This window comes from Baia soyae, assembly GCF_004341445.1.
Lineage (GTDB): Bacteria > Bacillota > Bacilli > Thermoactinomycetales > Thermoactinomycetaceae > Baia > Baia soyae.
In genome coordinates this window covers 1-57,671 of the sequence record NZ_SLXV01000014.1, presented here as the reverse complement: position 1 = coordinate 57,671, position 57,671 = coordinate 1, and the positions used below count along the sequence as shown (strand labels likewise).

The following is a 57,671-nucleotide window of genomic DNA, read 5'->3' as shown; positions in this document are numbered from 1 at the left end:
CCTCCGATCGAATTGAGAAAGCGATGACACGTAGTCCCGTATATGTCCATCCGCATACCTCTCTCGCAGCGGCGGCTCATGAGATGGTCTGGGAAGGGATTGAACTATTGCCTGTGGTCGATGAACAGAAACGGCTACTCGGAATTGTCAGCAGACAAGACGTGATCGAATCCCTGCAAACGATGCAGAAACAGCCCCAAGTAGGTGAAACGGTCCATGAGTTATCGACACGGGGTTTTCAAGAGGCCATGCGAGAAGGGACTCCCGTCTTACGCGGCAAGATTAGTCCGCAGATGACAGACTCGCTTGGCATCTTGAGCACAGGCGTCTTAACGACCCTGATGACTGAAACATGCCTACGTCTTCTTCGAAAATATCACCGCGAAGACTTAGTGATCCAGAACTTGACCCTATATACGCTCAAGCCTGTTCAATTAGAAACGATGATTGAGATTGTGCCTAAGATTTTAGAGCTAGGCCGGAATCAGGCGAAGTTAGATGTAGAGGTATTGACGGATCAGCAGGTGGTAGGAAAGGCGCTGATTACGGCGCAGATGATTGAGAAGTAGTAGGAGCATGCATATGTTTTCCAATGAAAGAAGGATAATCAGAGACTCATATTGGTCTGATTATCCTTCTTTTGAAATCACGCCTATTTTTCTTTCACTGGCATCCAAATTTCACTGTATACATTTTCCGAAGTACCGTTGTACTTTGTAAATGAAATACCAGGTGCATCCGCTACTTCATACCCGGAAGAAGGCAACCATTCAGAATAGATTTTAGCAGTTGTTTCTTGAAGCGTAGCAGGAAAGGGTCCTTGATTAGGGAAAATGGCCCATAACCCTTCTTCAATCGAAAGTTGTTCTAAATCATCGAATGTATTTTCCTTTGTAGTGGCAAAACCAATCATATGAGTTAAGTATCCTTTTTCTTCTAAATAACCATCATCAAAATCATACGATACATTTAAGACTTGATGAGGATGTAAATCAGCTAATTGATGCATTTCCTCTCTTTGTTGTTCGGTAATGGACTGGGCTAGTTCGAAGATAGCCTTATTTTCCCCTTCGAATTGAATCGGCACTCTTTTCGATACACCGACTACATGAAACTTCTCTTTCTTTTCGATTTTGAATTCCATGGATACGCCTCCTCTTATATCGATAAAAAATGAAAACTTGGGAAATGATTTTTGAATTTTGTTTTTCGCTACTTCTGAAGGTAAGAAGCCGCTCCATTCACGAAAGGCTCTTGAAAATCCTTCTATCGATTGATAGCCGTATTGATAGGCGAGATCTGTCACCTTTGCTCCGTTGATTAATTCAACATTTGCAACGGATAATCTCCTGTTTTTGATGTACTCATTTAATGACATGCCAGCCATATACGAAAACATTCTTTTAAAATGATAATCAGATAGCCCCACCATTTTTGATATCTCTTTTCCAGAGATTTCTTCTGTTAAGTGGGTTTCAATGTAGTTCATGACATCATTGAATTCTTGTACCATTCATTTCCCTCCTTTGCAAATACATCGTATCCTGTAAGTTTGTTTTTCACTCGATATTTTCTATACGGAGTATATCGGAATTGGGTGGATGATATAAATATCCCTTTTTTGCAAATAAACTCTTTATATCCATTGATGTAAGGAGTTTTATTTATTTTCTAAAGTAGAAGGGTCGCGAGAAAATTGATTACTATGAGTTTACTGTATTATTTTCATTATAGAAATAAGGGAATTCATTTTATCAAGAGTACTACATAGCTTCAAGTTGCCTAATCCACCTAGGCAATCTACATATATAAATAGAAATTGAGGAATATGAACGTGAAAAAAATATCTTTACTTGGTATCATCACGAATCCGAAAGAACAATTTGAGGCAATGAAGAGCAACCCGACTATTTCTTGGGCTCCACTGTTGTTACTATTTCTTCTGGCTGTATTTATATATGCTTATACGGACGATCCTTCGTTCTTCACTTTTGCCGGTAATTCTGGAGTACATATTGGACTTAGTGTGATATTTGCAATCGTTGTTCTCACGATTGTGTTTTTGTTCCTCTCCTTGTTAACCATGTTTACGTCTTGGATTATGCAAGGATTGGTTAAGCTGTTCGGCGGACGCATTGCATTCAAACAGTCTTTCTCCTTGAACATGAATCTCTGGGTCATTACCCTGTTGGGCTTAGTATTCCATTTGATACTCGCCATGTTATTCCATGATAATCCAGAGATACAATACACAAGTTTGGCAAGTATACTTCCAGTAAAGGGCTTCTGGGAAGGAGTTCTAAGCTGTGTAGAACTATTCGAGATCTGGTTTACGGTTCTACTTGCAATGGGGTTAACCACCTTAGCGAATCTTACAGCTAAGAAAGCATGGATCATTGCCATTCTGTTCTGGATGTTATTAGCTGTTATGGTTGGATTAGCAAGTACGTTGTAGTACGTGTCTATAAATATAAAGGAGCAACAGGTATGCGATAATTAATCAAGGTTTTCATTGCTCTGTAGATAAATGAATGTATTCTTCAATATCACGTGCAATCTGCTGGGTGGGTTGATCCCAGAAGTCTGGATGGGAAAGGTCAATATGAAAGTGTTGAAGCGCTAGCTCTTCCACTGATTTTTTTCCTGTTTCGCTTAGAAATTGATTAAATTTCTGAGAAAATTGCTTTCCATCTTTCTTTGCTATTTCGAATAGACCTAAGCTAAAAAGATAGCCAAAGGTGTATGAATAGTTATAGAAGGGGACAGAGGATCGATAAAATTGGATCGCTTTTATCCACTCGAAAGGTTGATATTGACTAAGCTGGTCTCCATAAGCTTCTTTTTGAGCTTCTTGGAATAAATCTTCTAACTGACTAGCACTCAAAGGACCTGATCTCCGTTTTTCATAGAGGCGAGTTTCGAATAGATAGGCTGCTCGAATTCCCATCAAATAGGTAAGGCTATCTTGTATTTTCCAATTAAGTAGTGATTTTTTCTCTTCCCGATCCTTTGAATGTTGGATCATATCATCGATAAATGCCAACTGAAAGAAGATAGAGGATGTTTCAGCAATGGTCATGCTAAATCGATCTTCCAACAGAACGAGAGAAGAGTGATCTTCCAATTGTCGAAAATGCCATGCATGTCCTAGTTCGTGAGCCAGAATTCTACCACTCTCTACTCCTCCATCATAGTTTAAGGAGATACGAGATTCTCCGTTATGAATAAAGGGAGCGCAAAAGCCGCCTAGTGGTTTGTTTTTACGTGGCATTGCATCGATCCATCCATTTATAACAGCTTGCTGCATGAAGTCCCCTATGGCTGGATCTAATTGGTTAGAAGTTTCAATAATCCGTTCTATGGCTTCAGAGAAAGGAACTTGAGTATGAATGTGGGATTCCGTTTTTAGTTGATGCCAAGAGATTTTTTCTTCTCCATATTCTTTCGCTTTTAGCTTTAGGAAATGAGTTAGTTTTGGGAGAAGACTGTCAATCGTCTCCCACATGGTGTCCAGAGTAACACGAGAAAGACCACTTAATGTTAATGAATCGTCTAATACATCTCTTCGTTGTTGAGCTTGGCAAAGAGCTAGACGAAAATGGGTAATTTGATTCAAAACGGATGCAAAGAGGTCTGATTCCTGTTCTAAGGTATGGGTGAGAGATTGAAATGCTTGCCTTCGCCGATTTGGATCTGGGTCACTAAAGGCTATTCTATTTGCTTCCCCAAAAGATAGTTTTGTTCTATTACTTTCATCCTCTATATCAACTTTTAACTTGTCCCGAAGTTGGATATACATATGTTCCAACGATTTAAGCCCATCTCCAGCGAGGCTTGTTGCAAAGTCTTCTAGATTAGTAGGAAGGGTTTGGCTCTTTAGACGAAGAGTGGATAAATCAGAGATAAATGGATGAATAGAAGGAAGACTAGACCATGCAGTGAATTGTTCATCTGTCATCAGAGCGAGTTGATGTCCCAAATCAGACCAGAGAGAACGGATTCCCGCTTTCAGTGTAGAAACACGGCTACGTAGTAAGGGGATGATGGAATGTCTAGGTGTCTCAGCAAAAAGACAATAATAATAGGAGTCGGCTTTCTCGACTCTCCTAATTAATTGGGAGAAAAGAGAGAGTTCTTCCGGTTTAATCGGATTTAAACTCGGAGAAAGCTTCTTTATACTATGTAGAAGTTTATTTAGAGTAGCCTCTAATTCATCTAACTCCGTAGATAGGGTAGATTCCATCTGCTCGGGATATAACGTGTGTAAATTCCAACGAGTAGGTTCATTCATCATATTCGTCGTAATCCTCCTCCATTGGTGTTTTGTTTACATAAGTTCTATGTCATCAGTAATTCTTATTTAGTTCAATGATAATAGAACAATTAATATATGTAAATATATATTGAAATCATTTATTGTTCTTTTTAATTATTCATTTATGCTATTCTAGAGTTACTAGTGGAGATCGGGAGGCAAATATGTCGTATCAAGTAGAGGCAGGAAATTCCATTGCATATGAACTTCTTTTAAGTTTTCTTTTATATAAACGGAGAGCAAATCTAAAGTATTTATACAAAGGGATAGGGTGGATTTCGGACGTACAGAAGAGATTAACTGCTGAATTTGAAACCGAATTGGCGGAGTTTGAGGATTTGGCGTTTAGTAATGTTGCCTGCTTATTAATTGAAAACTGCCCACAAAACCAACAAGTAGGGTCCTTTTTAAGCTGGTTGGAAGGGCTAACTGCGGCTGAGATGTATGAATTACTAGCTCCGCATCTAAGAGAAGTAGATTCACAGATATTATTGGATTTAGAAAAACAACGAAATCAGTTTGTTTATTTTCTCTCTCAATGGAACGAGCAGTACTTTCAATATGAGAAGGTTGAAAATACGTTGAAAAAGGCAATCCATCTTTTCAATAAACAAAAGGGACAAATGCCTTCCACCCAGGTAGTGGAACATTTTGCTAGGGGGCTTCAGATTGAGATAGAAGATATGAAGCATGTCATCATGATCCCGTCTATTCACTTTAGTCCGCTACATACCTTTAGTATTTTTAGAGAGAAAATATTTGTGTGGTTCCCTCTTAAAACGGAACCATCCAGCATAGATGAGTTGATGAGCATTGGAAAATGCTTATCTGATCGAAAGCGCTTAGAAATATTGCAGTTTCTTTCTATACAGAAACGTACATTCACAGAGGTTTTAAAGCAGATAGGAGGAGCAAAAGGGAATATTCATCATCATCTTATGACACTACGAGCAGCGGGTCTTGTTCGCGTACATTTAACAGGAGATAGTCAATTTTGCCTTAGTACGCGAAAAGAGTTTGCGCTTGAATTACAAGAAAAGCTACATTCCGTTATCTACCCAACCTGAGATTTGTGTGGCGAGAGAATAACAACAGAGCAATGCCGAATTCGTTGTTCGGTATTGCTCTGTTTATGTTTGTTCATACCCTACCTAGGTCATACCCTTACGAAATCTTCTATCGATTTGATTGCTACCATTGGTTCTAGAAAATGTGGTGTAGTCTCATACAGACTTATTTGATATGCCTGTATTCTAGAATGATTTTTTCTCACGATCTGTCGTAATCTCCTTTTTTGCAACACAACTGCATACGTATAAGTAGGAGTTATATATGGGAGGAAAAGTAGTATGTCTCAATCGAATATACCGAATATTACCCCGAATATTACACTTACTCGAGAAGACGCAGTAAACCTATTACTTTCGTCCATTGCTTTAGAAGAGCTAGGTCTTAGCCATATTATTAATGCGGAAGGAGAAAAGCTTCAGTACGTTTTAGGGACTCTCCCTGGAGTATCCACAAGCTTTCAACCTTCGATTAGCGACTTACTTACGATTAATGAAAGCGTTCGCGACACCATCAATGTAATTGGGAAGAAAGAATGGATTTTAAACGAGAAGTTAGAAAACGTGTTAGGAACAGATGTTACGAGGGGACCGACGGGACCTCAAGGACCACCGGGAGTCACAGGGTCATCGGGAGGACCTCCTGGGCCTCAGGGATCCACAGGACCTCAGGGGCCAGCAGGACCACCGGGAGCGGTTGGACCCACGGGACCCCAAGGGCCAACAGGACCTCAAGGACCGACGGGATCTTTTGCTACAGGTGATTTCTTATTTGTGGTTCAAGGAAATTCAGGAGCAAACGGAAGTGCCCAAATGGGTTTCGCAGATACACTAAATTTTATATCCAATGCGTTAGACATTACGGTAACACCTGGTTCAGCAAATGTGAGATTAGATTTGCCTGCTGGAGCTTCTGGAGCGATTGCAAAAATCATTATAGCAATCATTGAAGAGATTGGTCTTACTGGGACAACCGGTCCAACTGGAGCCGATGGAGTAACCGGCCCAACTGGAGCCGACGGAACAACTGGCCCAACCGGAGCTGACGGAACAACCGGCCCAACTGGAACCGACGGAACAACCGGTCCAACCGGAGCCGACGGAACAACCGGTCCAACTGGAGCCGACGGAACAACCGGTCCAACCGGAGCCGACGGAACAACTGGCCCAACTGGAGCCGACGGAACAACTGGCCCAACTGGAACCGACGGAACAACCGGCCCAACTGGAGCCAACGGAACAACCGGTCCAACCGGAGCCGACGGAACAACTGGCCCAACTGGAGCCGACGGAACAACTGGCCCAACTGGAACCGACGGAACAACCGGCCCAACTGGAGCCAATGGAACAACTGGCCCAACTGGAGCCGACGGAACAACTGGCCCAACTGGAGCCGACGGAACAACTGGTCCAACTGGAGCCGACGGAACAACCGGCCCAACTGGAGCCGACGGAACAACTGGCCCAACTGGAGCCGACGGAACAACTGGCCCAACTGGAACCGACGGAACAACCGGCCCAACTGGAGCCAACGGAACAACCGGTCCAACCGGAGCCGACGGAACAACTGGCCCAACTGGAGCCGACGGAACAACTGGCCCAACTGGAACCGACGGAACAACCGGCCCAACTGGAGCCAATGGAACAACCGGCCCAACTGGAACCGATGGAGTAACCGGCCCAACTGGAGCCGACGGAACAACCGGTCCAACTGGAGCCGACGGAACAACCGGCCCAACTGGAGCCGACGGAACAACCGGTCCAACTGGAGCCGACGGAACAACTGGCCCAACTGGAGCCGACGGAACAACTGGCCCAACTGGAGCCGACGGAACAACTGGCCCAACTGGAGCCGACGGAACAATCGGCCCAACTGGAGCCGACGGAACAACCGGTCCAACTGGAGCCGACGGAACAACTGGCCCAACTGGAGCCGACGGAACAACTGGCCCAACTGGAAGCGATGGAGTAACTGGCCCAACTGGAACCGATGGCCCAACCGGCTCAACTGGCCCAACCGGCTCAACTGGCCCAACCGGCCCAACCGGAGCCACGGGCCCAACTGGAGCAATCGGGGTTGGAGTTACTAATATTTCTGGAGGTGGAGTAAAAGATGCTAATGCTGCAACAGTTCCTCTTAATCAATTCATTCCATTTACCGTAGCCTCTACTTCATTTCCAACCGGACAATTTACGCTAAATTCACCAACAAATAATCAAGTTGTTGTGCAGCAAAGTGGTGTATATGCAATTGACTATACGATTGTGACTGGAGGGATGACTGGAGATGCTTTAGTCCAGTTACAAATTAATGGTGCAGCATCACCAAACCCTTTAGGTAGGAATATAAATGTTAGAGCGAATCTTACGATCTCAGCTAATAGTATTCAGCGTGTAACTGCTGGGCAACTTATTGGAGTAAGAGTTATATCTGGAGCTCCCGTTATTTTATATACAACTGGGGTGGGTGCTCCTGCTTATGATACCTATACTCTAAGGGCTATTAAGCTTACCGATTAATAGTTCGATTGATGAAAAGAAAATGTGTAACAGCAGAGGTTTTTAGGGTAAATGAAATAAAAATACCTAGATTCCCTAATGATGAAGGCACAAAATTATGCAAATGAGGATATTATCCGCATAAACAGGAGTAGACTAGACTGGTTGTCTGGCCTACTCCTGTTTAGATTCTATGTTAAAAACATTAACCTATAAACTCCTCTAATTTCCCGCCGATCGATTCGATTGCTACCATTGGGTTCCAGAAATCACGATACACTTGGATGAAGCCATCCTTCGTTTGAACGACACTGATATACGTTTGTTCATATGGATTCCCAGTTTCGAGATGTTTCCCTGTAGATTTGAATTCTGCGATTACAAGTTCTGGATCTTCAGTAGGATAAAATTTCAGATCATAAAATCTAACACTGAAGTGTTTTGGAAAGTTGATCATGTAATCATAAAGAGCTTTCTTACCTTCTACTTTTTTAGGGAAGTTTCCGATAGCATAAGGGAAGTCTAACACTCCATCTTGATGGAAAAGATCGGTCCATGTGGCAATCTCACCAGCGGATAGATATTTGAGATGGTTTTTAAATACGCCTTCTGCTCTTTCACGAATTTGTTCTCTTGTCATTTGGGTAGTCATAATAGAGTCCTCCTAAGGGATGTTTTTTTGTTTATGTGATTGCTTTATCACTTTTCAAGACCAAATGGTCTGGAATGATTAAAAAATAAGCAACGAACCTTTATAGAACAATCAGTCCAAAATAATTACTGATTTGGGTTCCAACACCTCCTTAACTTGTTAGATAAGCATTTGGTTCAAATTCTTACATCGAATATCTCCTACAACATCATCATACTCTTTATAGATCGTTTGGTCAAGAAAAAAGTTGAAAATATTTTTCTGGTCAGCCATATTTTTTTAGATGTAAGGAAACGTGCAATGCGGTTCAACGAAAGGTAGATGACCGTGAAGCAGGAGAAGCACTCCATGATTAGTCTAAAGTGGATAGGATAACGGCTACGACGTTATCTAATACTTTCGGGTCTGAAGTGATTTTTACCACCTGAGTAAGGGAATAGCGTGCATGGTATAAATATCTGGAAAGGGCTAACAAGTCTCCATGCCGATCACTTAGTTCCCCCTGTTGTTTAGCACGTACCAATGCATCATAAAAGGCTTGTTCTAACAGAGATTTATCTTTCGCGAAATAAGCAGCGATTTCCGGATCATGGGGGATTTGATCAATGGCACTACATATAATAAAGCATTCATTACGGCGCATTTCATCTTTTAAAACGGCCGCAATTGCGTAAAAGATCTGGGCAATCGCTTCTTTCTTGGAACCAGGTCGTTCGAGGTATTCAACCACAGCTAATGATTTCTCATTCAAATAATGTTTAATCGCTAAAATGAATAGCTCTCTTTTGGTACCATATGTGTCGTAAAGACTTTGGCGGGCTATGCCTAATCCTTCAAGTAAATTTTGTAGTGACGTACCTTCATATCCGTAATGACCGAATATCTCGGTAGCTTTACGCAACACAAGAGTGGTATCGAATTCCTTGTTTCGGGCCATTAGGTTCACCTCCTTTCAAGATACCTTATCATTTGCGGACCGTTCAGTCAATAAAGGTTGTGAGGGAGCTTTCTTAATATAGAAAAGACGACCCTTCCAAAAATGTTTTTGGAGAGCCGTTCTATGGTGTTTCATCATCCACGATGTACATTCTTTTATCTATGATTTCTGCCGGCTTAGCTGAACCCGCTTGTATCCATAATAGAAACAAACAAGACCAATAAGAGCGATTAAAGCTAGCAGGATATATCCTAATGGAGATTTAAAGGTAAGGGTAGCGTATTCTAAGCCAGCTAGGCTGAGGAATAAAGTACCCATGGAGATATTCATAAATCCTTGATTCTTCATACGCGTGTTTCCTTGACTACGCCTATAGGCGAAAGAAAAGACGACGACCGCGCAAAAAGAGATCATACCTAGCGTAAAAATCAGTACATTCAAGAGAAAAGCCTCCTACAAAAAAGTACGAAAAACACCCTTGATCTCCAAGGATCAGGTGTGTTTTTCCCTTGTATTATTCAACCTTATGATTTGAAGTATCGGTATCGGGGATAAACCAACATCCAAGGTCTGTGCGATCAATGTGGACTGGAAAATCGATGGTATCTAACTTTTTTTCAATAGATTGTGCAATCTCTTCGATTTCAGTGTATACGGAGAAACCTTGTCTTAACTTTTCCAGCTTAGCCCTAGCTAGTGCCCTGCGACTAATAATCATGGATGCTCCCCCTTTTCTCATTATACTTATAATCATACCTTATTTTTGCTTACATTTCGACTATGGAAGGAGAATTGACACAACTAATGGGTAGAAGGGAAGATTTGTTCCCCCGTTTCGATAGAATGGTATAATAAATCACAAAAGGAGACGAACGGAGGGGTGAATGATGAAGGATGAATTTGTGCATCTGCATGTACATAGTGAGTATAGTTTGTTAGACGGAGCAGGCAGGATCGAACAGCTCGTACAGACAGCCAAAGCAAATGGGATGAAGGCGCTAGCGATAACGGATCACGGATCAATGTATGGAGTCATCCCTTTTTACCGGGCCTGTCTGGAAGCGGGGATTAAGCCGATTATTGGTTGCGAGATGTATATAAGTGAGAACTATCTAGAAAGATCGATGTTAAAAGAGCAGAAAATCTGCCATCAACTCCTATTGGCAGAGTCAACGGAAGGCTATCATAATCTTATTCGGCTGACGACGGAAGCGCATCTTCGCGGATTTCATTATAAGCCCCGAATTGACCGATCGTTACTTCGTAAGTATCGGAACGGATTAATCGCGACTAGTTCCTGTTTAGGCGGGGAGATTCCACAAGCTATTTTGCAAGATGATGATGAGAAGGCGAAGCGCTTGTTAGAAGAATATGTGGATATCTTTGGACGGGAGCATTTTTTCTTAGAATTACAGGATCATCAAATCTGGGAGCAACAAAAGGTAAATCAGAGACTCATTTCATGGGCGAAGGAATATGATTTAGGGCTGATTGCGACTAATGATATTCACTATGTCCATCAAGATGATTATCAAGTTCATGACTGCTTGCTTTGTATTGGTACTGGTAAAAAGGTAGAAGATGAGAAGCGATTACGATTTGCAAACGATCAGTTTTATTTTAAGAGTGCGGAAGAGATGGCGAGGCAATTTAGCCATGTACCGGAAGCGATCGCGAATACGGTGAAGATCGCCAAGCGATGTAATGTTGAGATTTCCTTTGGGGAGCGGTTACTTCCTGAGTTTCCAGTTCCACAAGGGGTGAGTAGTAGTGAATATCTACGGGCGATTTGTGAGAAGGGTGCGCAGAAAAGATACGGGGAACAACTGACAGATGAGGTAGAGCAGCGGCTTTATTATGAGCTTGATGTGATTGATCAGATGGGCTTTGCGGATTATTTCTTAGTGGTATGGGATTTGGTTTCCTTTGCCCATCAAAATCAAATTGCCATTGGTCCGGGACGGGGATCTGCGGCAGGTAGTTTGGTGTCGTATGTACTTGAGATTACAGATGTAGATCCGATTAAATATCAATTACTTTTTGAACGATTCCTAAACCCTGAGCGGATTAGTATGCCTGATATCGATATTGATATTTGCTATGAACGGCGAGAAGAAGTGATTGCGTATGTGACAAGGAAGTATGGAAACGATCGGGTCGCGCAGATTATCACGTTTGGAACGATGGCTCCTCGTGCGGCAATTCGTGATTTAGGTAGGGTTTTAAACCTTCCGTACCAAGAAGTAGACCGTGTTGCCAAGTTAATACCAGGAAACCCAGGAATGACGTTGAAACGTGCATTTCAGTTAGAAACTAAATTAGAAGAACTATACCATTCGAATCCGCAGATGGCACAGTTAGTGGATTATGCGAGACGAATTGAAGGGATTCCAAGGCATACTTCTACTCATGCGGCAGGTGTCGTGATGTCGAAAACGCCATTGACGGATTGGGTTCCGCTTCAAGAGGGCTCAGACGGAGTATCGCTCACTCAGTATGCGATGGAAGCGCTGGAGCAGATCGGGCTACTTAAGATGGACTTTCTCGGACTGCGCAATCTGAGTGTTATTGAGAAAGCGATTGAGATGATTCATCGTGATCAAGGTGTGCAGGTATCGTTTGAGGATTGTGATTATCAAGATGAGGCTACTTATCGACTACTAGCAAAAGGCGAGACGACAGGTGTCTTCCAATTGGAGTCTAGTGGGATTCGCAAGGTTCTTCGTGAGCTGAAGCCGAGCCATTTTGAAGATATTGTAGCGGTTCTCGCTCTATACAGACCGGGACCGATGGAGCAAATCCCACGGTATATTCGGGCTAAGCATGGCTTGGAATCTGTTTCGTATCCTCATCCAGCATTACAGGAAATATTGCTTCCTACTTATGGGATTATTGTGTATCAAGAGCAAATTATGCAGATTGCGGCAATGTTAGCTGGCTTTTCGTTGGGACAAGCGGATATTTTACGTCGTGCCGTGTCGAAGAAGAAGAAAGATTTGCTAGATGAACAGAGGAAAGCCTTTGTACAGGGATGTGTGAGAAATGGCTTTGAAGAAGAGGTAGGCCATCAAATCTACGATCTCATCGTTCGCTTTGCTGATTATGGATTTAACCGAAGCCATGCGGTTGCGTATGCCGTGTTAGCTTATCGAACGGCTTATTTGAAGGCGAATTATCCGCAAGCGTATCTAGCGGCCCAGTTATCAACGATGATGGGAAATCAGGGAAAAGTAGCTGAGTACATGGACGAGGCGAAACGGATGGGGATCTCGATTCTTCAGCCTGATATTCAACATAGCCGCCATCATTTTACGATCGAAGGAAATCAGATCCGCTTTGGATTAGCGGCGATTAAAAATGTAGGGACACAGGCGATTGATGTAATTTTGGAAGCAAGGGAGAAAGGGCCCTTTTTAGATCTTCGAGATTTCTGTCGCCGGATTGATCTGCGGATTTGCAATCGGCGCGTATTGGAATCGCTAATCTTATGCGGAGCTACCGAATCATTACCCGGTCATCGTGCAAGCCAAAAAGAGATGTTGGATGAGGTATTAAATAAGACATCTATGGCTCAAAAGTGGGGCTTAGAGGATCAAATCGATCTGTTTGAAGATGAGGACCTCTTTTCCGAAGAACCGTTAACTCGTAATTATGAAGAAGAGATTGCTCCGTATTCATCTAGGGAGCGGATTCAGTTGGAGAAGGAATATTTAGGATTATTCCTTTCAGGGCATCCTTTAGATGATTATCGGTCGCAATATGAAGGGCAGATTACACACGGGATTCATCAATTGGAGGAAGGTATGGACGGGGCATCGATTGTGTTGGCAGGGATTGTAACTCACATTAAATCAATTCGCACGAAAAAAGGAGATCCGATGGCCTTTGTAGAGCTAGAGGATCAAACGGGCACGGTAGAGGTGGTCGTTTTCCCGAATACGTACCGGCGGGTGCGATCGTTTCTTCAAGAAGATCAAGCTCTGCTCATCAAAGGTGTATATCAAGGTAATGATGAAAGTGGGAAGTGTATTGCCAATCAAATAATCCGATTAGATGAGCCAAATCAAATGGCTGGGTCTGGAGCGGATCAACGAGTACAAATTTTTATCCGTACTCATCAAGAGAGATCCGAAATTTTGTATGCATTAAAGCTGATCTTAAAAGAAAACTATGGAAAAACACCTGTCCAATTAGTTTATGAACGGACGAAAAAAGGTCATGCTCTCCCAGTTCAACAGTATGGTGTAAATACAAATCTTCATTTTCAACAGGAAGTGGAAGCGTTGCTCGGAACCGACTCTGTTCGTATCAGTGTATATAATTAGAAGAATAAACGCTATGTTCCCTTTTACCCCTTAGCGCTATTTTGGTATAATGTCTCTTATTGGTGGTCAGACCACCGGTAAGTGACAAAGAGAAGTGTAGAGATAGAGGAGAGATCAGGTTTGTCCAGTTTAAAAGAAGCGTCACTTGAGATGCATCGAAAACATCAAGGGAAGTTAGAGGTACAATCGAAAGTTCCGGTTGAGACTTCCTATGATTTAAGCCTGGCTTATTCTCCAGGGGTAGCTGAGCCTTGTCGTGAGATACATGTAGATCCAGATAAGGTATACGACTACACAATGAAAGGCAACTTAGTAGCAGTTGTATCAGATGGTACAGCTGTACTTGGCTTAGGGAATATTGGCCCAGAAGCAGCACTGCCTGTTATGGAAGGAAAAGCACTCCTCTTTAAATCGTTTGCAGGAGTCGACGCCTTTCCATTGTGCCTCGATACAACGGATGTAGATGAGATTGTAAAAACAGTAAAGATGCTGGCTCCCACTTTTGGTGGTGTAAATTTAGAAGATATCGCGGCACCGAATTGCTTCCAAATTGAAGAACGTTTGCAAGAAGAAGTGGAGATTCCTGTGTTTCATGACGACCAACATGGGACGGCCATTGTGACATTGGCGGGATTAATCAATGCGTGCAAAGTGGTAGATAAGAAGCTTTCTGAGATTCGAGTGGTGACAAGTGGTGCAGGAGCCGCTGGGATCGCAATTATTAAATTATTGATTAGTTTGGGCGTGCAAGATGTCATTATGTGTGATAGTAAAGGAATTATTTATGACGGACGTCCTCAGGGGATGAATTCGATGAAAGAAGAGATTGCGAGGGTAACGAATCGCTCTGGTTTAACAGGGGATTTAGCGACTGCGATGAACGGTGCGGATGTATTTATTGGTATCTCTGTGGCTGGAATGGTGACACAGGATATGGTTCGTTCTATGAGTCGCGATCCGATTATCTTTGCGATGGCGAATCCAACACCCGAAATCATGCCAGAAGAGGCTTATCAAGCTGGTGCGAAGGTAGTGGGGACAGGACGCTCTGATTATCCAAATCAGGTTAACAATGTATTAGCGTTTCCAGGTATCTTTCGAGGCGCACTCGATGTACGAGCGAAACGGATTAACGAAGCGATGAAAGTAGCTGCGGCGTACGCGATATCCGATCTTGTTTCTCCAGAGGAATTATCAGCAGAAAAAGTGATTCCAGATGCACTCGATCCTAGGGTTTCTGCCAAAGTAGCCGTTGAGGTTGCCAGGGCTGCGATTGAAACAGGTGTAGCGCGAGTAGAGCTAGATCCAGACGTGATCTATGAACGAACACTGCAACTGATCGAGCGAAAATAAGCTACAATTAGGATCAAGACATCTTTGTTTGTTAGGAGTACACATAGGATGAAGGATGTAAGTTCGAATAAATTCCATAGCATCTTAAATAGCATCCATCAGTTAATTGAAGCGGATGGTCTATGTACAGGTGATCGCCTTCCTTCCGAACGAGAGTTGTCTGAACGACTACAAGTTGGGCGTTCTACGGTACGAGAAGCACTGCGTTCCCTTGAGCTATTGGGGATCATCTCGACCAGGCGTGGTGAAGGAACCTTCTTGGAGTCATCTCAGTCGAATCAGATTGTAGAGTTATTAGCCAAATATATTTTGCAAGGACATCAGGTACTGGAGGATTTATTAGAGACCCGCGTTCTTTTGGAGATGGGAGCTGTCTGGCTCTTATGCGATCGCATGAAAGAAGAGGATCTAGCCGAATTGCTTGAGGTGAATGATCAGCTTTTGCAAGTAGAGAAGCTAGAGCAGATTGTACAACTAGATTCCACTTTTCATGAGCGCCTCGTTTCTTTATCCCGAAATCATTTATTAATTCGTATCTGGCAGGAGATTATGCAGTTCTTACATACTAAGCCTGCTGTTTTATCTTTATCAAAGGTAACGGGTGCTCAAACATTGTGGGACGAGCATAAGAAGCTACTTACGGCGATTCATGAGCGTGATATGGTCAAATCTCTATCACTGATGAAAGAACATTTTAGACCATCCATGTTTCAAACGATTGAACCGCAGGGCAATCCAGTATAGATGAATTTATCGAATGAGGTGATCCCACTTGCTTAAGGATCTATTTCGCAAACAAAAAAAGTATGCAACTATTCCTACAGAAGCAACGAAAAATCAGGTCCCAGAAGGGATCATGCAAAAGTGCCCTACTTGTGGAACGATTCTTCTTTCAAAAGAAGTAGAGAAAAACGAGAAGGTATGTAAAGTATGTGGCTATCACTTTACGATGACGGCACCAGAGAGAATTCAATCCCTAGTAGATGATGGACGATTTTTTGAGTATGATTCTGATTTAATCTCAGTCGATCCACTCGAATTCCCAGATTATCAGAAAAAAATTAAGCAGGATATGGATAAAACAGACCTGAAGGAAGCGATTATCACAGGTGAAGGAACGATGGATGGTTATCCCATTATTCTCGGCGTGATGGATTCCAGGTTTCGGATGGGGAGCATGGGTTCTGTAGTAGGAGAGAAGATTGCCCGTGCAGCAGAGCGTGCTGTTCAAAAGAAATTTCCATTTATTCTCTTCTCTGCTTCTGGAGGAGCTCGTATGCAGGAGGGAGCGCTTTCGTTGATGCAGATGGCGAAAACGAGTGCGGCTTTGCAAAAGATGAATCATAATCAGGTTCTTTTTGTCTCTGTCTTAACCAACCCAACTACGGGCGGGGTATCGGCTAGCTTTTCTTCCTTAGGGGATATTAATATTGCGGAGCCGGGAGCTTTAATCGGGTTTGCTGGGCGACGTGTTATTGAACAAACCGTTCGCCAGAAACTTCCAGATGATTTTCAGACATCAGAGTTTCTATTAAAGCATGGTCAACTGGATTTAGTCGTCCCGAGACTTGAACTACGTGATATGCTTGTAAAAATTTTGGAACTTCATACTAGCAGGGGGTGACTGTGATGAGTAATTATCTACCATTCGAAAAGCCGATTTTAGAGCTCAGGCAAAAAATTGATGAATTGAAAGCATTTACAAAAGAAAAAGACATTGATTTTAGCTCAGAGATTGATACACTTGAAGCGAAAGCAAAGCATCTCGAAACGGAGATATATGGAAATCTGACCACTTGGCAGAAAGTACAAATTGCTCGTCACGCATCACGCCCGACGAGTGTGCATTATATTCAAGAGATTTTCCAAGATTTTATCGAGTTGCATGGGGATCGCCATCATGGGGATGACTCCGCGATCGTAGGAGGAATCGGGAAGTTAAATGGGATTCCAGTAACCGTGATCGCGCAAGAGCGAGGCAAGGATACCAAGGATAAGATTGCCCGAAACTTCGGCCTACCTCATCCAGAAGGATATCGAAAAGCGCTTCGTCTCATGCAACAAGCGAATAAATTTGGTCGTCCTATTATTACGTTTATTGACACCCAAGGTGCTCATCCCGGAATCGAAGCAGAGGAACGTGGGCAGAGCGAAGCCATTGCTCGAAACTTACGGGAGATGGCAGGCTTTGAAGTTCCGATCATCTGTGTGGTTACGGGTGAAGGTGGCAGTGGAGGAGCACTCGGAATCGGTGTAGGCAATCGTCTCTTAATGCTAGAGCATGCTTATTACTCGGTCATTTCTCCAGAAGGTGCTGCCGCCATTTTATGGCGAGATGCTTCGAAAGCGCAAGAAGCAGCAGAGGCACTTAAAATTACAGCGCAAGATCTTCAGAAGTTGGGAATTGTCGATGAGATTATTTCAGAGCCAAAAGGCGGGGCACATCGTAATTCACAGCTTATGGCTCAGACGATTGAGCATACATTATGTAAGCATTTAACCTCACTCTTACCACTTGGCCAGTCGGAATTAGTGGAAGACCGTTACCAAAAGTTCTCGAAAATCGGGCAGTTTTCATCTGCTGCTGTATTTGAGGGAAGCCGGTAACGGTTTCTCTTTTTATAGTGTATGGACGTAATTTGTCCCTGTGGGATGGGAAATGCTTTCGATGAGGAGTGAAAAAGAATGAAACGGATTGCAGTTTTAACAAGCGGTGGAGATGCTCCAGGGATGAACGCTGCTATTCGTGCAGTTGTACGGAATGGGATTTATCACGGCCTACATGTATTTGGTGTATATCGTGGGTACACAGGGCTGATCCAAGGCGACTTTAAGGAGCTTTCGGTTGGGTCTGTTGGTGACGTGATTCAGCGGGGAGGAACCATTTTATATAGTGCTCGTTGCGATGAATTTCGTACAGAAGAGGGACGACAGCAGGCCGTAGAGCAACTACGTAAACATCAAATTGATGGGCTTATAACCATCGGTGGAGATGGAACGTTCCAAGGTGCTAAAAAGCTAACCGAACTCGGGTTTCCAACCATTGGTGTTCCAGGTACAATTGACAATGATATAAATGGTACTGATTATACGATTGGATTTGATACGGCGATTAATACAGTGATTGATGCAATCGACCGAATCCGCGATACCGCTACTTCGCATGAACGGACATACATTGTGGAAGTGATGGGGCGAGATGCAGGAGATATTGCCCTATTAGCTGGACTAGCTGGCGGTGCAGAATCCATCTTGATCCCCGAAGTAAACTCCAGTTTAGAAGAAATCGTTGCTCGCCTGAAGCACGGTGCGGATCGTGGGAAAAAGCATAGTATCATCATCGTGGCAGAAGGTGTAGGTAGTGCCGTTGATATAGGCCGCCAAGTCCAAAAAGCGACTGGTTTTGAGACGCGTATTACGGTGCTGGGTCATGTACAGCGGGGTGGCACTCCTACTGCTTTTGACCGTGTGTTAGCCAGCCGTATGGGAGCAAAAGCGGTTGATCTCTTATTAAGCGGGAAGAAAGATATGATGGTTGCGATTCGGAATAATGAAGTGCTCGGAATTGATTTTGATGAGGCGAGCGGTCAGAAGCATCATCTTGATTTATCGAATCATCATTTGGCAAGTATTTTATCGATATAACTATGGACAGGGAAGGAAGAAACTCGCCTATGCGAAAAACAAAAATTGTATGTACGATCGGTCCAGCAAGTGAAGAAGTCTCTATTCTTCGTCAGTTAATTAAGCAAGGGATGAATGTGGCCCGTTTAAACTTTTCTCACGGTTCCCATGAAGAGCATGGTGGACGGATTCGTAATATCCGTCAAGCCGCGGCAGAAGAGGGACAAACCGTTGCCATCCTACTTGATACCAAAGGTCCAGAGATTCGCACAAAGGATCTAACAACTCCAGAAGTGGAATTGAAGGCAGACGAAACGTTTATCTTAACCACAAAAGACATCCTAGGTGACAAGAAAAAAGTAGCCGTCACCTACGATCAGCTGCCAAACGATGTACAACCAGGCACAACGATTTTAATTGATGATGGGTTGATTGGCCTTGAGGTAAGAGAAGTAACGGGGACAGATATCATCTGTAATGTCACAAATGGTGGCGTTCTAAAGAATAAAAAAGGGGTTAACATCCCAGGAATCAAAATCAATCTTCCAGGTATCACCGAGAAAGATGCGGCTGACATCCATTTTGGCATTGAGCAAGGTGTTGATTTTATCGCAGCATCGTTCATCCGAAAACCAGAAGATGTCTTGGACATTCGGAAAATCTTAGAAAAACATCAATCTGACATTCAAATCATCTCGAAGATTGAAAACCAAGAAGGATTGGACAACATTGATGGAATTTTAAAGGTATCCGATGGCTTGATGGTAGCTCGTGGAGACCTTGGTGTAGAGATCCCTACCGAAGAAGTACCGATTGCGCAAAAGGATCTAATCCGTAAATGTAACCTACTTGGGAAACCGGTTATTACCGCTACGCAGATGTTAGATTCGATGCAACGCAACCCACGTCCGACACGGGCAGAGGCAAGCGATGTAGCCAATGCGATCTTTGATGGCACAGATGCGATCATGCTATCAGGCGAAACAGCGGCAGGTCGTTATCCAGTTGAAGCAGTACGCATGATGGCTACGATAGCGAAGAAAGCAGAATCAACTCTTCCATACAAAGAATTGTTAAGGAAGATGCAACGAGACACCGATCTCAGTATCACTGATTCAATCGGGCAAGCAGTGGTTTATACTTCGCACTCATTAGACTGCTCTGCAATCATCACAGCAACCGAACGTGGTTATACTGCACGCATGATTTCCAAGTATCGACCTAGTGTGCCAATTATTGCAGTAACACCTCATAAAGATGTACAACGAAAATTACAGCTCATTCATGGTGTCTATCCGATAGATGGAAATATATGTGGAAATACGGATGAGATGTTCCAGTCTGCAGTACAATCTTCCCTTTCTACAGGCTTTATCAAAGAAGGGAACCTAGTTATCATTACAGCAGGTGTGCCCGTAGGGAAATCAGGAACAACCAACCTAATGAAGATATATGTAGCAGGTGGTGTCCTCCTTCAAGGGCAAGGAATTGGTAAGAAAGTAGTTTCAGGACCTGTTGTGGTAGGGAATACAGCAGAAGAAATCAATCGCAAAATGGTGGATGGAGCGATTATTGTCACTCGTGGAACAGAGAAAGAGATGATTCCATCCTTTGAGCGTGCAGCTGCCGTCATTACCGAAGAAGGTGGACTTACTTCCCATGCTGCAGTCGTAGGAGTTAGTTTGGGTATCCCTGTGATAGTAGGTGTGGAGAACGCAGTGAATCAGTTAAAGAGTGAGACGATGATTACCGTTGACTCTTCACGTGGTTCCATTTATTCAGGACAAGCAGACATTATCCCAAAAGCATAAAATTAGAGCACTGGACTCGCTACCAGTGCTCTAAATGTATCTTCTATTAGAAAAGACTTAGGCGTGGAAATACCCACCAACGAAGCTTTCTTTTTTTCAGTTTTCGCTTACGTAACACGATGTCCAAACTCCTTTCCTTCTGTTTATCTATATTTTTCTGTACACTTAGCAGGATTTTTCTTTTTCGCTTATACTCATTATGTGAGTCTGGCTGAAGAAATATGTGTCGGCATTATCTTTTCACATTTGTGTGAGGTTGGCAAGGAGTTTTTTAGAGTTATAATAGCAACAACAATATAAGCAATGATCCGACAAGCAACGGGAGGTATTCGTTAAAATGAATGCATCTAACTATGTATCACAGTCCTCGATTCGGGTACGTTATCAAGAGACGGATCAGATGGGGATTGTTTATCACTCGAATTACTTGGTTTGGTTTGAGATTGGACGTACTGCATATACCCATGATCTGGGCTATAGTTATCGGGAGTTAGAGAAGCTAGGAGTTATGCTCCCGCTTATTGAGGTAAAAGCAAATTATCGTGCACCTGCGCGTTATGATGATGAAGTGATCGTATATACCACTTGCACAGAAGCTTCAGGAAGTCGGCTTATCTTTGAATACGAGGTAAAACGTAAAAGGGACGATGTATTACTTACCACTGGACATAGTATCCATGTCTGGGTGAATAAAGAGATGAAACGCGTGAACATGAAAGAAAAGTTTCCTGATCTATTTGCTACTTTAGTTGCCTCTACTACTCCAAAAGGACGTGATCGACGATGATAAAACGACTCTTACTTCCTTTTCTTTTGTTAGGCATATTAGAGATCTGGGGAATTGCCCTTGTGGGTAATTGGATTGGTCCCCTTCCTACGGCTTTGTTAATTCTTGCGTCTTGTTTTCTTGGTTGGCATTTTGCACGTAGAGAAGGACTTCAAACTCTTCGAGTGATCCGGCTACGGCTATCCAATCACGAAATTCCGGGAGATGAAGTAATCGATGGTGTACTCATCCTGGTAGGTGGAATTTTGCTAATCATTCCAGGATTTTTATCGGATATAATGGGGATTTTCATGATGATTCCTTATACTCGTGGGATGATGCGTCTGTTGGTAAAATATACGCTTAAAAATCGGATTTCGAAGCGAATGGTAGTATGGGGAACGAAGCGAAGGTAGTTAAATCTGTTTTGGAGGCTTGTTGATTAACCAAATATCGGATGTCCCGGGGCATGTATCTGCCCACAGCTCAATAGTAAGCCTGCGAGGATGTGGAAAAGCAAGTCCGCTTCGTCTATCGATGCTTCAGGCAAGTGGCAAAACTCGCAAAGTACGCTCAGACATTGCCACAAAACGCCCTTGCTTTGAAGGACTACGCTAAGTAGGCTACTAACATCGCAGTGGTCAGATACATTGCTCCAATTCCATTTTCTCGCTCTCTGATTAATCTACACTAGCTTTCATCCGGATTAGCTCGATTAAAAAGGTAATTTAACAGATTCGCATATAGAGCCAATAGAAAAGATACCCTTCCCGAGGTCATCTCTACACCGGGGCTAACCATGAGAATGGAATGGATGATCAGCCAATCGATGGTAATGCTCAGGGGAAATAGGAGCCAAACGTGAAGATGATAAAGAAATGCTTGTAGGATCACACGAAAGGGGAGAAATAATAGAATACTGGAGCATGTCACTCCGATTACGATGGAGAAAGAAGCCATAATCATCATCTCAAAGTTGGCAAAGTGAAGCCCAGAATATTGAATCCAAGATAAAATTTGAAAGAAGAGTAGGAAGGGGAGAGAGGAAAGGAATAGGACAAAAAGGATTGCCAACGTTGTAATAAGTGTGATACACATTTTTTCACACCATGAAGAATCTTTCTGAATCTGATCCATCACCGGTTCTTCTACCTCAGTCGCCTCGCTATCTACCCACTGTGAAGACCATTCTCGCAATAGATCCGCTAATATAAAAAAGATCGCGAATAAAACCGTAAAGTAAATGCCAAGGGTCTGCATCGCTTTTTCCTCCTGCCGCTCTCTCTTTTTTCTAGACAGAAGTGATTTTGTTGTATCGTGATTTTTATTTGAAGCATGTATATTAGTATATATGCACAATAGCAAAATGGTTTGTGCCATTGGAGAAAAAGATAGAAATGAATAACAAATAGGCCCCATTATAGGAGGGCCTATTTGTTATTCATTCTTAACAGTGCTAGTTACTCAACGGGCTGTTTACTGTTTTGATGCAACGGTGCCACAATATAATGATACACATCCTGAAATACCCTAGCCCGATAAAGGGCTAACATAATTACCGTTACAACCGGTCCAATAATAAGCCCAGTAAAGCCAAATAATTGCAATCCCACAAACAACGCAATCAAAGTTAACAATGGATCCAATCCTACATTACTCGCTACAAGCTTAGGCTCTAGTATCTGACGCGTAATCACGATAATCGCGTAAACTACGCTAAGTCCAATCGCAAGCTCCACATCTCCAACTAGGAAAAGGTAGATAATCCAAGGAATCACCACAGCTCCTACTCCTAGATATGGGAGAAGGTCTACAATTGTGATGACCACAGCTAAGGTGAATGGATACTTTACCCCTAAAATTAATAATCCAACAAGCATGATAAGTCCCGAAATCGAGATTAACGTTGCTTGAGCCCTGACAAAGCCAAATAACGCTTTTCGAATGTCTTCAAATACAATTCCACCCGCACTTCGGACTTTCACAGGGATAAACTTGGTGGAGCGATTTTTTATCTTATGTAGATCCAAACTGATAAAAAAAGTAGCTAGGGTGACAAAGACAAGTACTGTTAGCAGAAATGGAAGATTGCTTAGAAATGTTCCGATTCCAGTTAAGATATCGGTGATGGTTTGGGTGATCTTCCCAGTAACCACGCCCAAGTTTTCCCGTATACTGTCTTCGATTCCCTTTTGATGGGTCGGATTTTTAGCCAGATAGGTTTGAATCGTTTCCACAATCTTGTTCATGCTCGATCCATCTCTCGAAAAGGGATCGAGTAATTGTTGTCCAAACTGATTTAGTATTTTAGGTAAGAAATCTGCCAGTTTAGCAAGCTCTTGAACCAATTCGGCAACCAAGAAGATAATCGTAGAAAAAACGATCGAGAGCAAGAATATTAACATAATCAGAACCCCAGCCCAGCGAGGGAGACGAATCCTGCGCTCCAACCACCTTATAGAAGGTTCTAAGAAGATGGCAATCAACCAAGCGATGAGAAAGGGATATACCAAAGGCAGAGAATAGGTGAGTGTCAAAAATACGCCGATTAAAATGAGTAGAACAACGAGGCTACGTAGTCCCACCTGCATCCATGGTCGTAGTGTCAGAGGTCACACCTCCTAGAATTTAGAGATCTATAGGGTGATTATACCATTTCAAATGAGTACATTGACAGGTTTCTCACAAGGTGCGAAATGAAGGTGTTTATGTTACACTAATATCGTAAATGAATCGTCATGCACATAGAGGCACCATACACCGAGTTTTTTAGATTAATAAAATATTTCGCATCTATAGGTAGGCTTTCCTCTTGATGTATAAGGCATCAATTATATAAAGTAATGATCGGCCCTCCTATATTTTGCTATTTTCATTTATAATCAAATTGACATCGCCTTCACTTGTGAATATAGAATGCATCGGTGCCTATATGCGCGTTAGACTGAACAAAGGAGCGATATATCATGGTTGCAAAAGGATTAGAGGGTGTTGTAGCACTTACTTCTGAAATCAGTTCCATTGTGGACGGAGTGCTTACTTACCGTGGATATGACATTGATGATTTAGCAGATCATGCTACTTTTGAGGAGGTTTCGTACCTTCTGTGGAATGGTCGTTTACCTTCGAAGTCTGAATTAGAGCAATTGAAGCAAGAATTGGAAGCATATGCTGCTTTGCCAGAACAGCTGCTTGAGCAGTACAAATCATGGCCTCTAGATGGACATCCAATGAACTTCCTACGTACGGCAGTTTCTGCTTTATCCTTATACGATGCAGAGACAGAAGACAATAGTCACTATGCAAACTACCGTAAATCCGTTCGATTAACCGCTCAACTACCGGTTATCGTAGCAGCATTTGCTCGTCTTCGTGCTGGAAATGAACCAGTAGCTCCTAAGCCTGGTCTAAGCTTTGCGGCAAACTTCCTCTATATGTTGAATGGAGAAGTGCCATCAGACGTTGCAGCAAAAGCATTTGACAAAGCTCTCGTGCTCCATGCTGACCATGAATTAAATGCTTCCACATTTGCAGCTCGTGTAACAGCGGCTACTTTGACAGATATCTACTCAGACGTCACCAGTGCGATTGGCGCGCTCAAAGGCCCTCTTCATGGAGGAGCAAACGAGCAAGTGATGGAAATGCTAAAAGAGATTGATAGTTTGGACCGTGTGGAAACTTATCTACAAGCAAAATTCGATAACAAAGAGAAAATTATGGGCTTCGGGCATCGTGTATACAAAGATGGAGACCCACGTGCAAAACATCTAAGAGAGATGTCCCGCCAGCTAGGCGAGCAAATGGGAGAAACCAAATGGTATGAGATGTCTATCAAATTGGATGAGTTAGTTGTATCGCAAAAGGGCATTTTACCAAATGTCGATTTCTACTCAGCAAGCGTATACAACTACCTAGGGATCCAAAGTGATATCTTTACACCTATCTTTGCAATTAGTCGCATTACCGGCTGGACAGCGCATGCTTTAGAGCAATACAGTAACAATCGCTTGATCCGCCCTCGTGCAGATTACACAGGCCTTGTAAATCAAAAATACGTACCAATTGAACAACGTTAATGCCAACTAGGGGCAGTGGCTGGCGGCTGCTGTCCCGTTGGTTTCTTTTTATATATTCAGCGAACAAAATAAGGGGTGTAGCATCATGGCACAATATGTCCCACCAGTTGCTGGGGAAAAGATTACGATTCAAAACGGAAAATTACAGGTTCCAAACGTGCCTGTTATCCCGTTTATTGAAGGGGACGGAATTGGTCCTGATATTTGGGCAGCAGCGAAACGCGTATTAGATGCGGCTGTTGAAAAAGCGTACAAAGGTGACAAGCGTATCGCGTGGATGGAAGTGCTTGCTGGCGAAAAGGCGCATGATACTGTGGGTCAGTGGCTTCCAGAAGAGACGCTCGATAGCGTTAGAGAGTATCTAGTAGGGCTCAAAGGGCCACTCACCACTCCAGTCGGGGGCGGAATTCGGTCATTAAACGTGGCCCTACGCCAAGAATTAGATCTCTATGTTTGTCTCCGTCCGGTTCGTTATTTTGAAGGAGTACCATCTCCTGTGAAGCATCCTGAAAATGTGGATATGGTGATCTTCCGTGAAAACTCTGAAGATATCTATGCTGGCATTGAATGGGAAGCTGAATCAGAACAAGCGAAAAAGGTAATTTCCTTTTTGCAAGAAGAACTAGGGGTTAAGAAGGTTCGTTTCCCAGAAACATCTGGTATTGGAATTAAACCTGTATCAAAAGAGGGTACTGAACGCCTTGTGAAATCTGCTATTGAATATGCGATTCAGCATAATCGTAAGTCTGTGACGCTCGTACATAAAGGAAATATCATGAAGTTTACAGAAGGCTTATTTAAGTCTCACGGCTATGAAGTGGCAGAGCGAGAGTTTGGGGATAAAGTGTTTACTTGGGCACAGTATGATCGCATCAAAGAAGAGCTAGGCTCAGGGGCGGCAAACGAAGCACAAGCACAAGCAGAAGAAGCAGGCAAGATTATCGTAAAAGATGTGATTGCGGATGCCTTCTTGCAACAAATCCTAACTCGTCCGAAAGAGTATGATGTTATCGCGACTCTAAACCTGAACGGTGACTACGTTTCCGATGCGTTGGCTGCACAGGTAGGCGGTATTGGAATCGCACCAGGCGCTAACATTAACTACGAAACAGGACATGCTATCTTTGAAGCAACTCATGGTACGGCCCCGAAATATGCAGGTCTCGATAAAGTAAACCCAGGATCCGTTATCCTATCCGGTGTTCTTATGCTTGAATACCTTGGATGGCAAGAAGCTGCAGATCTTGTGTATAAAGGAATCGAAGAGTCAATCTTGAATAAAACGGTTACCTATGATTTCGCACGTATGATGGATGGTGCAACTGAGGTAAAATGTTCCGAGTTTGCGGACGCAGTTATCAAAAACATGGCGTAAAAACGGTGATAAATAGAGAGGAGAAATGATCATGATTCGTCGTAAGAAAATTTCTGTGATTGGTGGCGGCTTTACAGGTGCTACAACTGCTCTTATGGTAGCGCAAAAAGAATTGGGTGATGTAGTACTCGTTGACATCCCACAAGCAGAAAACCCAACAAAGGGAAAAGCGCTTGATATGTTTGAAGCAAGCCCAGTTCAAGGATTTGATGCAAATATCACAGGAACAAGTTCCTATGAAGATACCAAAGACTCGGATCTTGTGATTATTACTGCAGGGATTGCTCGTAAGCCTGGTATGAGCCGCGACGACCTTGTAAATACCAATGCCAAAGTCATGCGTTCTGTTACAGAACAAATCGTAAAATACTCTCCAAACTGTATTATTCTTGTACTTACAAACCCAGTAGACGCGATGAGCTATGAAGTATTCCGTACATCTGGCTTCCCGAAAGAACGTGTAATCGGCCAATCGGGCGTTTTAGATACAGCACGTTTCCGTAGCTTCGTAGCCGCAGAATTAAATGTATCTGTAGAAGACGTAACAGGCTTCGTATTAGGCGGTCACGGCGACGACATGGTTCCACTCGTTCGCTACTCCTATGCAGGTGGGATTCCACTTGAGAAGCTTATCCCACAAGACCGTCTTGACGCAATTGTAGAGCGTACTCGTAAAGGTGGCGGAGAAATTGTAAACCTACTTGGCAACGGTAGTGCTTACTATGCTCCAGCAGCTGCCCTTACTCAAATGGCAGAAGCGATCTTAAAAGATAAGAAGCGTATCTTACCATCTATCGCCTACCTAGAAGGCGAATATGGCTACAACGATCTATACCTCGGTGTTCCAACCGTCTTAGGTGGCAGTGGAATTGAACGAGTAATTGAACTAGAATTAACGGACGAAGAGAAGAAAGAGCTCGATAAGTCAGCTGACTCCGTTCGTAAAGTGATGCAAGTATTAAACGCATAGTCTTGTTACGTGAGACACACCCTTGGCGCACAGGGTGTGTCTTTACGTTTACTTGCCAGCACAATGGGTATCTTTAGTATTAAGTAAATTGAACTTTATGAAGAGAGTGTGAGGTTATGAAGAAGCCAACTCAAACGCTTCCAGAAAATTCGTTTCGCGCGCATCAGATGCAGTCTACTATTTTTTATGGTGCAGGAGCCTTAATCGGTATTGCTGGTTTTTTCTTTTGTGACTATTGGAATTGGCCATTATGGATTCCGGCTGTAGTGTTAGGTCTTTCTATATTGTGTTGGATTTTAGATTTCTTTTGGCTCAATCGCTTTCGCTGGACATACTTCCGCTACGATGTGGATGAGCGTGATGTGGTGATACAAAAAGGTGCGCTATTTCGAAGCTCCATTTATGTTCCGATGATCAGGATTCAACATGTTGATATTAAAACAGGTCCCATCATTAGCAAATATGGCTTAGCCGAGTTTCGTGTTCACACAGGTGGCAGTGGTGTATTTGAGGTTGCATATATTCCAATTGAAGAAGCAGAGAGATTATGCGAGCAAGTTCGCCAATGGATTAAAGTAGATGAGGATGAAATCGATGCAAAAACTGAGTAAGAAGGCAATGATTTTATACATAATCAAGTTTTTTAAGGATCTCATCTTCCCTTTAATTGGTATCGTAGTTGCTTCCTTCACAACTGCTTGGGGATTGTGGGGACTTTTAGCAGTCGTTGCATTTGCTCTCGTTTTAGCTGTTTTGGATTGGAAGTTCACTCTATATCATGTATCGGATACGGACTTTCACCTTTATAAGGGGGCCTTTACAAAGCATAAGATGGTGATCGCGCATTCGAGAATTCAAACGGTGGATGTGACTCAATCTGTGATCGAAAGGCTTTTAGGGCTGACAACTCTTCAAATTGAGACTCCTAGTGGAAAAGGAGCAGAGGTGAAGTTAGTCGGGTTACGCTTAGAAGCGGCAGAGGAGTTAAAGAGAAAGTTATTAGACGAAAAAGCACCTATTTCTACAGTGCCATCAATCGAAATCCAGACTGATGACTCGCAATCCCCTGATTCACATACAGATTCATCACAGAAACGGATCAAAAGTATTTCCTCATCCGAATTAAGATTACTTTCCTTCAGCACTTTTAATATAGCTGTGATTTTTATTCTATGGGCACTATTTAATCGCTTGAGCGAATTACTGAGTGACTTTCAATTAGGTGGGTTCAAGCAGGAAGTTGCTCAAGGAGTATCGCAATTGTTTTCCGGAATTGACTGGACAAGTCAAACGATGATTATGATCGAGATTTTCCTTGCGATTTTAGTTGCGTGGGGTGGTTCTGCCTTATTCACATTTATCAAGTTTTATCGATTTCAATTAACAAGGCTTCCTTCAAGTTTTATTATCGAGAGAGGTTTCTTTGAGAAATATCGTACATCGATTCAAATGAAGAAGATTCAAGCAGTACGAATTGTCGAGAGCCCTATTCGTCAGTTGTTTGGCTGGGTTAGCATAGCAGTGGAGTGTACAGGTAAGGACGACGATAATAAGGAGAAGGACATACTCTTTCCTTTTGTGCGTCGGGCAAATTTAGAGGAATTCTTCAGCGAATACCTACCAGAATTCCAAACAGGTGTTGATGTGAATCTTACACGATTCTCACCTATTCCTCTAAAGAAGTGGATTTGGCTTAAGGTGCTTATCAGTTTTGCAATCGCCGGAGGCATCTATACCTTTTGGCTACCGAGCTGGCAATGGACTGCTTTGATCGGGATTGGTATCAGTATGGGTATAGTTGGCTATTCATGGCTCTGTTACCTGGACGGAGGCTATAGATTGATTGGAAAAACAATCGTCCACCGGAGTCGAGGGATAAGCCGTGTTACGGAGATTGTGGATGGTAGATCGATTCAATTTAAAAGGATCCGGCAGAGCCCCTTTTATCGAAAACATAACTTAGTCACATGGTACACGACGTTGTTAACAAGTAAGCCTATTGGGATTGGACATATTTCACACCATGAAGCAGAGAAGTTCATGGAGCTATAGGAGAATAAGCAGTGACGGCAAAGGGGTAGAGTGAACCTTTTGCCGTTGTTTTTATTTTTCCGAAACGGACTTCTTGTAAAGGATTTGTAAAAAACGGATTGAATCATTGGAAATAGGAAGTGAAATCAGGGATGATAGAGGTAACATCAAGATACGTGGGGTGACGACATGTCAAAACGAATTTTAGTAGTGGATGATGAGTCTTCAATTGTAAAGTTGGTACAATTTAATTTAGAAAAAGAAGGCTTTCTTGTAGATAGTGCTTCGGATGGATTGATGGCGATCGAGAAATTAAAGGATCAACTTCCCGATTTATTATTATTGGACCTCATGCTTCCTCAGATCGATGGGTTGGAAGTATGTCGACGGTTGCGCCAAGAGAAAATCCATGTTCCGATTCTCATGCTTACGGCAAAATCAGATGAGTTTGATAAGGTGCTTGGTTTGGAGCTGGGTGCCGATGATTATATGACCAAGCCATTTAGCCCACGGGAACTAACTGCGAGAGTGAAAGCCATTCTTCGTAGGGTGGAAGCATTAAAGGGGAGTCAGCAGGAAGAGTCAGAAACATCATTGATTAAAATAGGTGATTTGTTAATAAATCCAGATGGCTATGAAGTGACTCGTGCTGGAGAGGAATTGGAGTTGACCCCGAAAGAGTTTGAATTACTAGCCTATATGGCAAACCATCGCGGAAAGGTGCTATCTCGTGATCAGTTGCTGAATGCGGTTTGGAATTATGATTATGTAGGGGATTCACGAATCGTTGATGTGCATGTAAGCCATCTGCGAGATAAGATCGAAGTCGATTCTCGTAATCCACATTATATTAAGACGGTTCGAGGGATTGGCTACAAATTTGAGGGAAAGAAGTTATAGCCCATTATGAAGACGTTTCGAGCTAGAATTACTTCACTTTTTCTGTTTTTAATCGGATGCTCTGTGTTAGGAACAGGATTTTTTTTAGCACTTTTATTACATTCCTCTTATATTGACTCACTCAGCAGTCGGCTTACAAAAGAAAGTAAGATGATTGCTGAAACCATTGAATGGGATGGTAGCGAGAGCGATTTAGCTTCTCTACAGCAAGAAATCAAGGCATTTGGAGATACCTTAGAGGCACATGTAACTCTATATAATGTACAAGGCAAAGTGCTTGGTGATTCGACGAACAGTAAATCAAATGACGAGTTAGAGGCTGAGTGGGAACAGATTCGCTCACAGTCCAATGGTTCTGAAGTCATTACGATTCCCAAGTCGGATGAATTGATTGCGGCAGTACCGGTTATTCATGACGAGAAAAAAGTCGGGGTTGTTCGGATTTCCTCTCCCTTAGACGAGGTAAATCAATCTCTTTCACAAGTATGGTTATCCCTTGCAGGAGGGCTCATCATCGCGTATGCATTGGCCGCTTTTGCGAGTTCCCGGGTCGCGAGTAGTGTGACACGACCGTTAGAGGAGATGACACAGGTAGCCGTTGATATCGCCCAGAAACGATTCCACCGAAGGGTAAAAGAAGATGGAAAAGATGAAATTGGGCGTTTGGGACGGGCCATTAATCGAATGGCTCATTCTCTGCAATTTCAGATGGAAACGATTCGGAAGAGTGAGCGCAGGTTAACAAGCGTGATTGAATCGATGGAAAGTGGATTACTAATGGTAAATGCCAGAGGCCGTGTAAGTATCGCTAATAAATCATTTGAACGGCAATTTGGTGCGAAGCCAAGTGAAATTGTAGGGGTTCCATATGACGAAATCCAGACAACATTTGACCTTTGTTCATTAATTTCAAGGTGTGCCCAGACAGGAACTCGAATTAGAGAAGAGATCCATCTCCATTACCCAGTCGAGCGTATTTTAGAGGCGAACCTTGCTCCAATGTGGGTGGAATCAAATGGGATTGGAGTAGTGGCTGTTTTCCATGATTTGACTGCTATCAGACGCCTAGAGCAGATGAGAAAAGATTTTGTGGCTAACGTTTCTCATGAGCTACGAACGCCGATTACCTCCATTAGAGGATTTTCGGAAACATTATTGGATGGAGCCATGCAAGATCCAGATACTTGTCAGGAATTTCTCAAGATTATCTTGGAAGAGAGTATTCGCTTGCAACGCTTGGTAGGAGATTTATTGGATTTATCGACTATTGAATCGAAACAGATGGCGATGAATTTTGAGCAACTTTCCATTGCTAGTTTCTTACAAAACATTACCAAAACATTAGATGAACAGGCTCGTAATAAAGAACAAACATTACGAGTGGAGATAAAAGAAGACTTCCAAATTAGAATGGATCCAGATCGTTTGAAACAGATTGTCTTAAATCTAGTAAGTAATGCTATCGCCTATACCCCAGCAGGTGGCGAAATACGAGTGCAGGTGGACCAAGAGGAGAAGGATTGGATTTTGGTAGTCTCTGACACAGGCATGGGGATTCCGGAAGAGGATTTAGGGCGGATTTTTGAGCGCTTTTATCGTGTGGATAAAGCTCGATCGCGTGAATCGGGTGGAACTGGACTTGGGCTTGCTATCGTGAAACATTTGGTTGAAGAGTATGAAGGAGAGATAAAGGTAACCAGTAAAATGGGTGAGGGGACTACTTTTACGATTTGGTTTTCGAAGGAGTAGTTGCGTTCTATTTCCTGGGGAATGAACCCCGATGTGTATGGGGTGGAGTATGTGCAATAAAGCTTTTAGGAGAAGGTTGTGATTTCTTCTAAGAGCTTCTTTTTGTTGGTTTTAGTGGACGATGGATAACAGGATCATTTGCTCGACGATTACCGTCTATTTATAGAAATACAAGGGCTATTTATTAGCTATTGGAGCAAGCCCGGGGCATGTATCTGCCCACAGCTCAAATAGTGAGCCTGCGAAGATGTGGAAAAGCAAGTCCGCGTAGTCCTATCTTCGCTTCGGGCAAGTGGCAAAACTCGCAAAGAACGCTCAGACATTGCCACAAAACGCCCTTGCTTCGAAGGACTACGCTAAGTAGGCTCACTAACATCGCAGTGGTCAGACACATTGCCTCTAGTCTGTTCCGATGTACTGATTAATCGATGGGCTTCTTATTCCAGTATCCGTACTGTGTGCTTCTAGATTAGGATTGATTGCTAATGTGATGAGTGAATTGTCTAATCTACTTCACTATTGACTAAAAGTTGATGTTTTTATACTTGATAGTCGGGAAGGATTTGGTAGATTATTATTCTCTCTAGAATGGATCGTGAGTTATGGAATCAAAAGCTAGTATGTGGACACGATTAGCGTATGTAGTTCCCTGTCATCGCAAGGCCTCTCGGTGCTTTCATGTAAATGGAAAGCCGATGCCAATTTGTGCTCGTTGTTTGAGTATTCTAGTCGGATATTTGTGGTTACCAGTTTTCCTTCTACTTCCTTTTCCTGTTCCGTGGTGGTTAGGATTCTTATTGCAGATCCCTACGCTGATAGATGGAGTTACTCAACTGGTTAAATTTCGTGAGAGTACGAATACATTACGGTGTGTGACAGGATTATTAAGTGGGATCGGTATGTCTATTTTAGCGACTCACTTCATTTCCCTACTTTTAGAGGATATTTTGTAGCGGGAGGGAAACCACTTTGTTTTTTCTATTACTGGGGCTGAACGTTTCTTTTCTGTTAAGTGGCATTATCGCGTTATGCTCAGGTGAATTTAAATACGGAGCCATTTTACTAGGAATGGGTATTTTGGGATTTGGTTTCATGGTCTGGTATTATCAGAGAAAAAAGAAGAACTCTAAACACAGTTGGAATGACGTACCTGACTGTTTACTCGAATGTGCTCCAACTCCCGACTGTGAGTGTATTCGATAAGATAATTATATTCTACTAGCCGCACTAAGCCACAGTACGGCTTTTTGTACTGGAAATCTACTACCACCAAACTGGAAGAAAATGTGCTCCGCATGATACAATGATAGAGTCTCAAATCTATGTTTAATATGAACTCTCTTTCATACCTTTTGATGGATGAAAGAGAGTGATTGAAATACAAACCTATGATTGAAAAGAAGTCAAAGACCGAGTTTTTTGTTAACAAGCAAGTGGAATAATCATGATTTGAAGAAGCTCTAAAAAACAGCCTTGTTAATCAACTAGCAAATGAAAATGGAAGAGGGTAATGTATCTGACCACTGGGATGTTAGTGAGGCTACTTAGCGTAGTCATTCGAAGCAAGGGCGTTTTGTGGCAATGTCTGAGCGTTCTTTGCGAGTTTTGCTACTTGCCCGAAGCGAAGGGACGGAGCGGACTTGCTTTTCCACATCCTCGCAGGCTCACTATTTGAGCTGTGGTCAGATACATGCCCCGGGACCGGCTTCATGGTTAGTAATCATAATCAATATGTTTTTTCGATAATAGAATCTAGATACGGATGTGAACCAATTGTCTAAGAAAAAAATCATTCTCATCGATGGAAATAGCATTGCCTTTCGCGCCTTTTATGCCCTGCCATTGTTAACAAATTCATCCGGACTTTATACCAATGCCGCCTATGGATTTGCCATGATGCTCTTAAAAGTACTAGAAGAAGAAAAACCAACCCATATGCTTGTCGCATTCGATGAGGGCAAGGATACATTCCGCCACGAGTTTTATCAAGAATACAAAGGAAAACGGGATAAAACGCCTGGTGAACTAACCGGGCAGTTCCCGTTGATTAAAGAAGTATTAGATGCCTGCCAAATCCGATATTATGGACTTGCAGGATATGAAGCAGATGATATTATCGGGACACTGTCTAAAATGGCAGATGCCGAGGAGATGGAAACCCTCATCGTGAGTGGAGATAAAGACTTGTTCCAATTAGTGACAGATCAGGTTAGCGTGTTAATGACTCGCAAAGGTGTGACAGAAGCAGATCGATATACTCCAGAAAGCATTCAAGACCGTTATGGCTTAACTCCTTCCCAAATCATTGATCTGAAAGGATTAATGGGAGATCCATCTGACAATATTCCCGGCATCCCTGGAGTAGGAGAAAAAACAGGCTTGAAGCTATTACACCAGCACGGCTCAGTAGAAGAGATCATTGCCCGTGTTGCTGATCTACCTGGGAAAAAGCTACAGGAAAAAGTAACTGAATTTCAGGAGCAAGCATTACTAAGTAAACGACTTGCCACTATTTATTGTGAGGTACCTTTGGACTTTGGAATCGATGATTTAGAGCAACCCTCGATTCATACAGAAGAAGTAATCGAGACGTTTAAAAAGCTAGAGTTTAAAACATTGGTGGATCGGATCAAAAAAGGGTTGGGAGACCAGTCTGGACAGGCATCTGAGTCGGATCAAACATTAGTAGAGTATCAAATCGTGTCAGAGGATTCTATGGGAGATTGGAATGATCTATTACAATCAGATTCTTTGTCTCTGAATGTAGAATTGAGTGAAGAGAATCCGCATCGTTCCGAGTTAGTTGGTTTATCTATATCTGATGGAATTACCAATCTGTATATTCCAGCGAATGTGGTTTCGAAGTGGAATAAACTCCTAGATTGGCTTGGATCAAGCAACTCTCAGAAGGTTGTATTTGATGGGAAGAGATCAGAGATTGCCCTTTCCAAGCTAGGGATTTCATTAGAGGGAATCGAAATGGATATCCTATTGGCCGCCTATCTGCTAAATCCTTCTGAAACCAGTTTGAGCCTAAGCGATGTTGTTTCACAGCATAGTGAATATACTCTAGCTTCTGATGAAGAAGTGTATGGGAAAGGTGCAAAACGAAAGCTTCCTACAGGGGAAAACCTTGCGCAACACCTCGCCCAAAAAGCATATGTACTTTATGGCCTGCAATCACAATTAAAACCAGAGATTGAGAGAACCGATTTAGCTAATCTACTCTACGATTTAGAGATGCCATTATCACGTGTACTAGGGAAAATGGAGAAACTAGGGGTAAAAGTAGATGGGGAGCAATTAGAGCAATTAGGTTCCGTTCTTCAAGAGACCCTCGAACGTCTCACAATTGAAATCTATGACATAGCGGGTACAGATTTTAATATTAATTCGCCGAAGCAATTGGGTGAGATTCTATTTGATAAACTAGGCTTACCTGTATTGAAAAAGACGAAGACCGGTTACTCAACGAGCGCAGATGTATTAGAAAAATTAGCTCCGCAACATGAGATTGTGGATAAAATTCTTCATTACAGACAAGTAGGAAAGCTTTTGAGCACCTATGTAGAGGGTCTGAAAAAAGAAATCGGTGCAGATGGGAAAATTCATACCCATTTTAACCAGACGATTGCTGCTACAGGACGTTTGTCCAGCGTGGAGCCGAATCTGCAAAATATCCCGATTCGGCTGGAAGAAGGGCGGAAAATCCGTCAAGTTTTCGTTCCGTCTGAAGAGAATTGGATGATCTTAGCTGCGGATTATTCGCAAGTAGAGCTTCGCGTGTTAGCACATATCTCGGGAGATCCTAGTTTGCAAAAGGCATTCCGTGAGGCTAAGGATATTCACACCCAGACAGCGATGGATGTCTTCCAAGTGAAGGAAGAAGAGATTACTTCCCTCATGCGTCGCCAGGCCAAGGCGGTTAACTTTGGTATCGTGTATGGAATTAGTCCCTTTGGCTTGTCCCAGAACTTAAATATCCCTCAGAAGGAAGCCAAACAATTTATTGAACGTTATTTCGAGACGTATCCAGGCGTGAAACAATATATGAACGATATTGTGGCTCAAGCCAAGCAAGATGGCTATGTTACGACCTTGCTCCAACGTCGCCGTTATCTTCCGGAGCTATATGCTACTGATTTTGCACGCCGTAGCTTTGCAGAGCGAACAGCAATGAATACACCCATTCAAGGAACAGCAGCGGACATCATTAAAAAGGCGATGGTTGAAATCGATCGTGTGATGGTCGAAAAGAAAATGAAAAGTAGAATGCTACTTCAAGTTCATGACGAGTTGATCTTTGAAGTTCCGGTGGAAGAGCTAGGTAGTATGGGAGATTTGGTACGTGAGATGATGGAACAAGCTGTAGAGCTATCAATCCCATTAGTGGTTGATCTGAACATAGGTCAAAGTTGGTACGAAGCCAAATAGTTTGAAGCACAACTAGGGGAGAGACAGAAGATGCCAGAATTACCAGAGGTGGAGACAGTCCGCCGAACGCTAGAGCAATTAGTAGTGGGGAAAACGATTCAAGATGTATCGGTTCACCTTCCTCGAATCATCCAGCGCCCAGATAATATTGAGATTTTTTGTAGAGAACTAAAAGGTGCCGCGATTACAGGAATCGGACGAAGAGGTAAGTTTTTAAAGATTTTTTGTGATCCATGGGTGATTGTTTCCCATTTGCGAATGGAAGGAAAATACCGAGTTGCGGATCAAGGGGACGATTTAGAGAAGCATACACATGTGATTTTCCACTTTACAGATGGTACAGAACTTCGTTATAAGGATGTACGCCAATTTGGTACGATGCATTTGTTTCCAAAGGGTGAAGAGGAGAGTCATCTGCCGCTTAAAAAGCTAGGCCCAGAGCCGTTAGATCCAGATCAATACCAACTGGAGTGGTTTGACGCAGCGATTCGTAGGAGAAAAACGAAGATTAAACCCTTATTGCTCAATCAAGAGATATTAGTTGGTTTAGGGAATATCTATGTGGATGAAGCGTTACATAGCGCAAAAATCCATCCCGAACGGAGTGCCAATGAGCTAACGGATGAAGAGATTCATCTGCTCTACCACAGCATTTCTGAAACATTGTCAAGGGCCGTGGAGGCAGGTGGGTCTTCGGTTCGTTCCTATGTAAATGGACAAGGCGAGATGGGGATGTTTCAACTACAAATTAAGGTATACGGACGGAAGAATGAGCCATGCTATGGTTGTGGCAATCCGATTGAACGTTTGGTGGTAGGTGGACGAGGGACACATATTTGCCCTCAGTGTCAAACGTAACGCGGTCCCCTTGTTTGGCACCTCCTTATGGGCTCCTTCATATGCTAGGATAGCACCTAGTGATATGGGGGAGTTTTCTTATGTGGCATATATGGACGATGATTGGATTAGCCTTTGCAGTTAGTTTAGATAGCTTTAGTGCTGGTATTACATATGGACTGCGCAAGATACGGATCCCGTTTGGCTCCATCCTCATTATTGCAGGATGCTCAGGGCTTAGTATCTTCCTTACAATGGCGATTGGAGATCAGATTGGGTTATGGCTTTCTCCTCAGATGGAAAAATGGATTGGAGCTACGATCCTCATTTTGCTGGGGTGCTGGACATTGTATCAATATATGACTAGATTGAAAGAGGACAGAGAAGAAATAGATAATGGACAAGAGGGTGTACTCGTTGCTGCACAAGTGATCGATCCCAAAGTGTGGATATGGGAACTACCCAAATGGGGTCTTGTGATTCAAATTCTCAAAAAGCCAACAACTGCTGATATGGATCATTCGGGCAGTATTAATGCGACAGAGGCCATTTTACTTGGAATTGCGCTTTCGCTTGATTCGCTGGGGGCGGGTTTGGGCGTTGCTCTACTTGGTTACTCCCCCTTTATAGTAGCTGGCTTGATTACGCTTATGTGTGGGATATTTTTGCGATGTGGGATGTGGATTGGATTTCGTTTTCAATATAATAGATTTAGTGATCTTGTTTCGTATCTTCCAGGGATTATTTTAATCGTTCTGGGCTTGTTTCGGATTTGGTAGAGGAGTGTTTGTTTTGGTTATTGGTTTAACTGGAGGAATAGCGACTGGGAAAAGCACTGTTTCGAAGATGTTCCAAGAGCGTGGAGCGAAAATTATCGATGCAGATCAGATTGCTAGACTAGTCGTGGAACCTGAGACAGAAGGATTACAGCAGGTGATCGCAACATTTGGCGTAGAAGTGCTCGATTCAAAGGGACAATTAAACCGGAGAGCCTTAGGAGATATCATCTTCCATGACCCTCATGCGCGCCAGCGATTAAATGCTATTTTACATCCTCTCATTCGAGCTGAGATGAAGAGGCAGACAGCTGAATTTCAAAGCGAGGATACGGAAGAGGTTATTATTTGGGATGTTCCACTCTTATTTGAGAGCGGTTTGACGCAATTAGTGGAAAAGGTTATTGTTGTGTATATACCAGAAGCACTGCAAATCGTGCGTTTAATGGAGCGAGATCAATTAACTGAATTAGAAGCAAAAGCTCGGCTTCATGCACAACTTTCGATTGAAGAGAAAAAGAAGATGGCCGATTTTGTGATTGATAACAGTCACCTAGTATTTCATACAGAAAGACAGGTAGATAAGCTATGGAATTATCTGGCTTTAAAAAATGGATAGATCCAGCGCTTCGAGCTATGCCTCCTAAGAGAATGATCTTGATTGGGATTATCCTGATCGTGATTATTATGATTATCGCGATTCCTGTCTCTAACCGCTGGATGTATCCACTAAAATATGAAGACGATATCCTGAATAGCGCCAAACAGTATAAGATAAGCCCTTTTCTCGTGATGGCAGTGATACGTGTCGAAACCAAGTTTGATCCGTCGAAGGTTTCGCACGCCAATGCACAAGGGTTAATGCAAATTACACCTGGTACTGTTGATACTGTGATTCAAAGTGCGCCCTTTTCTCCTGCAGTGCGTGATCAAATTGGGGATCCTAAGATGAATATCCAGCTAGGTACGTGGTATCTGGCCTACTTAATTAAAGAGTTTAATGGCAATGAAGTGGTGGCTGTAGCAGCCTATAATGCAGGGCCGAATAAGGTAAAGAGTTGGCTGAGGGATAAAAAATGGGATGGCACATTGCAAAATGCCAACCACATAGAGTACTCCGAAACAAGGAAATATGTTCAAAAAGTAATGGGTTACTATGGAAAGTATAAATCGGTATATGGCTACTTGGTAGAGGATTAGAAGGGGATAGGATCGTTGATAAAACTAGAGGCTTGGTCACTTACAGGTGATCAGGTCTTTATTTCTGTTCACAAATAGGTAGGTTTTTTTGTCTTTTTTTATTGCAAAATGTGTTATACTGATTATAATATTAAAGGGGAATTGTGTGTATTATATAGGCGGAAGGGGATTTATCCATAATGAGCATTCGTGTCGCAATCAATGGATTTGGCCGCATTGGTAGAATGTTTTTTAGAAAAGCAATAGTTGACCCAACAATAGAAATAGTAGCAATTAATGCTAGTTATCCAGCCGAAACTTTAGCACATCTAATTAAGTATGACACAATTCATGGTTTTTTTGACGAGGAAGTAATCGCTACAGATGGCGGTATTTATGTAAATAAACAATTTGTTCAGTTAACTTCCAACCGAAATCCAGCTGAGTTACCTTGGACAGAGTTGAAAGTTGATGTGGTCGTAGAAGCAACAGGGAAATTTGTCGACCGTGAAGGAGCAGGACTACACTTACAAGCAGGTGCTAAAAAGGTAGTGATTACGGCTCCGGCGAAAAATGAAGACGCTACCATTGTTCTAGGGGTAAATGAAGATATCTATCAACCTGAAAACCATCATGTGATCTCAAATGCTTCCTGTACGACGAACTGTTTAGCTCCCGTTGCCAAAGTGTTGCATGACACGTTTGGAATTGAGCATGGTCTCATGACAACGATCCATAGTTATACAAATGATCAATTAAATTTAGATAATCCACATAAAGATTTACGCCGAGCTCGCGCATGTGGCCAATCGATCATCCCAACTAAAACAGGGGCGGCTAAAGCATTAGGTCTTGTGATTCCGGAACTACAAGGAAAGTTAAACGGGTTTTCTCTACGTGTCCCAACTCCTAATGTATCCATCGTCGATTTGGTTGTGGATCTAAAAGTAGATGCTACTAAAGAGCAAGTCAATCATGCGTTGAACCAAGCCGCTGAGGGTGCGATGAAAGGAATCCTAGCCTATACGGAATTGCCATTGGTATCATCAGACTTCATTGGTAACGAAAATTCTTCCATAGTAGATGGATTATCTACTATGGTAATGGGTGATCGCCAAGTGAAGGTGTTAGCATGGTATGATAATGAGTGGGGTTATTCTTGTCGTGTAGTCGACTTGGTGAAACTAGTGAGTTCATCTGCTAGTCAAGAGAATGAGCAAGTGGAAGTACAATCTGCTTAGTATATAATATGGTTAGAGAAATATAACCCGAGCTATCATAGGCTCGGGTTTTTAGGCACTTCGATTTTTCATTGTTTATATATTAAGGATGATGAAATAAAATAGATTTGAAATTACTAGAGCGAAAAGTTTTTTGGATGGCGAAGGAGGATGTAAGGATGAGGTGTCCAGAATGTAATCATTATGGATCTCGTGTGTTAGATTCACGACCTGCCCATGAAGGAAGAGCGATTCGCAGACGGAGAGAATGTGAAGAGTGCGAGCAGCGATTTACAACCTTTGAGATGATAGAGGAAAAACCGTTAATTGTGGTGAAAAAAGATGGAAGTAGAGAAGAGTTTAATCGCGAGAAACTACTACGCGGTTTGATTCGCGCTTGTGAAAAGCGCCCTGTTTCAGTCGAAAGCTTAGAAAAGCTAGTCCACGAGATTGAAAAGCAGTTACGTGATCAAAATACGTCAGAAGTCCTCAGTAATGAAATTGGAGAGTATGTAATGGATCGCTTGATGGCCATTGATGAGGTAGCTTACGTTCGATTTGCTTCTGTCTATCGCCAGTTCAAGGATATTAACGTTTTTGTTACAGAACTAGACTTATTACAGCGTTCTCGTCAGGAGAATACCGAAAAGGCTTCTGAAGAAGATAAGGATTAATTGGATAAAAATGAGCTTTTTTCTAAAATTGGAACCTATGTTAAAATGGACAAATCAGTATTGAAAGTGTGGAGGAAGACCAGAAAATGGCGTTTCTTTGGAAAGAATTAGGATGGTATTGTCGTTCACATCGTCCGTTAGCACCAACTGATTTGATTGTGCTAACCCAACTGTATCAACCATTGATCGGGGCAACTGCCTATAGTCTCTGTTTAACTCTTTCCTATCAATTGCCTACCGAACGTGCAGGAATGACGGAAGTACATACACATGCCATGCTAATGAAGATGCTAGGAACGCCCTATGACTCTTTTTTAGAGGCTCGTCATCGGCTCGAAGGTGTAGGATTACTAAATACGTATGAGCTTGGGAATCCTCAAAACGGCTTAATCTATGAATATGAAGTGGTTCCCCCTCTTTCTCCTGTCCAATTTTTTCAGAGTGAAGTTTTTAATCTAGCTCTATATCAATCGGTAGGAAAAGAGATCTATCCAGAATTACGAAAGAGATTGCTAGGGCCGGTGCCATCTGAAAACTGGCGAAAACAAGTAAAGCGAAATGTGACAAAGCCATTTAAAGAGGTATACGGTAGTTTCTCTCCTCAAGATCTGCAACAGATGGGAGAGATTGATCAGGAATTTCCGGCCCCGGAGCATCCGATTCGAGAAGATTTACAACAGGGCCAAAATCCGATGTGGTCCGATGAGGATTTTACCTCTATTAAAGTGCGTTTACAGTCGATTATCCACTCAAGTACGTGGACCCCAGAATGCATTGCTCAATTAAAAGAGATTTGTTTCTTATATCAATTAGAAACATGGGATTTGGTAGCCGTGCTGCAAGATCCGTACATCACGCAACGAGGAGAAATCAACTTAGAGCGTCTACGAAATTATGTCCGCGGAGAGTACCAGCTTCGATTTGGCGGGTTGCCACAGGTTCAAATCCATCAAAAGCAGTTGCAGGAAGAAGAGTCTTTCAAGCAGACATCGCTTTCTCGGGAAAGCCAAGAGATAATTGCACCCGATGCTTCACCAGAAGAGAAACATTTCCATTTGCTAGCTACTGTATCTCCTGTGGAATTGTTACATCGCTATCAAGGGGGCGGGCCTGTCTCTGATAGTGATTTAAAGATTGTGGAGAAACTAGTGCAAAAGTATGATTTATCGCCTCAGGTCGTGAATGTGTTGATTGACTATGTGATGATTAAATACAATCGGAAATTAACCTGGAGTCTAATTGATAAGATTGCTGCACATTGGGTGCGGGCACAAGTAAAAACAATGGAGCAGGCAATCGAGATAGCGAAGAGTGAGCAGTGGGAGTCTCAAGGCAGTGTAGGAACTACAGCTCGATCGACGAAATCAAAGCGTTCCAAATCAATTCTACCCAAAGCAGTGGCACAGCAGTTAGAGCGGGAAAAAAATAATGAAGTTGCATCTACGTTGAGTGAAGAAGAATTAGAGCAAAATAAGATAAGATTACAAGCCAAACTTCGCCTAATGAATGAAAAATTAGCGAATCGAGGAGAAAAGGAGCAGATGCCGTGAATCCCATTTCCGAAGTTGTAAAGCCGATGTTACGTCGGACAGGAATTACACCAGAGCGGATGGAAAAGCAAGTAAACCTGTTGAAACAACATCGAGCGGTTCGCAGTTTTGTGGAGCGACATCCCGAAATTCCACCAGAGCAGTATCTCCGTTCGCTTCCTCAGATGAATCAGATGGTGTCCGAGTGGGAAAATTGTAGTCGTTGCTCTGGTTTAGAAAGATGCCCTAATATGATCTCTGGGCATTATCCATATTTAAATCAATATGGTGGATATATTGAGTTTCGGATGAAGAAGTGTCAAAAACTAGCCGCTTTTGAATCCATGAAAGAGAAGCAGAAGCTCATTCGATCTCTCCATATTCCGAAAGAGATTTTGCATTCGAGCTTTGAAACAATGGAGTTTGATGAACGAAGTGAAGTGATTGCTGCTACGATGGATTTTTGTATGTCCTTTTCGGAAGGAATTCCGGCAAGGGGATTATATTTACACGGTCCGCTTGGAGTGGGCAAAAGCCGCATTGCAGGGGCGATTGCAAATAAGCTAGTCGAGCATAACATCCATTCTTATCTGGTTTATGTTCCAGACCTGATAAGAGAAGTTCAGGATGCGATTCAAGACCATTCTCTTCAACAGAAGTTGCAGGCATTTAAAGAAGTACAAGTCCTCATCTTAGATGATATTGGGGCAGAGTATTTAACGGTGTGGAAGCGTGACGAAATTTTAGGCGCTTTGCTTCATTATCGTGCGGCTGAGGGCTTACCTACTATCTATACCTCTAACTTGGACTTAGAGGAGTTAGAGACTCATCTTCGTTTAGGTGAAAAGAATGGACAAGATGTGATGAAAGCAAAGCGGATCATGGAACGAATCCAACATTATACGGCTGCTTATTTTGTGGATGGCCATAATCGAAGGAAAAGCGAGCTGTAAAAATATAATAAAAAACATGTTGCATTCAGGAAGAAGACCATGTTATACTCTTTCTTGTTAGTAGCGAACGTTACATAATAACTACTAACAAGAAAGTATGGCTCGGTAGCTCAGTCGGTAGAGCAGAGGACTGAAAATCCTCGTGTCGGCGGTTCGATTCCGTCCCGAGCCACCATTTTGCGGAAGTGGCTCAGTGGTAGAGCATCGCCTTGCCAAGGCGAGGGTCGCGGGTTCGAGTCCCGTCTTCCGCTCCATTTTTACCAATGAATTTAAATCATACTGCCTTGCCGGGGTGGCGGAATAGGCAGACGCACAGGACTTAAAATCCTGCGGTAGGTGACTACCGTGTCGGTTCGAGCCCGACCCTCGGCACCATATAAAAAACGGTTTGCAAACAAAAGTGCAAACCGTTTTTTTTGTAAAAATATAAATGATAGATACAATTTAGGATACTGAAGAATGGATAATGATGTATAAAAAATTCCCTACTGATGGGTTAGAATATTTAGCAACTAAAGGAGAGTACATAGTATGCCAGCTCATTCTATGGGTTTTGCGATTGAAAGTGAAGAGCAATTTATGGAGTACCTAGATCTTGTTGTTCGAACGGGTGAGCAAACAGAGACTTCTTTTGGCCGGAAGTTTTCGCTCGTTTTTTCGAATGGGGAAGAGATCGTTGCGCTTATGGATGAAGATAATGAAGTATTCCATGTCAATTTCCACCATCGTAAAGGGATGATTTCTCCTGTCGGGATCTATGAAGTAGATACCAATGAAGAAGGTGAATTGACAGGGCTCACATTTGGCTCGATGAGACCAGAAGAGGAGACAAACCCAGAGTCGGGCGTGTATCCATTTGTGTTTCAAACAGGCGATATGGAAGTGTTAGAGGTGTTTCAACAGTCTGAAACGCGTAATGTGGAGCTTGCTGCATTTGCTAATCAGGTACGTTGCTTTGCTACAGAAGAGGAATTTGACCAAAAACAAGATCCAGAAGTTCCGCTGTCATCTGAATCCTTAGTTCCGCTTGGGATTTTTAACGATGAAGTGAATGATGTTCTGGCACCAACCATTTTACTAAATGGTGTGGTGATAGATGCACAACTCTTGGAAAACGAGTTATCCCAAGTGCAATACTGGCAACTCACCGTGCAGACAGTAGGTTCGGCTTACGTCGTATTTGCGTCACTAGATCGTGTGACTGAAGGAGAGCCAGCAGTTGGCGGGATTGTATCAGTAGAAGCATGGTTAACGGGGCGTTTTGTATAGTTATCTATCATTTGTAATCTGACGAAGGAAGCACATGAATTTGTGATGAGCAAAATCTCATGTGCTTTGTGCAATCATGTGATAAAATGAACATGATGATATATGGGATCTGGAGGTGAATGAGATGTCGAACATCGATGCGATATTGGAACGCGCATTAAAAGGAGAAAGACTTACGTTTGAAGACGGCGTCTCTTTATGGAATAGTGATGAAATAGAGAAAATCGGTGAGGCTGCGAATCAAATGATGTTAAAAAAGCATCCCGAGCCGGTTACCACTTTTGTCATTGGGCGTAATATTAACTATACCAATGTGTGTGATACGTATTGTCGTTTCTGCGCTTTTTACCGAGCGCCGGGCTCTTCGGAAGGGTATGTATTAGACGATGATACTATTTTCCAAAAAATTCAAGAGACCATTGATGTAGGTGGTACAGAAATCCTCATGCAGGGTGGAACCAACCCTAACTTGTCATTTCACTACTATACGGACCTTTTACGTGAGATTAAGAAGCGGTTTCCAGAGATCACGATGCATTCATTTTCTCCAGCTGAGATCCGGAAGATGCAAGAAGTTTCGGATGGACTTACGTTGGAACAAGTTATGCGTGAGCTGAAAGAAGCGGGACTCGATTCCCTGCCAGGCGGAGGCGCTGAGATCTTAGATAATCGGATCCGTAAACAGATTTCTCGTCTAAAGGGAACATGGGAAGACTGGATGGAAGTGATGGATACTGCGCATCGTGTGGGCATGCATTCAACCGCTACGATGGTAATCGGTTTTGGAGAGACTGTGGAAGAGCGTATCATGCATTTACTCCGTATCCGCGATCAACAGGATCGGACAGGCGGCTTCCTAGCTTTTATCGTCTGGACATTCCAACCAGACTTTACAAATCTGAAGCGTGAAAAACTTTCCCCTGAAGAATATCTAAAAGCAGTAGCGATTGCTAGGCTTATGCTAGATAATATCGATAATTTCCAATCCTCTTGGGTAACCATGGGGCCAGATATTGGGAAGAAGTCACTTCACTTTGGGTGCAATGACTTCGGTAGTACGATGATCGAAGAAAACGTAGTCTCTGCTGCGGGTACAACCCATAAAGTAAATAACAACCTCGCAATCCAGCTCATCCGTGATGCTGGTAAAGTACCTGCCCAACGGAACACGAAGTACCGGACTTTACGTGTTTTTGAGGAAGGCGAATTTACCGAGAACGACTTTGTTATGCAAAACTAATTAGATAGATATGGCCTTCTTTTATATAGAAAGAGGGCTTTTTTCGTTGTATGAAATATTTTTCTTTTCAATGATCTTAAAAGATATTACAATGGTGTTTGTGGCTTTAAAAAATAATACATATAGAAGAATGGAAGGATATTATGAAGAAATTTCTGGCTATTATGCTTTCTCTTGTTCTCTTGTCTGGTTGTTCCTTGTTCTCGGATTCTGTTAATGTGAATGAAATAGGAAAAGAGATGAATAAAACGATATCAAAGTTTAACGAAAATGAGCAGAAGTTCGTCAAATTAAACTCTCTTAGCACAGAAATTGGGAGTGTCATGCTTTCATTGCAAAAAACTGGGCTAAATCAAGATAGTATCAAACAAATGAATGACAAGCATACGGAAATGATGAAATTGCTTGCAGAGTATAAAACAGGAGTACAACAATTAAGTGAGGAGTTACCTGCTAACCAAAAGAAAGTAGACAAAATTAAAAAAGAGCAGTTAAAGAAACTGGGTGATACCCTTCTTGCTAACTTAAAGTCTCTTCTCGATTCTAAACTAAAAATGATTGAAATTACCGAGAAATCTCTAGCGAATCAAGAGGAAGTGTTAAAGTCTGTTGCATCAAAGAAAGAACTTTCGAGTAAAATAGAGGAAGAGATGACAAAGTTAGAGGGAGAATATTTAAGTGTGACCAACGAAACTCTGCAAAAAACAAATGCATACAATAAATCTTTGCAAGAATTTATTGGAGCAGTTGACAAAAAGTAACTCCTAGAATATCTAATTTGAATGTGTAAAAAGAGCTCTTAATCCTTAATTATTTTAGTGGATTAGGGGCTTTGTTTTTTTATTAATCGAGTTTGAGATCATAAAAATTAATAGGATTTATTACTTCAAATAGATTAGAAACTTTTTAATAAAGGAAACTAGTTAAGATAATATATAATAAAATATACATTGTACATAAATTTAAGTTTAACCCATTAACAGACGCAGAATGAGTTTCATCTTAGTTTACAAAGGGGGATAGATAAAATGACCGGAAAAACACATTTATCAATGGGAGCTTTATTCGGAGTCGGTTATGCTACTTTGAATACAGATGGAAGCCAAGATTGGCTCACTCTTTCCATCGGGATTGCTGTGGCAACTCTTAGTAGTATGTTGCCTGATTTAGATCATAAGGGAAGCTATATTAGTAAATATATAACGCTAAACTTGAAGACGCGATATCGGTCGATTTTTGCATCCTTAATCGGGATTTTGCTCATAGCCGCATGCTTTTATTATCACGGTCCGCTATGGATTGCATTAACTGGTTTATATGTGCTGATTGCCGCATATGTTCCTCATAGAAGCTTTACTCACTCTCTTTTGGGTGTAGGGCTAGTGGGAATGATTAGCTTTTTAGCTACGCCGAATCAGGTGTACTTTGGATACTTTATGGCTGGCTATCTCTCGCATTTATTTGCAGATGCATTAACAGTATCGGGCATTCCGTTATTTTGGCCCAATAAAACGGGTTTTCGATTAGCCAGAATAAAAACAAATACCCGCTGGGATATTATTATTCGTTATGTATCAGGTATTTTTACGGTGATCGGTCTGGGATATTTAGTGCTCCACTAGAGTTTTTGGTTTTGTGTATACCTTAGCCAATCACCCCATATACTAGGAGAAATGCCAGTGTGGACAAAGAAAGGAGTGGGACATTGGACTACTCTATTTCCATTTCTCGTCGAGATCCTATTCAGTTGGCGTTTTTACGTGATCGCTTTGGCAACATGATAATGAAGTTAAAGAAGATTGGCGTCAATGCATCATTTGTAGAAGAACCAACTGGAGAGCTTCATTTTTTTCAAATACATACCCAGCGGAAGCGTCGGCTTCAGGACAAGGAAATACACCGGGAGATGGGAGACGCAATAGCCAGTTTTTTGTGTGATTTTGCTGAAACGGATTTGATCAGAGGCATTATTCAAAAGGAACACACGAACATAACACTCGAAGAGATGGACCAGATTGAATTTCGGGCCCAGCAGTTATTAGAACGAAATTCGTGGAGTTACTTACGCACTGGTTATCATGTTCGTAAAGAACGGATTAGTAAGCAAATTGCTATGTATCTAGATTCAAATCGTGTCCTGTCCATCGATGGATTTGTTCGATTTCGTCTCAAAGCGTATCGGAAGTCGCTCGTTCGATGTGTAAAAGATGCGTATGAAGAGTATCAATTAGATAAAGAGTATCGCGATTTTATTGAGCTTCTTCGTTATTTTGTGTCGGTTCAGAATCCGAAAGTAGAACTTATTCATGTTGTTCATAAAGGATCGAAACAGTTTCAGTTGTTAAAGGAAGATGGAGCTCCTTACCAACTTCGCGAATTGGATGGAGCTGTGCAAGAGCTTATGGATCAAAGTCTCTCGCATGAAGATTTAGTGGTTAGTTCCCTTTTATCGATCGCACCTGAAAAGTTAGTTGTGCACACGAAGCAACAAGAGGAAAATGTGATTCGTACACTTCTCCAGATTTTTGAGGGAAGGGTAGTGGTGTGTCATGATTGCCAGCACTGCCATGTAAAATCGATTTCTGTTCAAGAAGATGCTTGATCTTTTGGTCCGACTTGCATATAATGATTAACAAACTTCAACTGTAAGAGCTGTGACGAGGTCATGGTAGCTGTTTACGATGCTAGAGAGTGGGGATCATCGGCTGGAAATCCCTTCATCCTATGAACAGTCTATTACCCCCTCCGAGCGAATGTGGGGAATGCCCGTACGGGTTAGTATCTGCAATCGGTGACACGCCGTTATCAGTGTCTTGAGGATCAGACTGGCCTTCTTTTGCGAATCAGTCATGATTAAACAAGGGTGGAACCACGGCACAAAGCTCGTCCCTATTGGGTACGGGTTTTTTTGTTGTTTTAAAACGATTATCATCATTAAAGGAGTGAGTTCTGTTGAATATTTCGGTACGATTACCAGACGGTTCGGTACGTGAATATGATCAAGCTGTTTCCGTTCTGGACGTAGCTTCCTCTATTAGTAATGGACTAGCTAAAAAGGCAATCGCAGGTGTATTAGACGGGAAGCCAGTAGACTTGGGTCGTGATGTCCCGTCAGGCTCTGAACTAAAAATTGTTACATTAGATGACGAGGCTGGGTTAGAAGTATACCGCCACAGTGCGGCCCACGTACTCGCCCAAGCACTGAAGCGCCTCTACCCTGAGGTGAAACTAGGAATTGGCCCTGTGATTGAAGATGGATTTTATTATGATATTGATCTTCCTACACGCCTCACTCCAGAAGATCTGCCGAAGATTGAGGCAGAGATGGCTAAGGTTATCAAAGAAGATGTGCCGATTACTCGCCGTGTCGTAAGCCGCGATGAAGCGATTTCTATTTTTGAAGAGATCGGGGATCATCTAAAACTAGAACTGATCCGTGATCTTCCTGAGGATTCGACTATTACCATCTATGATCAGGGTGAATTCTTTGATCTATGTCGTGGACCTCACATGCCATCGACAGGGAAGTTAAAAGCATTTAAGTTGATGAGTATTGCCGGTGCTTATTGGCGTGGTAACTCGGATAATCAAATGCTACAGCGGATCTACGGTACTGCTTTTCCTAAAAAATCGCAACTCGATGAATATCTTCATTTCCTAGAAGAGGCAAAGAAGCGGGATCATCGCCGAATTGGAAAAGATTTGAGGCTATTTATGTTCTCCGAAGAAGCTCCGGGGATGCCTTTTTACCTTCCTAAAGGAATGGTAATGCGCAATGAGTTAGAAAATCTTTCTCGTGAAATCCAGCTACAGTCAGGGTATGAGGAAGTACGCACTCCACTCATGATGAATCAACGTCTCTGGGAACAATCAGGTCACTGGGATCATTATCATGAAAATATGTACTTTACAGATGTAGACGAAAGCAAGTTTGCACTAAAGCCGATGAACTGCCCAGGGCATATGCTGATGTTTAAAAATGAGCTTCGTTCTTATCGTGATTTACCGATGCGTATGGCTGAGTTTGGGCAAGTACACCGCCATGAACTTTCGGGTGCTCTAAACGGAATGCTTCGTGTCCGTACTTTTACACAAGATGATGCTCATATTTTCGCTAGGCCTGACCAGATTGAGGATGAGGTATCTAGCGTAATTAAGCAGATCGATAAACTATACTCCGTTTTCCAATTCCCTTATACAATTGAACTCTCTACTCGCCCAGAAGATTCTATGGGCTCGAATGAATTGTGGGAGCAAGCAGAAGGGGCTTTAAAGAATGTACTAGACCGCTCGGGAATTGACTACCGGATTAATGAGGGAGATGGTGCTTTCTATGGTCCGAAAATCGATTTCCACATCCGTGATGCTCTAAAGCGTAGCCATCAATGTGCAACGGTTCAGCTGGATTTCCAGATGCCAGAGAAATTTGATTTGTCCTATGTCGGGGAAGATAATGAGAAACACCGCCCAGTCGTCATTCACCGTGCGGTAATGGGCTCAGTCGATCGCTTCTTAGGGGTTTTGATTGAACATTTTGCGGGTGATTTCCCGCTATGGTTAGCGCCTGTTCAAGCGAAAGTGATTCCTGTATCTCGCTCCTTTAACGATTATGTGAGCGAAGTAGTGAAGCAACTAAAAAGTGCTGGCATTCGGGTAGAAGCGGATCTCCGAGAGGAGAAGCTCGGATATAAAATCCGAGAAGCAGAAGTGCAAAAAGTTCCTTATATGTTTGTCATAGGGGAGAAAGAGCAAGAATCGAAATCTGTAACAGTTCGTCGTCGTCATAACAAAGAGCAAGTTTCTTGGCAGATTGATGAATTAATGAAAGATCTAGTTAGAGATATCAAAGAGCGTCGCTAAGATCAAAAAGCTTTCACCAATCTTACATGGTGAAAGCTTTTTGTATTTTCTTCCGAGATGAATGTCATAGGAAAATTAGTTGCATATCATAGCAGAATAGAAAGAGGTGGGAACGGAGGATTGATATGAATTTAATTTGGCAGGATAATATGGTAATTCTTGAGATAATGGGGACAGGATTGGGCGGATCATCGGAGGTTTTGGAAGTTGCGATTGTGGATCTTTCAGGAGTCGTACTTTATCACAGCTTAGTGAAGGCCAAAGGGCGAATTTCAGCGAGAGCAACGGAAATACACGGGATTCGGAGGTCAATGATCCAAGATGCTCCGGCTTTCCCAGAAGTATGGGAGCGAATGAAAGCTATTTTGAAGGATAAAATCGTTCTCACAGGTCAAGAAAATCATACGGTGGGGTTGCTTCAAAATAGCTTTTCTACTTGGGATGATTCCGCCCATGAGGCAATGTCCATTCCAGACATGCAAAGTGTATTAGCGATTTATGCGAATGCAGTAGGTAGCACAAAGCCGGTGAAGCTCCAATCACTAGCTCCAGATCCATTTGACCATCGTGCAATCTCTAGAGCATCGGTTATCAGGTCCGTTGCGCAAAAGTGTGTGCCACAGCTTTCTGAGACGATCACAGCTATGATCAAGGAAGAAACTTCGCGTGATGAAGAAATGCGAACCCTGCGTGATGAAACATGTGAAGAAGAGGTACAATCGGAATCAGGGTGGGTACAAATCCATTCGGAGCCTTCTACAAATGAATCTCTTCATAAAAAGATTAAGAAGTGGTGGGAGAGATTAAATCAGCTGTTACGAAATCAAGTTAAGTAGAGTAGAGGCATTGAGAAGTTGTCGGATATTTGGTAAGATCATGAAGGAATCAGTTTTGCTTAGAGGGAGTTGACATCCCTTACTTAACATGATATATTCATACCATTCGTGTAAGAAGAGGCGCCCGCTTCTCACCTGATTGATTTTGTTCAGATTAGGTTGACATTCGCTGATGGATTGTATAAAACTTCAGGAATCAGAAGTGTGGGCGCATCATACGTCCACACTTTTTTATTTTTTCTATATAACATTTTTTGGAGGTGGCAGGTCATCAGCAAAGATCAACAACATCAAATCAACGAATCCATTCGCGCTCGCGAAGTACGTTTGATTGATGCAAACGGAGACCAAGCTGGAATCGTCGCATTACGTGATGCACTTCAAATGGCACAAGAACAAAATCTTGACCTTGTGAACATTGCACCACAAGCCAAACCCCCTGTTTGCCGAATCATGAACTACGGAAAATTCCGTTATGAGCAAAGCAAAAAGGATAAGGAAACTCGCAAGAATCAAAAGATCGTTCAACTGAAAGAAGTACGTTTGAGCGCATCGATTGAAGAGAATGACGTGCAGACCAAATTGAAGCATGTTATCAAGTTCTTGGAACATGGCGACAAGGTGAAGCTATCGATTCGTTTCCGTGGTCGTCAGATCACTCATCAAGAGCTTGGTCGTAAGGTGTTGGATCGTGTGGCTCAAGAAGTAAAAGAGCTCGCCGATGTGGAGCGTCCAGCTAAGCTAGAGGGTCGTCAGATGATCATGATTCTAAATCCAAAACAACAATCGTAAGGAGGACTCGCTCATGCCAAAAATGAAGACCAAAAAAGCAGCAGCAAAGCGCTTTAAGAAAACGGGTACGGGCAAAGTAAAACGTAGCCATGCATTTACAAGCCATATTTTAGAGAGCAAATCCCCAAAGAGAAAGCGTAACCTACGTAAGGGCGCATATCTGTCTAAGGGTGACCAAAAGCGTATCGAATCTTTAATTACGTATCTATAAACATAACTGATTTGTTCAGGAGGGATTACTAGTGGCAAGAGTGAAAGGTGGTACCGTTACACGTCGTCGTCGTAAAAAGGTACTGAAACTAGCACGTGGATATTTTGGATCCAAACATAGACTGTTTAAAACAGCTAAACAACAAGTAATGAAATCTTTGATGTACGCATACCGCGACCGTCGTCAAGTGAAACGTGATTTCCGTCGTCTTTGGATTACACGTATCAATGCAGCTGCGCGCATCAATGGACTTTCTTATAACAAATTAATGTACGGCTTGAAAGTTGCTGGCGTTGATATTAACCGTAAAATGCTTGCTGACCTTGCTGTCAACGATGCAAAAGCATTTGCAGACCTTGCAGATATTGCGAAAAAAGCGAAATAAATTCTGTTTGTAAGACCCCGCGACTAGCGATCGTTAGTCATGGGGTCTTGTTTGTATTTTTTTAAAAAAAGGTAAATAGGAGCAGGAGATTTGCTTTCTTCATTGTATATAGTTTATATACAATTTTTTACAATATGAGCCATGAAACTACTTTTCGACATGCATGGACAAAAATAAATTTTTGAAAGCTTTGGGGAGAGAAATTAATATTTTTATCTTTTCATATGCAAATGAATTATAATAGAAAAGACGAGGAGATCGTGAAGACGCTCACCCAACAAAGGGAGGAGTAAAGCTACATGTTAGCAGAATGGCTAATTACAGAGTACGAACAAAATGGGCATTTGGCTGCTGAAGGAGAAGTTTATCTCCCGGTGAGTGCTATCCATGAGTTTGTCAAAGATTGTGGAGACTTGAACATTGCCATTATTGGTTTGGATTATGTACTGAAGCAAGACGAAGATTTTTACATACGTTTAAACAGTCTCGACTGTAGTGAAATACTAGCAAGCTTTACAGATTGGAACAGCTTAGTGGAGTACTGCAACCACATTGTTCTGAGCAATATTGAGGGCGAACAGACGTCGGAAAACATGGAGTATTTCATTCCGATTATGATTGAGGAATTCAACTGGAGAATTAGCCACTTGCTGTAAAAATTGCTTTAGCACTTATCAAAATTATAGATTCCCTTCATCCGACCGGTTAAGTAAACCGTTTATATCATAAAAAAACGAGCCCCTTGAAAGAAGGCTCGTTTTCTTCATTTTGAGAGCTTATCGCTTATTGCTAGTTCGAAGTTCGATCTCAGGTATCGAGAAGCTAATGATGAAGGCGATGATCATGAGCACGCTAATCCCTAGATAAACATGATGTAGAGAAGAGAGTAAGGTATCTTTTGTTTGGACTAAGATTGATTGCATAAGCGATTGGGACTCTGACGTAACGTGTGATTGGACTTGATGTAATTGTTCCGGATTCATCAGGATCTGCGGATCGCTTAACATTTTTACAGTCGATTCGGGTAACCCCTGGCTAGGTGTTGCGGATGCAGAGACTTCGCCTATGAATTGGTTTGGTGGAGAAGCCTGCATAATCATGGTCATAATGGAAACTCCGACAGTCCCACCGAGTTGACGGAACAATTGCACGGAGGATGTACCTGTCCCCAGGTGTTCGTACGGGATGGCATTTTGAATGGTGACCGAAAAGATAGGGAAAGTGATTCCCAGCCCTAGACCGATAATTGATAATTGTAGCATCGTTTGGAGTGGAGTGGTATGAGTCACTGTATCGAGCATGGATAAAGTCCCCGCCAGTATCAAACCGAGTCCAAAGATACCTAGTTTCTTATATTTTCCTGTTCGAGCTAAGATCTGTCCTGTAAAAAAGCTGGCAAAGACGAGGCCCAATTGAATAGGGATCATAATGACACTTGAGGTAGTAGCATCTTTTCCCTGAACTCCTTGTAAAAAGAAGGGAGTAAAGGTTATACAGCTAAATAGCCCCATTCCAAGAAGCAAGTTAATACTATTAGCGAGCGTAAAGATTTTGTTTCGAAATAAAGTGAGCGGGAGAATCGGGTTAACCGCTCTTTTTTCCGTGCGGATAAATAGCACAAGACTCAGAATCGATAAACAAGAAAGTCCGATGATCTGTGGAGAGAGCCAAGGGTAATCTTTTCCTGCTAACGAAAACACTAATAAAAATGGCACGATGGTACTGGTTAAAAGGATAGAACCAAGGTAGTCAATTTTTTTCTTTCCTGAGTTCTTAATAGTAGGAAACATTTTTGAGATAAGCAAAAAGGCAACAAATCCAACAGGGAGAAAGACCCAAAAGATATAATGCCAATTCCATGTATCTACGATCATCCCACCGATGGTAGGGCCAAGAATACTAGAAGTGGCAAATGTAGCGCTCAAAAATCCTTGCCACCTACCCCTTTCGCGTGGAGAAAATAGATCGCCTACCGCAGCAAAGGAGGTGGATAAGATCATACCGCCGCCAATTCCTTGCAAGCCACGATAAAGAATTAATTGTTCGATGGATGTAGCGGTTCCACAGAGAAAAGATGTGATGAGAAAGAATCCAACTCCGGTTAAGATAAAAATCTTTCTGCCGTATAGATCAGATAGCTTCCCAACTAAAATAGCTGTAATACTCGACGTCAACATATAAATGGTAAACACCCAGTTAAAGAGCTCTGCTCCATGTAACTGAGCGACAATGGTAGGCAGAGCGTTTATAACAATCGTCTGATTGAGCGAAGCAAATAGTAGTGCACAAGCGATGGCGCTCATAATAAATATCTTCTCACGTCTACTTAAATCTTCCATAGTTTAATATTCAGCTCCTCGAAATATTTGTTTTACAAAGTTAAATAAATAGGCAAAAATACGTTTCACCCATGCTAGAAGAATGAAACGAGTTGTAATTCATTTATAAAAGCTTTTTATATAAGTCTTGAAGGGCATAGAGATCATCAAGTGTAAAAGGATCAAACTTTTGTAGAAGATACTCTTTCCTTTTTTCAGACATCCAAGATGATTTCTCTTGTCCTTTTTCCGTTATATGAACTTCGACTACCCGTTTGTCCAGATGGGAACGCTGCCGTGCTACATACTGTTCTCTTTCAAGCTGGTCTACTACATGAGTGATATGACTTACTGAAACCTCAAATTCTTGAGCTAAAGCAGTGATCATCTGCGGTCCGCGCAAATCAAGGTGATTTAATAGGACAAACTCTGCTCCAGTAAGTGTTTCGCCCCATGCTTCCCGAAGTTCTTTCCGCATAGAGCGTTGAATCAATCGAAACATCGCTTCGATTTCTAATATAGCCTCAAATCTTGTACTCATAGTTAACTCCTGCATATACGCAAACGGATGCGCATGATGGTAAATTGGATTCTTCTTCTATTATACCGTATACGGGTGAGAAAGCCCACGATGTATCTTTCTGTGATGGAAGTGCGGTTTCTTTGTTTTTCATTGCAGGCAATATTTGCTATCATATACCTATATAATGTAGATCAATTTTCTGGGTATTATCGTGTTTGGTTTATTCTTTTGAAACGATAAAGGTTAGCTGTTAGAGAGTAGGGAATACATAAGAGTATCCTGTTAAGAGAAATAGAGTAGCGGAGGCGTTTGCAGGTGTCGACATGGTATCAGGAGAGTTTTGGAAAAGATTATTTACTCGTTTATAATCATCGCAATCAACAAAATGCAGAACAAGAAGTAAAACAAATAACTGAATGGCTCCAGTTATCCGCTGACGATTTTATATTAGATTTATGCTGTGGGACAGGGAGACATACGGCGACCCTTGCTATGGAACACCTAAATGTAGTCGGATTGGATTTATCGCCTACACTTCTTTCAAAAGCGGTTTCTAGAAATTCACAATATAAGATTCCCTTTATCATTGGGGATATGCGGCATTTGCCCTTTGTAGGAGAAACATTTGATGTAGTATTAAATTTATTTACCTCATTTGGCTATTTTGAGACAGATGAAGAAAATGAACAGGTGATCCGAGAAGTCGCACGCGTTTTAAAACCAAATGGACGCTTTTTAATGGACTATCTGAATCGTGAATATGTCATTCATCATTTAGTTGCTGTGAGTCAACGGGAGCAAGATGGCATCTATATTCAGGAAGAACGTTCCATCCAGGGTGATTTTGTCGTAAAGAAGATTATGTTATCTGACGAACAAGGAGAGCGTACTTATACAGAGCAAGTAAAAATGTATACATATGATCAAATGATTGAGATGCTACATCGAAATGGACTTCGAGTAAAGCAAACGTATGGAGGTTTTGATGACAGTTCATATCATGAAAACAGCCCTCGTATGGTATTGATGGGGAATGTTGAATAGTTGATAGAAAAAGGTAATCAATAAAAAAGAACAGATCTTGATACTCTGAAGTGAACCCAAAAAGTTAGACACAAAAGTTTAAATAACCTGCAGGGTATGTGTTCGGTATTGAACTGGACTCATACCTTTTAGTTTTATCTT

General features: G+C 42.2%; 54 protein-coding genes, 3 tRNA genes and 1 other annotated feature (1 of these 58 running past the window's edge). Of the genes, 47 read left to right on the top strand and 10 right to left on the bottom strand.

The window, feature by feature from the left end; genetic code table 11:
* Nucleotides 1-569, top strand: the 3' end of a protein-coding gene (locus EDD57_RS06325) for a DRTGG domain-containing protein (RefSeq protein WP_131848633.1). It extends 742 nt beyond the left edge of the window; only the last 569 of its 1,311 coding nucleotides appear in the window; its start codon lies off the left edge, out of view; it ends in the stop codon at nt 567-569.
* Nucleotides 570-652: 83 nt separating this feature from the next.
* On the opposite strand, the gene EDD57_RS06320 is transcribed toward EDD57_RS06325, so the two are convergent.
* The gene (locus EDD57_RS06320) at nt 653-1,513 is read right to left on the bottom strand and encodes an AraC family transcriptional regulator (RefSeq protein WP_131848632.1); all 861 of its coding nucleotides are present in this window, start codon (nt 1,511-1,513) and stop codon (nt 653-655) included.
* Between the two features lie 321 nt (nt 1,514-1,834).
* Between EDD57_RS06320 and yknW the strand changes: the two genes are divergently transcribed.
* The gene (yknW, locus tag EDD57_RS06315) at nt 1,835-2,455 is read left to right on the top strand and encodes a YknW family membrane protein (RefSeq protein WP_165873692.1); all 621 of its coding nucleotides are present in this window, start codon (nt 1,835-1,837) and stop codon (nt 2,453-2,455) included.
* 54 nt (nt 2,456-2,509) lie between these two features.
* On the opposite strand, the gene EDD57_RS06310 is transcribed toward yknW, so the two are convergent.
* Nucleotides 2,510-4,294, bottom strand: coding sequence for a M3 family metallopeptidase (locus tag EDD57_RS06310; RefSeq protein WP_131848630.1), 1,785 nt, complete (start codon nt 4,292-4,294; stop codon nt 2,510-2,512).
* Between the two features lie 185 nt (nt 4,295-4,479).
* Between EDD57_RS06310 and EDD57_RS06305 the strand changes: the two genes are divergently transcribed.
* Together EDD57_RS06305 and EDD57_RS06300 are read left to right on the top strand one after the other, a co-directional pair.
* Nucleotides 4,480-5,382 (top strand): winged helix-turn-helix domain-containing protein, encoded by a 903-nt coding sequence (locus EDD57_RS06305; protein WP_131848629.1) that lies wholly within the window; start codon nt 4,480-4,482, stop codon nt 5,380-5,382.
* 282 nt (nt 5,383-5,664) lie between these two features.
* Complete coding sequence (locus EDD57_RS06300) at nt 5,665-7,902, top strand: alpha-helical endospore appendage domain-containing protein (protein WP_131848628.1); 2,238 nt, start codon at nt 5,665-5,667, stop codon at nt 7,900-7,902.
* Between the two features lie 184 nt (nt 7,903-8,086).
* Here the strand turns inward: EDD57_RS06300 and EDD57_RS06295 are convergent, their stop codons facing one another.
* The 4 genes from EDD57_RS06295 to EDD57_RS06280 form a co-directional block, all read right to left on the bottom strand.
* Nucleotides 8,087-8,533 (bottom strand): nuclear transport factor 2 family protein, encoded by a 447-nt coding sequence (locus EDD57_RS06295; protein ID WP_131848627.1) that lies wholly within the window; start codon nt 8,531-8,533, stop codon nt 8,087-8,089.
* A gap of 352 nt (nt 8,534-8,885) precedes the next feature.
* Nucleotides 8,886-9,470 carry a TetR/AcrR family transcriptional regulator gene (locus tag EDD57_RS06290; RefSeq protein WP_131848626.1) on the bottom strand — a complete coding sequence of 195 codons (585 nt, stop codon included), beginning with the start codon at nt 9,468-9,470 and terminating at the stop codon, nt 8,886-8,888.
* A gap of 159 nt (nt 9,471-9,629) precedes the next feature.
* Nucleotides 9,630-9,911, bottom strand: coding sequence for a YtpI family protein (locus tag EDD57_RS06285; RefSeq protein WP_131848625.1), 282 nt, complete (start codon nt 9,909-9,911; stop codon nt 9,630-9,632).
* Nucleotides 9,912-9,984: 73 nt separating this feature from the next.
* The gene (locus EDD57_RS06280; protein WP_131848624.1) at nt 9,985-10,188 is read right to left on the bottom strand and encodes a YtzJ family protein; all 204 of its coding nucleotides are present in this window, start codon (nt 10,186-10,188) and stop codon (nt 9,985-9,987) included.
* Nucleotides 10,189-10,357: 169 nt separating this feature from the next.
* On the opposite strand from EDD57_RS06280, the gene EDD57_RS06275 reads away from it, so the two are divergent.
* From EDD57_RS06275 to EDD57_RS06230, 10 genes are all read left to right on the top strand, one after another.
* Nucleotides 10,358-13,795, top strand: a complete 3,438-nt coding sequence (locus EDD57_RS06275; protein WP_341539665.1) for a DNA polymerase III subunit alpha — start codon at nt 10,358-10,360, stop codon at nt 13,793-13,795.
* 120 nt (nt 13,796-13,915) lie between these two features.
* A complete protein-coding gene (locus tag EDD57_RS06270) occupies nt 13,916-15,148 on the top strand; it encodes an NAD(P)-dependent malic enzyme (protein ID WP_131848622.1) in 1,233 nt (410 codons plus the stop codon).
* A gap of 48 nt (nt 15,149-15,196) precedes the next feature.
* The gene (locus EDD57_RS06265; protein WP_131848621.1) at nt 15,197-15,892 is read left to right on the top strand and encodes a FadR/GntR family transcriptional regulator; all 696 of its coding nucleotides are present in this window, start codon (nt 15,197-15,199) and stop codon (nt 15,890-15,892) included.
* 28 nt (nt 15,893-15,920) lie between these two features.
* Nucleotides 15,921-16,772 (top strand): acetyl-CoA carboxylase, carboxyltransferase subunit beta, encoded by an 852-nt coding sequence (gene accD / locus EDD57_RS06260; RefSeq protein WP_131848620.1) that lies wholly within the window; start codon nt 15,921-15,923, stop codon nt 16,770-16,772.
* Between the two features lie 5 nt (nt 16,773-16,777).
* Nucleotides 16,778-17,755, top strand: coding sequence for an acetyl-CoA carboxylase carboxyltransferase subunit alpha (locus EDD57_RS06255; protein WP_131848619.1), 978 nt, complete (start codon nt 16,778-16,780; stop codon nt 17,753-17,755).
* Between the two features lie 78 nt (nt 17,756-17,833).
* On the top strand, nt 17,834-18,793 hold the full coding sequence (pfkA, locus tag EDD57_RS06250) for a 6-phosphofructokinase (protein ID WP_131848618.1): 960 nt from the start codon (nt 17,834-17,836) through the stop codon (nt 18,791-18,793).
* 29 nt (nt 18,794-18,822) lie between these two features.
* Entirely contained in the window at nt 18,823-20,583 is a 1,761-nt protein-coding gene (pyk, locus tag EDD57_RS06245) for a pyruvate kinase (protein ID WP_131848617.1), read from the top strand.
* Nucleotides 20,584-20,920: 337 nt separating this feature from the next.
* Entirely contained in the window at nt 20,921-21,370 is a 450-nt protein-coding gene (locus tag EDD57_RS06240) for an acyl-CoA thioesterase (RefSeq protein WP_131848616.1), read from the top strand.
* The gene (locus tag EDD57_RS06235; RefSeq protein ID WP_131848615.1) at nt 21,367-21,765 is read left to right on the top strand and encodes an FxsA family protein; all 399 of its coding nucleotides are present in this window, start codon (nt 21,367-21,369) and stop codon (nt 21,763-21,765) included. Before EDD57_RS06240 ends, EDD57_RS06235 begins: the two co-directional genes overlap by 4 nt.
* Before the next feature lie 22 nt (nt 21,766-21,787).
* Nucleotides 21,788-21,967 (top strand): hypothetical protein, encoded by a 180-nt coding sequence (locus EDD57_RS06230; RefSeq protein WP_131848614.1) that lies wholly within the window; start codon nt 21,788-21,790, stop codon nt 21,965-21,967.
* A gap of 72 nt (nt 21,968-22,039) precedes the next feature.
* Here the strand turns inward: EDD57_RS06230 and EDD57_RS06225 are convergent, their stop codons facing one another.
* Both EDD57_RS06225 and ytvI read right to left on the bottom strand, forming a co-directional pair.
* Complete coding sequence (locus EDD57_RS06225) at nt 22,040-22,609, bottom strand: hypothetical protein (RefSeq protein ID WP_131848613.1); 570 nt, start codon at nt 22,607-22,609, stop codon at nt 22,040-22,042.
* A gap of 200 nt (nt 22,610-22,809) precedes the next feature.
* Nucleotides 22,810-23,934, bottom strand: a complete 1,125-nt coding sequence (gene ytvI, locus EDD57_RS06220; RefSeq protein ID WP_165873691.1) for a sporulation integral membrane protein YtvI — start codon at nt 23,932-23,934, stop codon at nt 22,810-22,812.
* A gap of 378 nt (nt 23,935-24,312) precedes the next feature.
* On the opposite strand from ytvI, the gene citZ reads away from it, so the two are divergent.
* The 32 genes from citZ (at nt 24,313) to EDD57_RS06060 (ending at nt 54,301) form a co-directional block, all read left to right on the top strand.
* A complete protein-coding gene (citZ, locus tag EDD57_RS06215) occupies nt 24,313-25,425 on the top strand; it encodes a citrate synthase (RefSeq protein WP_131848611.1) in 1,113 nt (370 codons plus the stop codon).
* An 85-nt stretch (nt 25,426-25,510) separates the two neighbouring features.
* The gene (gene icd, locus EDD57_RS06210) at nt 25,511-26,800 is read left to right on the top strand and encodes an NADP-dependent isocitrate dehydrogenase (RefSeq protein ID WP_131848610.1); all 1,290 of its coding nucleotides are present in this window, start codon (nt 25,511-25,513) and stop codon (nt 26,798-26,800) included.
* A gap of 28 nt (nt 26,801-26,828) precedes the next feature.
* Complete coding sequence (gene mdh / locus EDD57_RS06205; protein ID WP_131848638.1) at nt 26,829-27,770, top strand: malate dehydrogenase; 942 nt, start codon at nt 26,829-26,831, stop codon at nt 27,768-27,770.
* Between the two features lie 116 nt (nt 27,771-27,886).
* Nucleotides 27,887-28,381 carry a PH domain-containing protein gene (locus tag EDD57_RS06200; RefSeq protein ID WP_131848609.1) on the top strand — a complete coding sequence of 165 codons (495 nt, stop codon included), beginning with the start codon at nt 27,887-27,889 and terminating at the stop codon, nt 28,379-28,381.
* Nucleotides 28,365-29,822 carry a PH domain-containing protein gene (locus tag EDD57_RS06195; RefSeq protein WP_165873690.1) on the top strand — a complete coding sequence of 486 codons (1,458 nt, stop codon included), beginning with the start codon at nt 28,365-28,367 and terminating at the stop codon, nt 29,820-29,822. The genes EDD57_RS06200 and EDD57_RS06195 overlap by 17 nt, the downstream gene beginning before the upstream one ends.
* A gap of 168 nt (nt 29,823-29,990) precedes the next feature.
* Nucleotides 29,991-30,701, top strand: coding sequence for a response regulator transcription factor (locus EDD57_RS06190; protein ID WP_131848607.1), 711 nt, complete (start codon nt 29,991-29,993; stop codon nt 30,699-30,701).
* A 6-nt stretch (nt 30,702-30,707) separates the two neighbouring features.
* Entirely contained in the window at nt 30,708-32,450 is a 1,743-nt protein-coding gene (gene pnpS / locus EDD57_RS06185) for a two-component system histidine kinase PnpS (protein ID WP_131848606.1), read from the top strand.
* A 602-nt stretch (nt 32,451-33,052) separates the two neighbouring features.
* Nucleotides 33,053-33,403 carry a DUF2085 domain-containing protein gene (locus EDD57_RS06180; RefSeq protein WP_243649463.1) on the top strand — a complete coding sequence of 117 codons (351 nt, stop codon included), beginning with the start codon at nt 33,053-33,055 and terminating at the stop codon, nt 33,401-33,403.
* 16 nt (nt 33,404-33,419) lie between these two features.
* Nucleotides 33,420-33,653, top strand: a complete 234-nt coding sequence (locus EDD57_RS06175) for a hypothetical protein (protein ID WP_131848605.1) — start codon at nt 33,420-33,422, stop codon at nt 33,651-33,653.
* A 570-nt stretch (nt 33,654-34,223) separates the two neighbouring features.
* Nucleotides 34,224-36,884 (top strand): DNA polymerase I, encoded by a 2,661-nt coding sequence (gene polA / locus EDD57_RS06170; RefSeq protein WP_131848604.1) that lies wholly within the window; start codon nt 34,224-34,226, stop codon nt 36,882-36,884.
* 30 nt (nt 36,885-36,914) lie between these two features.
* The gene (gene mutM / locus EDD57_RS06165; protein WP_131848603.1) at nt 36,915-37,742 is read left to right on the top strand and encodes a DNA-formamidopyrimidine glycosylase; all 828 of its coding nucleotides are present in this window, start codon (nt 36,915-36,917) and stop codon (nt 37,740-37,742) included.
* Nucleotides 37,743-37,822: 80 nt separating this feature from the next.
* The gene (gene ytaF, locus EDD57_RS06160; RefSeq protein WP_131848602.1) at nt 37,823-38,500 is read left to right on the top strand and encodes a sporulation membrane protein YtaF; all 678 of its coding nucleotides are present in this window, start codon (nt 37,823-37,825) and stop codon (nt 38,498-38,500) included.
* A gap of 4 nt (nt 38,501-38,504) precedes the next feature.
* Nucleotides 38,505-39,116 (top strand): dephospho-CoA kinase, encoded by a 612-nt coding sequence (gene coaE / locus EDD57_RS06155; protein ID WP_341539664.1) that lies wholly within the window; start codon nt 38,505-38,507, stop codon nt 39,114-39,116.
* Nucleotides 39,086-39,697, top strand: a complete 612-nt coding sequence (locus tag EDD57_RS06150; RefSeq protein ID WP_131848600.1) for a lytic transglycosylase domain-containing protein — start codon at nt 39,086-39,088, stop codon at nt 39,695-39,697. The genes coaE and EDD57_RS06150 overlap by 31 nt, the downstream gene beginning before the upstream one ends.
* A 179-nt stretch (nt 39,698-39,876) precedes the next feature.
* Nucleotides 39,877-40,917 (top strand): glyceraldehyde-3-phosphate dehydrogenase, encoded by a 1,041-nt coding sequence (locus tag EDD57_RS06145; protein WP_131848599.1) that lies wholly within the window; start codon nt 39,877-39,879, stop codon nt 40,915-40,917.
* A gap of 158 nt (nt 40,918-41,075) precedes the next feature.
* On the top strand, nt 41,076-41,570 hold the full coding sequence (gene nrdR / locus EDD57_RS06140) for a transcriptional regulator NrdR (RefSeq protein ID WP_131848598.1): 495 nt from the start codon (nt 41,076-41,078) through the stop codon (nt 41,568-41,570).
* 86 nt (nt 41,571-41,656) lie between these two features.
* The gene (locus EDD57_RS06135; RefSeq protein ID WP_131848597.1) at nt 41,657-43,120 is read left to right on the top strand and encodes a DnaD domain protein; all 1,464 of its coding nucleotides are present in this window, start codon (nt 41,657-41,659) and stop codon (nt 43,118-43,120) included.
* Nucleotides 43,117-44,052 carry a primosomal protein DnaI gene (gene dnaI, locus EDD57_RS06130; protein ID WP_131848596.1) on the top strand — a complete coding sequence of 312 codons (936 nt, stop codon included), beginning with the start codon at nt 43,117-43,119 and terminating at the stop codon, nt 44,050-44,052. The genes EDD57_RS06135 and dnaI overlap by 4 nt, the downstream gene beginning before the upstream one ends.
* Nucleotides 44,053-44,151: 99 nt before the next feature.
* Nucleotides 44,152-44,227: transfer RNA gene (locus tag EDD57_RS06125), tRNA-Phe, on the top strand.
* 4 nt (nt 44,228-44,231) lie between these two features.
* Nucleotides 44,232-44,306: transfer RNA gene (locus tag EDD57_RS06120), tRNA-Gly, on the top strand.
* Nucleotides 44,307-44,338: 32 nt separating this feature from the next.
* A tRNA-Leu gene (locus tag EDD57_RS06115) sits at nt 44,339-44,427 on the top strand.
* 156 nt (nt 44,428-44,583) lie between these two features.
* Entirely contained in the window at nt 44,584-45,321 is a 738-nt protein-coding gene (locus tag EDD57_RS06110; protein WP_131848595.1) for a hypothetical protein, read from the top strand.
* 124 nt (nt 45,322-45,445) lie between these two features.
* Nucleotides 45,446-46,561 carry a cyclic dehypoxanthinyl futalosine synthase gene (mqnC, locus tag EDD57_RS06105; RefSeq protein ID WP_131848594.1) on the top strand — a complete coding sequence of 372 codons (1,116 nt, stop codon included), beginning with the start codon at nt 45,446-45,448 and terminating at the stop codon, nt 46,559-46,561.
* 143 nt (nt 46,562-46,704) lie between these two features.
* Nucleotides 46,705-47,322, top strand: a complete 618-nt coding sequence (locus EDD57_RS06100; protein ID WP_131848593.1) for a hypothetical protein — start codon at nt 46,705-46,707, stop codon at nt 47,320-47,322.
* 267 nt (nt 47,323-47,589) lie between these two features.
* Nucleotides 47,590-48,183, top strand: coding sequence for a metal-dependent hydrolase (locus EDD57_RS06095; protein WP_131848592.1), 594 nt, complete (start codon nt 47,590-47,592; stop codon nt 48,181-48,183).
* Between the two features lie 59 nt (nt 48,184-48,242).
* Nucleotides 48,243-49,163: a putative sporulation protein YtxC gene (gene ytxC / locus EDD57_RS06090; protein ID WP_131848591.1), complete on the top strand. Its 921-nt coding sequence runs from the start codon at nt 48,243-48,245 to the stop codon at nt 49,161-49,163.
* Between the two features lie 350 nt (nt 49,164-49,513).
* Nucleotides 49,514-51,421 (top strand): threonine--tRNA ligase, encoded by a 1,908-nt coding sequence (gene thrS, locus EDD57_RS06085; RefSeq protein ID WP_131848590.1) that lies wholly within the window; start codon nt 49,514-49,516, stop codon nt 51,419-51,421.
* Between the two features lie 125 nt (nt 51,422-51,546).
* A complete protein-coding gene (locus tag EDD57_RS06080; RefSeq protein ID WP_131848589.1) occupies nt 51,547-52,257 on the top strand; it encodes a 3'-5' exonuclease in 711 nt (236 codons plus the stop codon).
* Nucleotides 52,258-52,363: 106 nt separating this feature from the next.
* Nucleotides 52,364-52,496 (top strand) — a sequence feature (ribosomal protein L20 leader region).
* Nucleotides 52,497-52,506: 10 nt separating this feature from the next.
* Entirely contained in the window at nt 52,507-53,049 is a 543-nt protein-coding gene (gene infC, locus EDD57_RS06075) for a translation initiation factor IF-3 (protein ID WP_207896802.1), read from the top strand.
* Between the two features lie 13 nt (nt 53,050-53,062).
* Nucleotides 53,063-53,260 carry a 50S ribosomal protein L35 gene (gene rpmI, locus EDD57_RS06070; protein WP_072336552.1) on the top strand — a complete coding sequence of 66 codons (198 nt, stop codon included), beginning with the start codon at nt 53,063-53,065 and terminating at the stop codon, nt 53,258-53,260.
* A 31-nt stretch (nt 53,261-53,291) separates the two neighbouring features.
* A complete protein-coding gene (gene rplT, locus EDD57_RS06065) occupies nt 53,292-53,645 on the top strand; it encodes a 50S ribosomal protein L20 (protein WP_072336555.1) in 354 nt (117 codons plus the stop codon).
* 299 nt (nt 53,646-53,944) lie between these two features.
* Nucleotides 53,945-54,301, top strand: a complete 357-nt coding sequence (locus EDD57_RS06060) for a hypothetical protein (RefSeq protein ID WP_131848588.1) — start codon at nt 53,945-53,947, stop codon at nt 54,299-54,301.
* Between the two features lie 120 nt (nt 54,302-54,421).
* Here EDD57_RS06060 and EDD57_RS06055 read toward each other — a convergent pair whose 3' ends face one another.
* Nucleotides 54,422-55,984 (bottom strand): MDR family MFS transporter, encoded by a 1,563-nt coding sequence (locus EDD57_RS06055; protein ID WP_131848587.1) that lies wholly within the window; start codon nt 55,982-55,984, stop codon nt 54,422-54,424.
* Nucleotides 55,985-56,087: 103 nt separating this feature from the next.
* Nucleotides 56,088-56,504 carry a MarR family winged helix-turn-helix transcriptional regulator gene (locus EDD57_RS06050; RefSeq protein ID WP_165873689.1) on the bottom strand — a complete coding sequence of 139 codons (417 nt, stop codon included), beginning with the start codon at nt 56,502-56,504 and terminating at the stop codon, nt 56,088-56,090.
* 297 nt (nt 56,505-56,801) lie between these two features.
* Between EDD57_RS06050 and EDD57_RS06045 the strand changes: the two genes are divergently transcribed.
* Nucleotides 56,802-57,530 (top strand): class I SAM-dependent methyltransferase, encoded by a 729-nt coding sequence (locus EDD57_RS06045; protein ID WP_243649462.1) that lies wholly within the window; start codon nt 56,802-56,804, stop codon nt 57,528-57,530.
* The last annotated feature ends 141 nt before the right edge of the window (nt 57,531-57,671 follow it).

Coding starts and splice junctions, on each gene's coding strand:
- EDD57_RS06320 (WP_131848632.1), bottom strand. CDS start 1,513: ATGGTACAAGAATTCAATGATGTCATGAACTACATTGAAACCCACTTA.
- EDD57_RS06310 (WP_131848630.1), bottom strand. CDS start 4,294: ATGATGAATGAACCTACTCGTTGGAATTTACACACGTTATATCCCGAG.
- EDD57_RS06305 (WP_131848629.1), top strand. CDS start 4,480: ATGTCGTATCAAGTAGAGGCAGGAAATTCCATTGCATATGAACTTCTT.
- EDD57_RS06300 (WP_131848628.1), top strand. CDS start 5,665: ATGTCTCAATCGAATATACCGAATATTACCCCGAATATTACACTTACT.
- EDD57_RS06295 (WP_131848627.1), bottom strand. CDS start 8,533: ATGACTACCCAAATGACAAGAGAACAAATTCGTGAAAGAGCAGAAGGC.
- EDD57_RS06290 (WP_131848626.1), bottom strand. CDS start 9,470: ATGGCCCGAAACAAGGAATTCGATACCACTCTTGTGTTGCGTAAAGCT.
- EDD57_RS06280 (WP_131848624.1), bottom strand. CDS start 10,188: ATGATTATTAGTCGCAGGGCACTAGCTAGGGCTAAGCTGGAAAAGTTA.
- EDD57_RS06275 (WP_341539665.1), top strand. CDS start 10,358: ATGAAGGATGAATTTGTGCATCTGCATGTACATAGTGAGTATAGTTTG.
- EDD57_RS06265 (WP_131848621.1), top strand. CDS start 15,197: ATGAAGGATGTAAGTTCGAATAAATTCCATAGCATCTTAAATAGCATC.
- EDD57_RS06255 (WP_131848619.1), top strand. CDS start 16,778: ATGAGTAATTATCTACCATTCGAAAAGCCGATTTTAGAGCTCAGGCAA.
- pfkA (WP_131848618.1), top strand. CDS start 17,834: ATGAAACGGATTGCAGTTTTAACAAGCGGTGGAGATGCTCCAGGGATG.
- pyk (WP_131848617.1), top strand. CDS start 18,823: ATGCGAAAAACAAAAATTGTATGTACGATCGGTCCAGCAAGTGAAGAA.
- EDD57_RS06240 (WP_131848616.1), top strand. CDS start 20,921: ATGAATGCATCTAACTATGTATCACAGTCCTCGATTCGGGTACGTTAT.
- EDD57_RS06235 (WP_131848615.1), top strand. CDS start 21,367: ATGATAAAACGACTCTTACTTCCTTTTCTTTTGTTAGGCATATTAGAG.
- EDD57_RS06225 (WP_131848613.1), bottom strand. CDS start 22,609: ATGCAGACCCTTGGCATTTACTTTACGGTTTTATTCGCGATCTTTTTT.
- icd (WP_131848610.1), top strand. CDS start 25,511: ATGGCACAATATGTCCCACCAGTTGCTGGGGAAAAGATTACGATTCAA.
- EDD57_RS06200 (WP_131848609.1), top strand. CDS start 27,887: ATGAAGAAGCCAACTCAAACGCTTCCAGAAAATTCGTTTCGCGCGCAT.
- EDD57_RS06195 (WP_165873690.1), top strand. CDS start 28,365: ATGCAAAAACTGAGTAAGAAGGCAATGATTTTATACATAATCAAGTTT.
- EDD57_RS06190 (WP_131848607.1), top strand. CDS start 29,991: ATGTCAAAACGAATTTTAGTAGTGGATGATGAGTCTTCAATTGTAAAG.
- pnpS (WP_131848606.1), top strand. CDS start 30,708: ATGAAGACGTTTCGAGCTAGAATTACTTCACTTTTTCTGTTTTTAATC.
- EDD57_RS06180 (WP_243649463.1), top strand. CDS start 33,053: ATGGAATCAAAAGCTAGTATGTGGACACGATTAGCGTATGTAGTTCCC.
- mutM (WP_131848603.1), top strand. CDS start 36,915: ATGCCAGAATTACCAGAGGTGGAGACAGTCCGCCGAACGCTAGAGCAA.
- ytaF (WP_131848602.1), top strand. CDS start 37,823: ATGTGGCATATATGGACGATGATTGGATTAGCCTTTGCAGTTAGTTTA.
- EDD57_RS06150 (WP_131848600.1), top strand. CDS start 39,086: ATGGAATTATCTGGCTTTAAAAAATGGATAGATCCAGCGCTTCGAGCT.
- EDD57_RS06145 (WP_131848599.1), top strand. CDS start 39,877: ATGAGCATTCGTGTCGCAATCAATGGATTTGGCCGCATTGGTAGAATG.
- nrdR (WP_131848598.1), top strand. CDS start 41,076: ATGAGGTGTCCAGAATGTAATCATTATGGATCTCGTGTGTTAGATTCA.
- EDD57_RS06135 (WP_131848597.1), top strand. CDS start 41,657: ATGGCGTTTCTTTGGAAAGAATTAGGATGGTATTGTCGTTCACATCGT.
- EDD57_RS06110 (WP_131848595.1), top strand. CDS start 44,584: ATGCCAGCTCATTCTATGGGTTTTGCGATTGAAAGTGAAGAGCAATTT.
- mqnC (WP_131848594.1), top strand. CDS start 45,446: ATGTCGAACATCGATGCGATATTGGAACGCGCATTAAAAGGAGAAAGA.
- EDD57_RS06100 (WP_131848593.1), top strand. CDS start 46,705: ATGAAGAAATTTCTGGCTATTATGCTTTCTCTTGTTCTCTTGTCTGGT.
- EDD57_RS06095 (WP_131848592.1), top strand. CDS start 47,590: ATGACCGGAAAAACACATTTATCAATGGGAGCTTTATTCGGAGTCGGT.
- EDD57_RS06080 (WP_131848589.1), top strand. CDS start 51,547: ATGAATTTAATTTGGCAGGATAATATGGTAATTCTTGAGATAATGGGG.
- rpmI (WP_072336552.1), top strand. CDS start 53,063: ATGCCAAAAATGAAGACCAAAAAAGCAGCAGCAAAGCGCTTTAAGAAA.
- EDD57_RS06060 (WP_131848588.1), top strand. CDS start 53,945: ATGTTAGCAGAATGGCTAATTACAGAGTACGAACAAAATGGGCATTTG.
- EDD57_RS06055 (WP_131848587.1), bottom strand. CDS start 55,984: ATGGAAGATTTAAGTAGACGTGAGAAGATATTTATTATGAGCGCCATC.
- EDD57_RS06050 (WP_165873689.1), bottom strand. CDS start 56,504: ATGAGTACAAGATTTGAGGCTATATTAGAAATCGAAGCGATGTTTCGA.